Annotated in this window: 60 protein-coding genes and 1 pseudogene (2 of these 61 cut by a window edge); 37 read left to right on the forward strand and 24 right to left on the reverse strand. The window is 67.9% G+C overall.

The annotated features are described in order from the left end of the window. Positions 1-144, reverse strand: partial view of a nuclear transport factor 2 family protein gene (locus FZP69_RS12790; protein ID WP_152041799.1) — the beginning only. It extends 279 nt beyond the left edge of the window; the window shows 144 of its 423 coding nt (coding positions 1-144); the start codon lies at positions 142-144; its stop codon lies beyond the left edge, outside the window. 85 nt (positions 145-229) lie between these two features. After that, positions 230-781, reverse strand: coding sequence for a hypothetical protein (locus tag FZP69_RS12795; protein WP_152041800.1), 552 nt, complete (start codon positions 779-781; stop codon positions 230-232). A gap of 128 nt (positions 782-909) precedes the next feature. Here FZP69_RS12795 and FZP69_RS12800 point away from each other — a divergent pair, with 128 nt between their 5' ends. The 4 genes from FZP69_RS12800 to FZP69_RS12815 all read left to right on the forward strand — a co-directional run bounded on the left by FZP69_RS12800 (position 910) and on the right by FZP69_RS12815 (position 5,520). Beyond that, entirely contained in the window at positions 910-1,527 is a 618-nt protein-coding gene (locus tag FZP69_RS12800; protein WP_152041801.1) for a hypothetical protein, read from the forward strand. Positions 1,528-1,588: 61 nt separating this feature from the next. Then, on the forward strand, positions 1,589-2,185 hold the full coding sequence (locus tag FZP69_RS12805; RefSeq protein WP_152041802.1) for a hypothetical protein: 597 nt from the start codon (positions 1,589-1,591) through the stop codon (positions 2,183-2,185). Between the two features lie 133 nt (positions 2,186-2,318). Beyond that, positions 2,319-4,964, forward strand: coding sequence for an AAA domain-containing protein (locus tag FZP69_RS12810; protein WP_152041803.1), 2,646 nt, complete (start codon positions 2,319-2,321; stop codon positions 4,962-4,964). A gap of 139 nt (positions 4,965-5,103) precedes the next feature. Beyond that, positions 5,104-5,520: a DUF4440 domain-containing protein gene (locus FZP69_RS12815; RefSeq protein WP_152041804.1), complete on the forward strand. Its 417-nt coding sequence runs from the start codon at positions 5,104-5,106 to the stop codon at positions 5,518-5,520. A gap of 49 nt (positions 5,521-5,569) precedes the next feature. On the opposite strand, the gene FZP69_RS12820 is transcribed toward FZP69_RS12815, so the two are convergent. Next, positions 5,570-6,859, reverse strand: coding sequence for a hypothetical protein (locus FZP69_RS12820; RefSeq protein WP_152041805.1), 1,290 nt, complete (start codon positions 6,857-6,859; stop codon positions 5,570-5,572). 220 nt (positions 6,860-7,079) lie between these two features. On the opposite strand from FZP69_RS12820, the gene FZP69_RS12825 reads away from it, so the two are divergent. Further along, the gene (locus tag FZP69_RS12825; RefSeq protein ID WP_152041806.1) at positions 7,080-7,262 is read left to right on the forward strand and encodes a hypothetical protein; all 183 of its coding nucleotides are present in this window, start codon (positions 7,080-7,082) and stop codon (positions 7,260-7,262) included. A gap of 32 nt (positions 7,263-7,294) precedes the next feature. Here the strand turns inward: FZP69_RS12825 and FZP69_RS12830 are convergent, their stop codons facing one another. Then, on the reverse strand, positions 7,295-10,075 hold the full coding sequence (locus tag FZP69_RS12830; RefSeq protein ID WP_152041807.1) for an ATP-dependent helicase: 2,781 nt from the start codon (positions 10,073-10,075) through the stop codon (positions 7,295-7,297). Between the two features lie 159 nt (positions 10,076-10,234). Between FZP69_RS12830 and FZP69_RS12835 the strand changes: the two genes are divergently transcribed. Further along, entirely contained in the window at positions 10,235-11,038 is an 804-nt protein-coding gene (locus FZP69_RS12835) for an MBL fold metallo-hydrolase (protein ID WP_152041808.1), read from the forward strand. A gap of 54 nt (positions 11,039-11,092) precedes the next feature. Here the strand turns inward: FZP69_RS12835 and FZP69_RS12840 are convergent, their stop codons facing one another. From FZP69_RS12840 to FZP69_RS12855, 4 genes are read right to left on the reverse strand one after another with little or no spacing between them, the layout of a single operon-like run. Next, the gene (locus FZP69_RS12840; protein ID WP_152041809.1) at positions 11,093-11,842 is read right to left on the reverse strand and encodes an isopentenyl phosphate kinase; all 750 of its coding nucleotides are present in this window, start codon (positions 11,840-11,842) and stop codon (positions 11,093-11,095) included. After that, positions 11,839-12,900, reverse strand: coding sequence for a mevalonate kinase (gene mvk / locus FZP69_RS12845; protein ID WP_152041810.1), 1,062 nt, complete (start codon positions 12,898-12,900; stop codon positions 11,839-11,841). Before mvk ends, FZP69_RS12840 begins: the two co-directional genes overlap by 4 nt. Positions 12,901-12,954: 54 nt before the next feature. Then, entirely contained in the window at positions 12,955-13,680 is a 726-nt protein-coding gene (locus FZP69_RS12850) for an acetoacetate decarboxylase family protein (protein ID WP_152041811.1), read from the reverse strand. Between the two features lie 4 nt (positions 13,681-13,684). After that, positions 13,685-14,014, reverse strand: coding sequence for a hypothetical protein (locus FZP69_RS12855; protein WP_152041812.1), 330 nt, complete (start codon positions 14,012-14,014; stop codon positions 13,685-13,687). A gap of 102 nt (positions 14,015-14,116) precedes the next feature. Between FZP69_RS12855 and FZP69_RS12860 the strand changes: the two genes are divergently transcribed. Then, positions 14,117-15,187 carry a M28 family peptidase gene (locus FZP69_RS12860; protein WP_152041813.1) on the forward strand — a complete coding sequence of 357 codons (1,071 nt, stop codon included), beginning with the start codon at positions 14,117-14,119 and terminating at the stop codon, positions 15,185-15,187. 76 nt (positions 15,188-15,263) lie between these two features. On the opposite strand, the gene FZP69_RS12865 is transcribed toward FZP69_RS12860, so the two are convergent. Beyond that, positions 15,264-15,473: a hypothetical protein gene (locus FZP69_RS12865; protein WP_152041814.1), complete on the reverse strand. Its 210-nt coding sequence runs from the start codon at positions 15,471-15,473 to the stop codon at positions 15,264-15,266. Between the two features lie 243 nt (positions 15,474-15,716). Between FZP69_RS12865 and FZP69_RS12870 the strand changes: the two genes are divergently transcribed. From FZP69_RS12870 to FZP69_RS12880, 3 genes are all read left to right on the forward strand, one after another. Next, positions 15,717-16,073 carry a PadR family transcriptional regulator gene (locus tag FZP69_RS12870; RefSeq protein ID WP_204960017.1) on the forward strand — a complete coding sequence of 119 codons (357 nt, stop codon included), beginning with the start codon at positions 15,717-15,719 and terminating at the stop codon, positions 16,071-16,073. Positions 16,074-16,240: 167 nt separating this feature from the next. Next, a complete protein-coding gene (locus FZP69_RS12875; RefSeq protein ID WP_152041815.1) occupies positions 16,241-16,729 on the forward strand; it encodes a 50S ribosomal protein L11 in 489 nt (162 codons plus the stop codon). A 417-nt stretch (positions 16,730-17,146) separates the two neighbouring features. Further along, positions 17,147-17,677, forward strand: a complete 531-nt coding sequence (locus FZP69_RS12880; protein WP_152041816.1) for a pyridoxamine 5'-phosphate oxidase family protein — start codon at positions 17,147-17,149, stop codon at positions 17,675-17,677. Between the two features lie 119 nt (positions 17,678-17,796). Here the strand turns inward: FZP69_RS12880 and tcuA are convergent, their stop codons facing one another. Further along, the gene (gene tcuA, locus FZP69_RS12885) at positions 17,797-19,191 is read right to left on the reverse strand and encodes an FAD-dependent tricarballylate dehydrogenase TcuA (RefSeq protein ID WP_152041817.1); all 1,395 of its coding nucleotides are present in this window, start codon (positions 19,189-19,191) and stop codon (positions 17,797-17,799) included. A gap of 325 nt (positions 19,192-19,516) precedes the next feature. Here tcuA and FZP69_RS12890 point away from each other — a divergent pair, with 325 nt between their 5' ends. The 6 genes from FZP69_RS12890 (at position 19,517) to FZP69_RS12915 (ending at position 23,675) form a co-directional block, all read left to right on the forward strand. Then, on the forward strand, positions 19,517-20,155 hold the full coding sequence (locus FZP69_RS12890) for a 50S ribosomal protein L1 (RefSeq protein WP_152041818.1): 639 nt from the start codon (positions 19,517-19,519) through the stop codon (positions 20,153-20,155). Further along, complete coding sequence (locus tag FZP69_RS12895; protein WP_152041819.1) at positions 20,152-21,195, forward strand: 50S ribosomal protein L10; 1,044 nt, start codon at positions 20,152-20,154, stop codon at positions 21,193-21,195. The genes FZP69_RS12890 and FZP69_RS12895 overlap by 4 nt, the downstream gene beginning before the upstream one ends. A 22-nt stretch (positions 21,196-21,217) precedes the next feature. Beyond that, a complete protein-coding gene (rpl12p, locus tag FZP69_RS12900; protein WP_152041820.1) occupies positions 21,218-21,556 on the forward strand; it encodes a 50S ribosomal protein P1 in 339 nt (112 codons plus the stop codon). A gap of 352 nt (positions 21,557-21,908) precedes the next feature. Then, the gene (locus FZP69_RS12905) at positions 21,909-23,156 is read left to right on the forward strand and encodes a tripartite tricarboxylate transporter permease (RefSeq protein ID WP_152041821.1); all 1,248 of its coding nucleotides are present in this window, start codon (positions 21,909-21,911) and stop codon (positions 23,154-23,156) included. Between the two features lie 59 nt (positions 23,157-23,215). Continuing rightward, complete coding sequence (locus FZP69_RS12910) at positions 23,216-23,401, forward strand: HVO_2753 family zinc finger protein (RefSeq protein WP_152041822.1); 186 nt, start codon at positions 23,216-23,218, stop codon at positions 23,399-23,401. A gap of 7 nt (positions 23,402-23,408) precedes the next feature. Next, on the forward strand, positions 23,409-23,675 hold the full coding sequence (locus FZP69_RS12915) for an elongation factor 1-beta (RefSeq protein ID WP_136590157.1): 267 nt from the start codon (positions 23,409-23,411) through the stop codon (positions 23,673-23,675). Between the two features lie 145 nt (positions 23,676-23,820). On the opposite strand, the gene FZP69_RS12920 is transcribed toward FZP69_RS12915, so the two are convergent. Beyond that, positions 23,821-24,123 (reverse strand): hypothetical protein, encoded by a 303-nt coding sequence (locus tag FZP69_RS12920; RefSeq protein ID WP_152041823.1) that lies wholly within the window; start codon positions 24,121-24,123, stop codon positions 23,821-23,823. 285 nt (positions 24,124-24,408) lie between these two features. Between FZP69_RS12920 and FZP69_RS12925 the strand changes: the two genes are divergently transcribed. The 8 genes from FZP69_RS12925 to FZP69_RS12960 all read left to right on the forward strand — a co-directional run bounded on the left by FZP69_RS12925 (position 24,409) and on the right by FZP69_RS12960 (position 30,707). After that, on the forward strand, positions 24,409-24,699 hold the full coding sequence (locus FZP69_RS12925; RefSeq protein WP_152041824.1) for a 50S ribosomal protein L21e: 291 nt from the start codon (positions 24,409-24,411) through the stop codon (positions 24,697-24,699). Next, on the forward strand, positions 24,700-25,056 hold the full coding sequence (locus tag FZP69_RS12930; RefSeq protein ID WP_152041825.1) for an RNA polymerase Rpb4 family protein: 357 nt from the start codon (positions 24,700-24,702) through the stop codon (positions 25,054-25,056). It abuts the gene before it with no gap. 117 nt (positions 25,057-25,173) lie between these two features. Beyond that, on the forward strand, positions 25,174-25,785 hold the full coding sequence (locus FZP69_RS12935) for a DUF655 domain-containing protein (RefSeq protein WP_152041826.1): 612 nt from the start codon (positions 25,174-25,176) through the stop codon (positions 25,783-25,785). A gap of 101 nt (positions 25,786-25,886) precedes the next feature. Next, positions 25,887-26,729: a 16S ribosomal RNA methyltransferase A gene (locus FZP69_RS12940; protein WP_152041827.1), complete on the forward strand. Its 843-nt coding sequence runs from the start codon at positions 25,887-25,889 to the stop codon at positions 26,727-26,729. After that, complete coding sequence (locus tag FZP69_RS12945) at positions 26,729-27,961, forward strand: mechanosensitive ion channel family protein (RefSeq protein ID WP_152041828.1); 1,233 nt, start codon at positions 26,729-26,731, stop codon at positions 27,959-27,961. The genes FZP69_RS12940 and FZP69_RS12945 overlap by 1 nt, the downstream gene beginning before the upstream one ends. Then, positions 27,958-28,581, forward strand: coding sequence for a HemK2/MTQ2 family protein methyltransferase (locus FZP69_RS12950; RefSeq protein WP_152041829.1), 624 nt, complete (start codon positions 27,958-27,960; stop codon positions 28,579-28,581). The genes FZP69_RS12945 and FZP69_RS12950 overlap by 4 nt, the downstream gene beginning before the upstream one ends. A gap of 48 nt (positions 28,582-28,629) precedes the next feature. Next, entirely contained in the window at positions 28,630-29,628 is a 999-nt protein-coding gene (locus FZP69_RS12955; RefSeq protein WP_152041830.1) for a 5-methyltetrahydropteroyltriglutamate--homocysteine methyltransferase, read from the forward strand. After that, entirely contained in the window at positions 29,625-30,707 is a 1,083-nt protein-coding gene (locus tag FZP69_RS12960) for a methionine synthase (protein WP_152041831.1), read from the forward strand. Before FZP69_RS12955 ends, FZP69_RS12960 begins: the two co-directional genes overlap by 4 nt. Before the next feature lie 125 nt (positions 30,708-30,832). On the opposite strand, the gene FZP69_RS12965 is transcribed toward FZP69_RS12960, so the two are convergent. Both FZP69_RS12965 and FZP69_RS12970 read right to left on the reverse strand, forming a co-directional pair. Next, on the reverse strand, positions 30,833-31,072 hold the full coding sequence (locus tag FZP69_RS12965; RefSeq protein WP_152041832.1) for a hypothetical protein: 240 nt from the start codon (positions 31,070-31,072) through the stop codon (positions 30,833-30,835). 85 nt (positions 31,073-31,157) lie between these two features. Then, positions 31,158-31,361 (reverse strand): HVO_0649 family zinc finger protein, encoded by a 204-nt coding sequence (locus FZP69_RS12970; protein WP_152041833.1) that lies wholly within the window; start codon positions 31,359-31,361, stop codon positions 31,158-31,160. A gap of 166 nt (positions 31,362-31,527) precedes the next feature. On the opposite strand from FZP69_RS12970, the gene FZP69_RS12975 reads away from it, so the two are divergent. Then, the gene (locus FZP69_RS12975) at positions 31,528-32,295 is read left to right on the forward strand and encodes an Lrp/AsnC family transcriptional regulator (RefSeq protein ID WP_152041834.1); all 768 of its coding nucleotides are present in this window, start codon (positions 31,528-31,530) and stop codon (positions 32,293-32,295) included. Positions 32,296-32,436: 141 nt separating this feature from the next. Here the strand turns inward: FZP69_RS12975 and FZP69_RS12980 are convergent, their stop codons facing one another. After that, positions 32,437-34,782 (reverse strand): amino acid permease, encoded by a 2,346-nt coding sequence (locus FZP69_RS12980; protein ID WP_152041835.1) that lies wholly within the window; start codon positions 34,780-34,782, stop codon positions 32,437-32,439. A 433-nt stretch (positions 34,783-35,215) separates the two neighbouring features. Between FZP69_RS12980 and FZP69_RS12985 the strand changes: the two genes are divergently transcribed. Beyond that, entirely contained in the window at positions 35,216-35,641 is a 426-nt protein-coding gene (locus FZP69_RS12985; protein ID WP_152041836.1) for a dCTP deaminase, read from the forward strand. 223 nt (positions 35,642-35,864) lie between these two features. Here FZP69_RS12985 and FZP69_RS23420 read toward each other — a convergent pair. Beyond that, positions 35,865-35,981: pseudogene (locus FZP69_RS23420) on the reverse strand (GTP-binding protein); the annotation flags it as partial. An 86-nt stretch (positions 35,982-36,067) separates the two neighbouring features. Here FZP69_RS23420 and FZP69_RS12995 point away from each other — a divergent pair. Continuing rightward, entirely contained in the window at positions 36,068-36,577 is a 510-nt protein-coding gene (locus FZP69_RS12995; protein ID WP_152041838.1) for an ester cyclase, read from the forward strand. Between the two features lie 223 nt (positions 36,578-36,800). Continuing rightward, complete coding sequence (locus FZP69_RS13000; RefSeq protein WP_152041839.1) at positions 36,801-37,310, forward strand: ester cyclase; 510 nt, start codon at positions 36,801-36,803, stop codon at positions 37,308-37,310. 57 nt (positions 37,311-37,367) lie between these two features. On the opposite strand, the gene FZP69_RS13005 is transcribed toward FZP69_RS13000, so the two are convergent. The 5 genes from FZP69_RS13005 to FZP69_RS13025 all read right to left on the reverse strand — a co-directional run bounded on the left by FZP69_RS13005 (position 37,368) and on the right by FZP69_RS13025 (position 42,555). Next, a complete protein-coding gene (locus FZP69_RS13005) occupies positions 37,368-37,571 on the reverse strand; it encodes a hypothetical protein (protein ID WP_152041840.1) in 204 nt (67 codons plus the stop codon). A gap of 230 nt (positions 37,572-37,801) precedes the next feature. After that, the gene (locus FZP69_RS13010) at positions 37,802-38,980 is read right to left on the reverse strand and encodes an ABC transporter ATP-binding protein (RefSeq protein WP_152041841.1); all 1,179 of its coding nucleotides are present in this window, start codon (positions 38,978-38,980) and stop codon (positions 37,802-37,804) included. A 4-nt stretch (positions 38,981-38,984) separates the two neighbouring features. Continuing rightward, the gene (locus tag FZP69_RS13015; RefSeq protein ID WP_152041842.1) at positions 38,985-39,962 is read right to left on the reverse strand and encodes a carbohydrate ABC transporter permease; all 978 of its coding nucleotides are present in this window, start codon (positions 39,960-39,962) and stop codon (positions 38,985-38,987) included. Position 39,963: 1 nt separating this feature from the next. Then, on the reverse strand, positions 39,964-40,899 hold the full coding sequence (locus FZP69_RS13020) for a carbohydrate ABC transporter permease (RefSeq protein WP_204960095.1): 936 nt from the start codon (positions 40,897-40,899) through the stop codon (positions 39,964-39,966). Between the two features lie 105 nt (positions 40,900-41,004). Next, positions 41,005-42,555 (reverse strand): substrate-binding domain-containing protein, encoded by a 1,551-nt coding sequence (locus FZP69_RS13025; RefSeq protein ID WP_152041844.1) that lies wholly within the window; start codon positions 42,553-42,555, stop codon positions 41,005-41,007. A gap of 307 nt (positions 42,556-42,862) precedes the next feature. Here FZP69_RS13025 and priS point away from each other — a divergent pair, with 307 nt between their 5' ends. The 3 genes from priS to bcp are packed head-to-tail and all read left to right on the forward strand — an operon-like array spanning position 42,863 to position 45,624. Beyond that, positions 42,863-44,038: a DNA primase catalytic subunit PriS gene (priS, locus tag FZP69_RS13030; protein WP_152041845.1), complete on the forward strand. Its 1,176-nt coding sequence runs from the start codon at positions 42,863-42,865 to the stop codon at positions 44,036-44,038. Beyond that, positions 44,035-45,117 (forward strand): hypothetical protein, encoded by a 1,083-nt coding sequence (locus FZP69_RS13035; RefSeq protein ID WP_152041846.1) that lies wholly within the window; start codon positions 44,035-44,037, stop codon positions 45,115-45,117. The genes priS and FZP69_RS13035 overlap by 4 nt, the downstream gene beginning before the upstream one ends. Before the next feature lie 45 nt (positions 45,118-45,162). Further along, a complete protein-coding gene (gene bcp, locus FZP69_RS13040; protein WP_152041847.1) occupies positions 45,163-45,624 on the forward strand; it encodes a thioredoxin-dependent thiol peroxidase in 462 nt (153 codons plus the stop codon). Positions 45,625-45,837: 213 nt separating this feature from the next. On the opposite strand, the gene FZP69_RS13045 is transcribed toward bcp, so the two are convergent. Further along, positions 45,838-46,683, reverse strand: a complete 846-nt coding sequence (locus FZP69_RS13045; protein ID WP_152041848.1) for a DUF3891 family protein — start codon at positions 46,681-46,683, stop codon at positions 45,838-45,840. Positions 46,684-46,763: 80 nt separating this feature from the next. On the opposite strand from FZP69_RS13045, the gene FZP69_RS13050 reads away from it, so the two are divergent. Beyond that, the gene (locus FZP69_RS13050; protein WP_152041849.1) at positions 46,764-47,222 is read left to right on the forward strand and encodes a hypothetical protein; all 459 of its coding nucleotides are present in this window, start codon (positions 46,764-46,766) and stop codon (positions 47,220-47,222) included. Positions 47,223-47,460: 238 nt separating this feature from the next. Here FZP69_RS13050 and FZP69_RS13055 read toward each other — a convergent pair whose 3' ends face one another. Both FZP69_RS13055 and FZP69_RS13060 read right to left on the reverse strand, forming a co-directional pair. After that, entirely contained in the window at positions 47,461-49,722 is a 2,262-nt protein-coding gene (locus tag FZP69_RS13055) for a CDC48 family AAA ATPase (protein WP_152041850.1), read from the reverse strand. 41 nt (positions 49,723-49,763) lie between these two features. After that, positions 49,764-50,012: a DUF7127 family protein gene (locus tag FZP69_RS13060; protein WP_152041851.1), complete on the reverse strand. Its 249-nt coding sequence runs from the start codon at positions 50,010-50,012 to the stop codon at positions 49,764-49,766. Positions 50,013-50,185: 173 nt separating this feature from the next. Between FZP69_RS13060 and FZP69_RS13065 the strand changes: the two genes are divergently transcribed. The 5 genes from FZP69_RS13065 (at position 50,186) to FZP69_RS13085 (ending at position 54,137) form a co-directional block, all read left to right on the forward strand. Beyond that, positions 50,186-50,956, forward strand: a complete 771-nt coding sequence (locus tag FZP69_RS13065; RefSeq protein WP_152041852.1) for an alpha/beta fold hydrolase — start codon at positions 50,186-50,188, stop codon at positions 50,954-50,956. Positions 50,957-51,093: 137 nt separating this feature from the next. Further along, on the forward strand, positions 51,094-51,597 hold the full coding sequence (locus FZP69_RS13070) for a type IV pilin (protein WP_152041853.1): 504 nt from the start codon (positions 51,094-51,096) through the stop codon (positions 51,595-51,597). Positions 51,598-51,655: 58 nt separating this feature from the next. Beyond that, entirely contained in the window at positions 51,656-51,904 is a 249-nt protein-coding gene (locus tag FZP69_RS13075) for a DUF5822 domain-containing protein (RefSeq protein WP_152041854.1), read from the forward strand. A 73-nt stretch (positions 51,905-51,977) separates the two neighbouring features. Next, entirely contained in the window at positions 51,978-52,820 is an 843-nt protein-coding gene (locus tag FZP69_RS13080; protein ID WP_152041855.1) for a translation initiation factor eIF-2B, read from the forward strand. 426 nt (positions 52,821-53,246) lie between these two features. Beyond that, entirely contained in the window at positions 53,247-54,137 is an 891-nt protein-coding gene (locus tag FZP69_RS13085; protein ID WP_152043377.1) for an eCIS core domain-containing protein, read from the forward strand. Between the two features lie 54 nt (positions 54,138-54,191). Here the strand turns inward: FZP69_RS13085 and FZP69_RS13090 are convergent, their stop codons facing one another. After that, positions 54,192-54,737, reverse strand: partial view of a Gfo/Idh/MocA family protein gene (locus FZP69_RS13090; RefSeq protein WP_152041856.1) — the 3' portion only. 579 nt of this gene lie beyond the right edge of the window; only the last 546 of its 1,125 coding nucleotides appear in the window; the start codon falls outside the window, past its right edge; its stop codon occupies positions 54,192-54,194.

Consider the following 54,737-nt stretch of genomic DNA (forward strand, 5'->3'; position numbering starts at 1 on the left):
ACCCTCCGAGACGGCGTCGGTACCGACGAGCCGGGAGAAGACGCCGACCTTGACGAGATCCGGTCGCTCCGCGAAGTACGGATACAGCGGCTCGCCGCGCCGGAGCGCCTCGTAGTAGTCGAGGACAGTGTCCCGAACGCTCATACGGGGTGAACGGGAGGGGAGGATTTGAAACCGGGTGGCCGTGTCCTCCGGGAGCGACTCGGTGAGTCCCGACACGCAGGGTGGCTCAGGCGAAGCCACGACCGATCTCGTCGTCCTCGACGAGATCGTCGAGTTCGGCGTCGAGCAGCTCCTCGGCCTCCTCGAACGTCGACGACAGTTCGTCCAGCCGTTCGGGCCGGTCGCTCAGTTCGTACTCCATCGGGCCGAACGCCGGACTCTCGATGGCGTCCATGAGGTCCTCGAAGAAGTCGTCCGGCGTGGTCGGTGCCTCGGCGTGGACGCGGACGGTCTCCTCGAGGCGTCTGGCCATCGTCTCAGCCTGGTCTTCGTCTTCAGGCGGGCGCTGGACGGCGAAGCGGCCACCCTCGTCGGGCGTCGGCAGCAGCGGTTCGATGTCCCCGTCGACTTTCCGCGCGACCTGCGTCCCGACACCTTTCACCTCGTAGGGGTTCTTCGCGTACGTCTTGAGCTGGTAGACGCCCTGCGTGGGGTGGCCGATGTAGAGGTCCTCACCCACGCCGCTTTGGCGCTGACCGGCCACCGCACGCCACCCCGACGGCTCGGTCGATTCGGACGACACCTCGGCGAGGATGTCCTTCCAGTCGCGGACGCGCATGGTTCGAAGTAGGAACCGTCCCACCTTAGCGTATCGGTCCGAGAGACCACGGCTATCCACCGGACAGGAGTATCACAGCCGAGAACGGCGGGGGGAGATTCATGAGCGTCCTCGTGGACGGTGACACGATGCCTGCCATTTCGATCACCGACGACCAGCGCGAACGCCTCCGCTGGCTCCAGCGACGGCTGGGCGAGGACGTCGACTACGGCCACGTCAGACCCCGCGACGCGCTCGAGTACCTGCTGGATCGTTTCGACGAGAGCGACGGCGTCGACGACGGGCTGGGGGAACCGAAAATCGCCGGAGAGACGGCTCACCCGGACGCCACGGGAGCCGACGAGACCCCCGAGTCGACACCATCGACTGTGGAAGAACAGACGACGTACGTCGTCGCCGGAGGCGGTGCGGTCGACGAGGCTCCCGGCTCCGGAGACGCGCTCGGGACCGACGACGCCGATGCGGTCGAAGCCACGGACGAGGACGACGCGGTCGACGAGGAGGAAGCCAGCACCGACGAGGCCACGGACGACGACGAGACGAACGAGAGCGGAGTGGACCGGGAGACGAGCGACGACGAGACCCGTCTGAACTCCATGATGAGTCTGCTGGCCGATCACGACGACAAGTGGCGCGAGACGAGCGGCGGGGAGGAGAAGTACGAGGTCGACCTCCCCGACGGGGGGACGGAACGAGCACGAACCAAGGACGACGTCCGGGCGATCCTGTTCAAACACCACCGATGAGCCGTCGAGTCGTCACCGTCGCACGCGGTGAGACGCCTCCCGTCGCGGAGCGTGGCGAACCGTGAGCACGGACCCCGGCGAACTGGCGGAGGAGTCGGCCAGTGAGGCGGAGTCGGGAGCGGCGACCGAGACGGTCGAGACGGCCGGGGAGAGTTCGCGCGGAGAGGCGGCTGGGGGGAGAGCGCGCGGAGAGACGGCCACGGATGGCGAGGACGTGCTCGCGGTCGACGCCGGGACCGAACGGGACGACGGCGGGTTCGTGTGGTGTACCGCGTCCGACGGGACGGAGCCGACGACAGAGGCGGCAACGGCCGAGACGACGGCGGCCGACGCCGCGGCGGAAGCGGTGGAGGCGGCCGACACGGGGCCTGCGGAGCCGACAGGGACGGCGGCGACGGACAGCGGGTTCGAGTGGTGCGATCCGACCGACGAGCCGGACGCCGAACCCACGGCGGCCGACAGTGCGGGTGAGGCGACGGTCGAGACCACGTCGGCGGACCCGACCGAAGAGGAGTTCGTCGTCCGGGGCGACCTCGTGACGACGACGAGATCGCCCGGCACCGACGACGAGGCAGTGGCGCTGTTGACCTCGCTCAGACGGCGTCCCGACGACGGTCGCTGGCGGCGGGCGGCGGCGGAACTCGGCGACGACGAGTGACCGTCGACGATGGCAGGTGACAGCCGGCGACGGTAGGTGACAGCCGTCCTCGCCGGCCGTCCACGGATCCGTCGACGACCGAGCGGAGGGACCGACGAGGAGGGTTTTTACTCGTCCGGAGCGTGGACCGTCCGTGAACATTCGCGGGCTCGTTCTCGACGTCGGCGACGTCCGGACCGTGAACACGCGCTACGGCGACCGTGACCTCGTCGAACTCACGATCCGGCCGGACGACCGCGACCCGGTCCGGGTGACGCTCTGGGGCAAGTGGACGGCGACGGCCGACCACGCCGAGCAGGGGATGACGCTGCTCGTCACCGAGGTGGAGACCGACGAGTTCCGTGGCGAGACGACGTACGCCACCTCCCGCGACTCGTACGTCGTCCTCGAACCTGACTTCCTCGTCGACGTGACCGACGTGCGCTCGTGGGTGCAGTGCCCCCGGATGTACTACCTGAACAAGCTCTCGGGGATCCCCCTGAACTACCCGGTGGTGAAGGGGACGATCGTCCACGAGGTGTTCGGCGACCTCCTGCGCGGGGTAGCGCTCGACGCGGCGGTCGAAGACCGCGTGGCCGAGGCGGGGCTCGAACTCGGCCTCCTCGGACGGGACGCCCGCGAGGTCGAAGACGAGGTGCGGCGCAACGCCGCGGCCATCGAGGGGTGGCTAGCGCAGGGGACCCTCTCCCAGGCCGACGAGTGGCGCTCGGAGTACACCCTCATCTCGCCGACGTTCGGGATGAAGGGGCGTGCCGACGCGATCCGGCGTGGCAGTCCCGTCGAGCTCAAGACCGGCAAGAACCTCAGGCGCGACCCGCGCTTTCAGGACAAGATCCAGGCCGCCTGTTACGCGCTGATGCTCGGCGAGGCGGGAGACGTGCCCGACACGGGGACGCTGCTGTACACGAAGAACACGGCGCTCGAGCGTGTCGACGAGAGCGGCGACCTCTCGCCCGCGAAGGACTTCTCCATCGGCAAGGGGCTCCTGGAGTACGTCGTCCGCACCCGGAACGAGATCGCCGCGATGGAGTTTTCGACGGAGGTCCCGACGGGATACGAGGCGGACGCGAAGTGCGAGTACTGCTTCGAGCAGGACACCTGCATGGTCGTCTCCGGCCGGCTCGACCAGGAGTCGAAGGCCGGGCAGATCGGCACGGCGATCCCCACGGACGAACGCGAGTACTTCCAGCGCGTGTACGAGGACGTCGAGGCCGAGCGCCGCGCCACCCACGCCGAGTACCGCAAGCTGTGGGAACAGTCCGCCGAAGAGCGGGCGGCCGACGATCGCGCGCTGATCGATCTCGAACCGCTCGGACGCGCGGAACGAGCGAACGGACGGTGGGAACTCCGCGCGCGGAAGCCCGCCGACGCGGTCTCGAAGCTCCGCGCCGGCGACGTCGCGCTCGCCTCCGACGGCGACCCCGTGACGGGCCACGCCGAACTCTGCCGCATCGAACAGCTCGACCGCGAGGTCGTCGTCACGACCGACGAGCCGGTCGACCTCCGGCGGCTGGACGTCTACCCCTCCGAGATCACCGTCTCGCGGCTGCTCACGGCGCTCCACGACGCGCTCCTCAAGGGCGACGACCGCCGGAAGGACGTCCTGTTCGGTCGGGCCGAACCCGCGTTTTCGAACGCGGCACGAACGTACATCGACAACAACCCCGCCCAGAACGCGGCAGTGAACCGGGCGGTGAACGCCGACGACTGCGCGCTCGTCCACGGCCCGCCCGGGACGGGCAAGACGTACACCATCGCCCGGACGGTCCGCGCGCTGGTCGAGCGCGGCGACCGGGTCCTGCTCGCCGCGTTCACCAACCGCGCGGTCGACAACGCCCTCGACGCGCTCCGCGACCAGGGGTTCGAGGACGCCATCCGCGTCGGCAGCGAGACCGGCGTCCGCGACGACATGCACGACCTCCGGCTGGACGAGCGTGGCGACCCGACGGAACTCGCGAGCGCGTTCCGCGAGGCACCGGTGGTCGCCGCGACCACCGCCGCCTGCGGGTCGCGCGTCCTCCGCGAACAGGCGTTCGACGTCGCGCTCGTCGACGAGGCCTCCCAGCTGACCGAGCCGGGCACGCTCGCGGCGATCAACCTCGCCGAACGGTTCGTCCTCGTCGGCGATCACCAACAGTTGCCACCGGTCGTCCGGGCGGACACCGAGCTACGGACGTCGCTGTTCGAGCGGCTCGTCGGCCTGTACCCCGACGCGTCGGTGATGCTCGACCGGCAGTACCGGATGGCACAGCGGATCCAGGCCTTCTCCTCGCGGGAGTTCTACGACGGCCAGCTCCGTCCCGCCTCGGGCGAGGTGGCCGCCCAGCGGCTCTCTGACCTCCCCGGGGTCGATGCCGCCCGCCTCCCCCCGGAGCTGCAGGACGGCGTCTCGTTCGTCGATCCGGACGGTCGTCGCGAGGGCAACGCCAACCCGGTCGAGGCCGACCGGGTCGCCGAGGTGGTCGCAGCGCTCCGCGACGCCGGCGTCGCACCCGAGGACATCGGCGTCATCGCGCCGTTCCGCGCACAGGTCGCCGAGATCAGCAGACGAGTCGACGTGACGGTCGACACCGTCGACCGGTTCCAGGGCTCCGCGAAGGAGGTGATCGTCGTCTCGTTCGTCGCCACGGGGGAGATGGACGGTCCGATCTTCGACGACCACCGACGCGTGAACGTCGCGCTGACGCGGGCACGGAAGGCGCTCGTCCTCGTCGGTGACACGGCGGCGCTCTCGTCGGAGCCGTTCTACGCCCGGATGCTCGACTGGGCACGCCGGTAGAGAACGGAGAGGTCGGAACGACGACGGGGAGGTCGGAGCGATGACGGGTGGATCGGAACGATGACGCGGGGTCGGAACGACGACGGGGAGATCGGAACGATGACCGGGAGATCAAGAGTGACGACCGCGTTGGAACCGTATGACCGACCGTTCGCTGGCCGACCGGTGTGGGGCCGAAATCGACGAACTGCACGCCTTCTTCGAGCTCTGGTTCGGCGGTGAACTCCCCGAGACGCGTGCGGAGCTGGCGCGGTTCGCCGACGTCCTCGCGGACGACTTCCGGATGATACAGCCGTCGGGACTGACGCGGACGCGCGAGGGAATCACGACCGACGTCTTCGACGCTCACGCGGCCCACGACGACGTCAGGATCGAGGTCTCGACGTTCGAACCACGGCACGTCGGCACCGAGACGTGTCTCGGGACGTACGAGGAGTGGCAAACCGTCGGGGAGGACCGGACCGGACGGATCTCCACCGTACTGTTCCGCCAGACATCCGGAACGCCGAACGGCGTCGAGTGGGTCCACCTCCACGAGACGTGGCTCGACGGCTGACGGGTATCGAGAGAATCGGAGGTGAGGACGGCAGGGATGTCGCCGACGGCTACGTCGCCGTCCGGCGGATCCGTTCGTGGATCTCCGACTTCATCTCCTCGCGGTCCCTGACGGAGGCGGCGCGTCCGGAGACCAGTTCGAGGAGGTCGTACTCCGCGAGCAGGCCCCTCGTCGTCTCGCCGTCGAGGTCGAGCTGACGCTGGACGTCGTAGAGAGTGTTCGCGGTCTCGACTGCCGACTTCAGCTCCGTCGCGGTGAGCCCTCCAGGGAGGTCGAGTTCGGGGAGGCGCTCTGCGACTTGCTCGGGGTCGTCGCCGTCGTCGGCAGCGTCACCCGTGCCGTCCGCGTCGGATGGGTCGGCTGGCTCGCTGGCTTCGTCCACGTCGGCCGGCTGGGAGCCGGTCGTACCGTGGGTCCGTTCTGCGGTCCCATCGGTCTGCTCGACGGTTCCGTTGGTTCGTTCTGCGGTCCCATCGGTGTGTTCCGCGGTCCCGTTGGTCCGCTCGACGGTTCCATCGACCGATCCGTTCGTCACGGCGTCCGCTGGATCGCTATCGTCGACGTCGATGGGGGGAGTCGTACTCGTGCTCGGACCCTCGGGTTCGTGGATGCCGTGACGGATCATCTGTTTACGGACCGCCTGCGCCCCGACGTCGACGCCGAGCGCGTCGGTCATCTCGGCGAACGTATCGTACTTCTCGTACACCTCCGCCAGCGCCTCGGGGTTCTGGTGGACCGCTCCCTGTGCGTCGGGTTCGATGAGTTCCGAGAGGGAGTGACCCTTGGTCCGGTGGATCTTCATGCCACGCTCGCTCTCGAACGTGCGGTCACAACCCGGGTGCGTGCAGACGACGACGCCGTCCGTGTCGTCCCGATCGTGATCCGAAGCGTCGTCGGCCGTGTCGTCCGCGTCGGCCGTGTCGTCCGCGTCGGCGTCTGGGTCGTGATCCACAGCGTCGTCGGCCGCGTCGCTGCCGACCGTGTCGGTCGACTCGGCGTCTTCAGTGCTCGATTCGGTCGCCGCCGTGCTCGTGTCGGCGGCGGTCCCAGTGTCCTCGCTGGAGCCGCCCGCCTGCCCGTCGACCGCGTCTTCGGACGAGGCCGTCGCCCCGCGTGCGGTCGACCGTTCACGCTCGTCGCTCGCGGGGTCATCGTCGACGACCAGCCGATCGAGCGAGGACGACTCCGGCAGTTCGAGCTTCAGCTGGACTGCGAACCGGTCGGAGGCCGAGTCTTGGCCGTTGCCGTCGACCGGGGCAGCTTCGCGGACGGCGATCCCCTGCGACTCTAGCGCGTCGATGAGTGTTGCGAGTTGCCGATACTCATCGCTAAGTGACATGTGTCGTAACTCCCTCTCCCTGTGAATGGGTGATATTCGGTCGATAATAAGCTTTCTGCGATTGCATATAAGCGCTCGGCACCGAGACTCATCGACGATAACAACCCCTCCCCGCCGCTATGGATCGGTCCCGAGACGACCCAAGACGGGTCGTCGTGAGCGCGGTCGTTCCGCGTGAACACCGGGAAGTTGATACAGCCCTCGGCCGAACGCGGGTGGCATGGGACTCAGATCGACTTGGCGGGACAGCCAGCAGGTCCGTCGCGGCGTGATCGGAGCCATCTCGGGGGCGGTCGCGGGTATCACCGCCGCGAGCCTCGAGGGGGGGATCCTCCAGCGGTACGGTGTCGCGATTTTCATCGGCATCGTCGTCTTCATCGCGCTGCTGCTCCTGGTCGAGTGACCGTCCCTCGACGACGCGTCGAACGGGTGCTGTCAGGCGTCGACGTCGAGGTCGAGGTCGCGATCGCGATCGACGGGCGGTTCGTCGTCGATCGCCGCGAGCACCCGGTCGTGGAACTCCCGGAGCACCTGGTTCTCGTCCTCGGCGAGCACCACGTCGCTCGCCATGAGCGTCGCGAGCCCGAACGCCCGCGGTGACGGCGTGTCGGCGTCGCGGACCGCGACCGTCACGTCGCCCCGCTGGACGGCCGCGAGCACCTCCCTGATGCCGGCGACGTTCAGTTTGTCCTCGAGGATCTCGCGGTAGGTCTCCTCCATCACCGCGAACGACTCCAGCCCCTGGGCGAACGACAGCAGCATCTCGCTCGAGACCTGCTGCTGGGCGGCGCTCTTCTCGTACCCCTTGTAGCGCTTGAGGATCATCAGCGACCGCGTGGCGTTGATCCGGAAGTAGCGTTTCAGGAGGTCCGTGCCGGCCAGGGCGGCGCGGAGGTCCCCGGCCACTGCCTCCGGATCGAGGCTCTCGAGGATTCCCGCGACGTCGACCTTCCGGTTGAGCGGCATCGACACCGTGAAGCCGTTGTCGGCGACCGACACCTGGACGTTGGCGTTCGCCCGCCGGGAGCAGTGGTACGCCACGAGGCGGGAGAGCCCGTCGTTGAACCGCCGCCCGTACAGGGAGTGGACGTGGAAGTGGCGGCGGTAGTCGCCACGGTCTTTCACCTCTTCGACCGCCAGCCGACGGTCGGTCGAGACCGAGTCGACGCCGGCGTATCTGAGCTGTTCGTCGAACATTCGGGTGACCGCGCGGACGGAGTTCTCGTCGAGCGGGAACGTGCGGAGCCACTCGCGGACGGCGGGTCGGTCGCCGCGCTCGAACCGGTCGAGCAGATCGCCCTGGAACGCCGCGATCTCGCGGCCGAGGTCGTACGACAGCGGGAGCCGTTCGGAGAACCACGACGGCACCGTGGGCCGCTTCGACGTCGGATCGACGTACACCTTCGCCCCCCGTCGGTATTTGAACTCGTAGTTGTCGCCGCCGAGGACGAACACGTCGCCTTTCTCCAGCGTGTCGAGGTAGTTCTCGTCGAGATCGCCCACCCACTCGTTGCTCCCGCGAGTGACGACGTCGCACGTGAACGAGTCGGGGATCGTGCCCAGGTTCGTCATGTAGATGACGCGGGCCATCTTCCCCCGTTTGCCGACCAGCGGCTCGCCGACCGGGAACTCCGCGTAGTGGTGCTCGCCCGCGGGCGAATCGTTGGTGTCGCGCCACACCTTCGCGTAGACGTTCTTCTCCTCGAGTCCGTCGTAGTCGGCGGTCAGATACCGCATCAGCCGTTCCCACTCCGGTTCCGAGAAGTCCCGGTAGGGGTACGCTCGGCGGAGCGTCGCCTTGACGTCCGCCTCACGCCGCACCCCGTTGATCGCCATGCCGTACACGTGCTGTGCGGCCACGTCCTGGGCGTTCTCCGGGACGAAGACGCGGTCGACGAACCCCTCGGTGGCCTTCTGGAGCATGACGGCGCACTCGACGAGTTCGTCCCGGTCGAGCGCGATGACGCGGCCCTCGACGGTCTGTCCCAGGCGGTGTCCCGCCCGGCCGACGCGCTGGAGCAGGCTCGCGACGGACTTCGGCGAGCCGACCTGTACCACGAGATCGACGTGCGGCATGTCGATCCCGAGCTCCAAGCTGGTCGAGGTGGTCACGACGTCCAGTTCGCCGGCTTTGAGCCGTGCCTCGACCCGCTGGCGGCGCTCTTTCGAGAGCGACCCGTGGTGACAGCCGGAGTTCTCCTCGTCGTACCCTGCGTACCGCTCGCGGAGGTTGTGTAGCACCCGCTCCGCGCCCGAACGGGTGTTGGTGAACACCAGCGTGTTGGTGTGGCTCGAGACGAGGTCGTGGAGGCGGTCGTAGAAGCGGTCGTGGACCTCACCCGGCGGTGTGTCGATGAGGTCGTCGGTGGGACACTCCAGCTGGAGGTCCTGTTCCCGGACGAACCGGGTGTCGACGATCTCGTACTCCCGCGGCCCGTCGTCGTCGCGTCCCACGAGGAACTCGGCCATCGTCGTGAGCGGTTCGACGGTGGCCGAACAGCCGATGCGCGTGGGCGACGTCTCGACCATGTCTTCGAGCCGTTCGAGCGACACCGACAGATGCGTCCCCCGCTTGTTCTCCGCGAGCGAGTGGATCTCGTCGACGACGACGTACTCCACGGTCCGGAGTTTCTCCTTGAACTTCGGCGAGTTGAGCAGGATCGCCAGCGTCTCCGGCGTCGTGTTGAGGATGTGTGGCGTCACCTCGAGCATCCGCTGGCGCTCCGACGAGGGGGTGTCGCCGTGACGGATCGCGTGGCGGATCTCGCACGACTCGCCGCGGGCGTCCATCCGCTCGGAGATCCCCTCCAACGGTTCGGTGAGGTTCCGGTGGATGTCGTTCGCCAGCGACTTCAGCGGCGAGACGTAGAGGCAGTACACCGAGTTGTCGAGCCCTCCAGAACGCTCGCGGTCCCGCCTGAACAGTTCGTTGATGATGGCGGTGAACGACGCGAGCGTCTTGCCCGACCCCGTCGGCGCGCAGATGAGCGCGTGCTGTCGGTCGTGGACGTGGGGGATCGCCCCGCGCTGTGGCGGGGTGAAGAAGCCGCCGTTCTGGGGGACGAACGAGCCGAACTGGTCGACCCACCACTCGCGGACGGGCGGTTCCAACAGCGAGAGCACGTCCTCGTCGACGACGTCGACGGCGTCGGGGTCGAAGTCGAGGTCGGCGTCGCGGAGGAGCGCCCGACCGTGATCGTCCCCGGGGTGACTCATTGTCGAGTCGTAGGACCGGACGTGTAAGTGGGTTGTGGGCCGCCCTCGGCGAGTCACGCGCGGCGTGAATCGAGCCGATGGTGTGTGGTGTGATCGAGCCGATGCGTGCTCTCGACGACTATCCAGAACGCCTTTCGTTCACCCTCACGGACGAAGCGTATGCGCGTCACCTTCCTCGGGACCGGCAGCGCGATGCCGACGCCGGATCGGGTCCAGACCGGCATCCTCGTCGAGTCCGACGCGGCGGTCGACGGCGGCGGCGGTGACGGCAGTGACGGCAGTGACGACGGTGGCGGCGACGCCGCTGGTCGCCCGCGCCGACTCCTCCTCGACTGCGGGAGCGGCGTCCTCACCCGGCTCTCGGCAACGGACGCGGGCTACGAGTCCGTCTCGACCGTCCTCCTGACGCACCACCACCTCGACCACGTCGCCGACCTGCTCCCCCTGTTGAAGGCGCGGTGGCTCGCGGGCGAGGAGTTCCTGGAAGTGGTCGGTCCCGTCGGGACGAAGGCGCTCGTCGACGGGCTGCTCGACGTCCACGACTATCTCCGAGAGCGCATCGACCTCCGGATCCGCGAGGTCGGGGCCGAGTCGTTCGAGGTGGCGGGGTTCGAGGTCGAGGGGTACGAGACCCGCCACTCGATGATGTGCCTCGCCTACCGCTTCGGCGACGAGTTCGTCTTCAGCGGCGACAGCGAGGCCTTCCGGGGACTGGCGAACTTCGCCGCGGGCGCGAGCGTGCTCGCCCACGACTGTTCGTTCCCCGACGAGGTCGACGTCTCGAACCATCCGACGCCGACACAGCTGGGCGAGGCGCTGTCGGGAACCGACGTCGGCCGGGTCTACCTCACACATCTCTACCCGCACACGCGCGGCAAGCACTCGGAGATGCTGCGGAGCGTACGGAAGGGGTTCGCGGGCGACGTCCGAATGGCGAAAGACGGCCTGCGGGTCGACATCTGAGCCGGGCCGTCGTCGCGGACGCGAGACGCCGGTCTGACGCGAGGGCGGGTCGGCTTACCCGGTCTCGCCACCGTCGACCCGCGTGCCGACGTCCCGGCCCACGAGGAACGACTCCAGTTCGGCCGGTCCGAAGACGAACGCTGGCGCGCCGAGTTCCAAGAGGGATCGGACCTTCGCGGCCATCCCGCCGGTGACGTCCGTCGCCGCCGAGCCGCCGAGGACGCTCTCGACGTCGGCGAACGACTCGATCCGGGGGATCACCTCGCCCGCCTCGTCCAGCACGCCGGGGACGGTCGAGCACATCCCGACGCGGTCGGCGTCGAGCCCCCGCGCGAGCGACGTCACGAGTTCGTCGCCGGAGACGACCGTCGTTCCCGCGCCGGCGTGCGCGACGAGGTCGCCGTGGAGCACGGGGACGAACCCTTCTCCGAGGAGCGTCTCGACCGACGCGAAGGGAAACGACAGCGCGCCCGCGTCGTCGCGTGCACAGAGCGACAGCGGGTGGACCGGTACGGCGGGGACGCTCCGGGCGAGCAGAGCGTCGACGACCCGACGGTTGAGCTGCGTCATGGCGCCGTGGACGTCGGCGACGGCTTCGGGGTCGTGCGTCCCCTCGGTGGTCGACACGCCGTGGTTCGCGGCGTGGTAGTGGCCGAACGAGCCGCCGCCGTGGACGACCACGAGGTCCGCGACGGCGGCGTCGACGATGGCATCGGCCGTCCCCGCGAGGGCGGCCTCGTCGACGCTCTCGGGCTCGTCCTTCTCCGTGACGACGCTCCCGCCGAGTTTGAGGACGGTCGTCATCGACTGCTCTCGCTCTCGTCCCCGCGGTCGGCCGTGTCCCCGGATCCGGTCTCGACGCGCACGCCGTCTGTCGCGAGTTCGGCCCGGAAGGCGTCCTCGCAGTCGGGGGTGAAGCGCAGCGCCGTCCGGGATTCCGGCGTCGGGTCCAGGGCGACGATACAGCCGCCGCCGCCCGCACCCGTGAGCTTCGCGCCGTGTGCGCCAGCGTCGCGGGCGGCCCACACCATCGCGTCCAGCGAGCGCGAGGAGACACCGAGCGCCTCGAGGAGGCCGTGGTCGAAGTTCATGAGTCGGCCGAGTTCGCCGAGGAGCGTCTCGGAGGGCGGCGCGTCGGGGTCGGCCTCGCGGAGGAGCGTCGCGCCACACCGCACGATGTCGCCGATGGTCGCGACCGTGTCGGCGGCGAAGCCGTACTCCTCTCTGAGCCGACGGACGCCGGCGACGAGCTCGCCCGTGTCGCCCGCGCCGCCGTCGAAGCCGACGACGAACGGGAGCGAGGGGGTGTCGATGGTCCGGCAGTCGTCGCCCTCGACGCGGACGGCTCCGCCCATCGTCGAGCAGAACGTGTCGGCGCGGGAGGCCTGTCCGTCCTGTACCTCGTGCTCCGCACGGAAGGCGCGGTCAGCCAGCTCTTCGGGAGGGAGGGGTCGACCGAGTTCGCGCGTCGCGGCGTCGATACCGGCGACGACGACCGCAGCCGACGACCCCAGCCCCGCCCCCAGCGGGATGTCGCTCTCGACCACGATGTCGAAGCCGGCGTCGGGCGCGTCGGCGGCGTCGCGCGCCTGGTCGACCGCGGCGTCGACGTAGCCCATCGCGGCCTCCACGAGCGGCCGCGGAACGTCGACGTCCGGTCGGTCGTCTGTCGTGCCCGTGTACTCGACGGTGAACCCGTCCAGGCTCAGGTCCCGTGCCTGGACGCGTACGTGGTCGTCGGCTCGCTCCTCGACGTCGACCCGTGCCCGGCGTTCGATCGCACAGGGCACCGCCGGTTCGCCGTAGACGACGGCGTGCTCCCCGAACAGGTACACCTTGCCCGGGGCGCTCGAAACGGTCATACGCCGGCATCGCGGGCGGCGTACAAAAAGAGTGTCCGATGTCTCCGCCCGCAGTCACGCTCGCGCGACGGGTTCGGGCGGGTGGAACGTCGCCACCGCGTGCGACGCGACGAACTGGGCGTACACGTGCGGGTCGAGGCCGAGGTCGCGGAGGACCGCGGCGTACCGGCCCCGACCGCGGGCGAGTTCGACGCCCGCACCCGTACGCGCGACACGAACTTCGGCGTCGACGTCGGTCGGCACGCGGACGAGTCGATCGTCGCGGTACGCGAAGGCGGTGAGACGCTGGCGAACGCGACGGGCGCTGGCGTCGCCGACGTCGACCGACAGCGCCACGTCCGGGCTGCCGTCGGCGTCGACCGACACCGCGAACGTGCGCGGGGTGGCCTCGATCTCGACGTCGGTGACGGACTTGGGGAACCCCCACACCTCGTCGCCCAGCGCGCGAGCGGGCTCCGTCGTGACGGGGAGGTCGACGACGTAGCCACCGAGCCCCGCGAGCGACGTGGGGAGCCCGCCGACGCCGTCGCTGGCGACGGGGACGACGACCGCCATCTCGGGGTAGGGCTCGAGCGAGCCGACCGAGTGGTAGTCGATGCCGACGACCGCGACCGCACCCCGGTTCGCGCCGGTCCGCAGCGGCGTCAGGTCCGGCGGGAGCGTCGCGCGAAGCGGTCCCCAGTCGGCCGCGAAGACGCAGCCACCCATGCGAGCACGGCAGAGGAGCGGCAACGTGACGTCGTGACCGGTCGAGAGTCGGTGCTCGGCGTCCGTCCCCATCCGTTCAGTGCTCGGCTTCCTCTCCCTCGTGCTCCGTGAGGTCGTCCAGTTCGGCGATCTCGAGTTCGGCGTCGCCGCCGCGGAGCTTCCGGATCGCGAACGCGAGGACGGCGAGGAGGATCAGGCCGACGACCAGACCGGCGGGGCCGACGCCACCCGACGAGTCGGCGGCGGACTCGTCCGCGTCGTCGGTTCGTCCCTCGTCGCTCTCGACGTACTCTTCGAGTTCCTCGTACTCCTCGTCGCCGGAGCGGCCGATGGCGGGGGCGGTGTTCGTCGCGCTGAACTCCATACCGTCGTGGACGTGCAACTCGAACAGTGTGAACTTGTCCATGCCGAATAGACGACGAGGAGCGGCATCAACGTTGTGACGACTTCGGCCGACCAGCGCGGACGAGAGCAACGCTTATTCCGGCTCCGTCCCGCGGTGACGCGCATGGACGACGCAGCACGAACGTTCCTCGACGATCTGTTGAGTACGCACAGCCCGTCGGGGTTCGAGAGCCGTGGACAGCGGGTGTGGCTCGACGCCGTCACCCCGGTGGCCGACAGCGTGTGGACGGACGCGTACGGTAACGCCGTCGCGGCCGTCGAGGGGACCGGGGACGGGCCACGGCTCGCGTTCACCGGCCACGTCGACGAGATCGGCTTCATCGTCCGCGACGTCACGGACGACGGCTTCCTCCGGATCGGCCCCATCGGCGGCGCGGACCGGACCGTCTCGAAGGGCCAGCACGTGACGGTCCACGCCGACGGCGGGGATCGGACCGTCCCGGGCGTCGTCGGACAGGCAGCGATCCACCTCCGCGACCAGGGGTCGGAGGAGTACGAGGACCTCGAGGCCCAGTTCGTCGACGTGGGCGCAGACGGGGAGGCAGAAGCTCGGTCGCTTGTCGAGGTGGGCGACCCCGTGACGTTCTCGAGCGGGGTGCGAGACCTCCACGGCACGCGGCTGGCCGGTCGTGGCATCGACAACCGCGTCGGGGTCTGGGTCGCCGCCGAGGCGCTCCGTCGGGTCGCCGAATCGCCCGTCGAGGCGACGGTGTACGCCGTCTCGACGGTCCAGGAGGAGGTCGGTCTGCAGGGGGCGCGGATGGTGGGCTACGACCTCGACCCGGACGCCGTCGTGGCGCTCGATGTGACCCACGCGACGGACACGCCGGCCGTCTCGGGACAGCACGAGGGCCCCGTCGCGCTCGGCGGTGGCCCGGTGATCTCTCGCGGGAGCACCAACCACCCGGTGCTCGTCGACCTGTTGCGCGAGACGGCCGCGGCCACGGGAGTCGACGTCCAGCTGCAGGCGACCGGGAGCAGGACCGGGACCGACGCGGACGCGTTCTACACGTCGCGCGCGGGCGTCCCGTCGGTGAACGTGGGCATCCCGAACCGGTACATGCACACGCCCGTCGAGGTGGTCGACACCGACGACCTCGACGCGGCGGTAACGCTCCTCATCGAGGTGGCGGCCGCCGTCGGCACGGACGACGACTTCGCAGTCGAGCTCTGACCGGCGCGTCGACCGACAGCGCAGGCCAGGGAGTCGGTTTTACGGTCGACCGTGGAGTGGTTCCACGGACTCGTCGTTATCCGGCTCGTCGACTGGTTCTGGCGTCGGTGGCGAAGCCGAGCCAGACGCCGAGCCCGCAGGCGACGAGCAGCAAGTACGGAGGGAGCAGCACGAAACTCAAAATCGAGAGTTCGAGCGGCGACATCACCTCGTACCAGAGACAGGCACCGAACACCGAACAGGCGAGTAGCACGGCAGCGATCGATCCGAAATTGAACGCACGCACGGACAGTGGTCCGGGTCGTAGTCGGACAGTCCCCATTGTCGTCCGTCCCCGCGAGGAGTGAAGACAAGTAGCTCACCCTCTGGCTCTCAAAGGCGATACTGTAACGCTCCGTGCCGTCGGCCGACGACGCTCGGTGGTCGGCTCTCGTCGGCGACCGTCGCGTGTGGCTCGACGGCGACGAGCGGACGAACGGCGGGAGCCGAGAGAGCCACACCTTTGAGCACCACCGACGAATCGCAGTCCATGCGGTGGCTCCAGAGCGGGCTCCGGCGCGACATCTGCGTCATCGTCGCCGGCCTCGACGACCCGACCGGCCAGCAGGCGAAGGCGGCGCTCGAGCGACATTACGACGACCGGGTTCGGCCGAAGACGTTCCACGGCGCGCTCGAAGCGCTCGTCGATAGCGGCTTCCTCTCGCGGACGCAGGACGGCCTCGCCGACCGCTACGCGCTGACCGACGCGGGGCGGCGACGGCTCCTCGACCACCACGCGTGGGTCGAGTCGACGCTCCACGGCGACGGCGGGGACGAGAACGAGCCCCGGGCCGACCACGGCGACGAGAAGGACGGTGATGTCGGACACGACGTCGAGACGACGTAGCCGGGCGGCGCGTCGCGCCGAGGGGCGGCGTTCCGTGGGCGTGGCAGGACCCGGTCGGCGAACGGATCGGTGACCGCCCCGACAGGGTGCAGAACGCCGTGTTTCGGCCTCACACGGGGCCGACGGGAAAGAAAACCGTTAAAGGTCGCTGGAGGGTCCAAACAGACATGGCCGGAACTATCGAAGTGCTCGTGCCCGGCGGCGAGGCCAACCCTGGCCCACCGCTCGGTCCCGAGCTCGGACCGACGCCCGTCAACGTCCAGGACGTCGTGAGCCAGATCAACGAAGAGACCGCCGCGTTCGACGGCATGGAGGTCCCCGTCACCGTCGAGTACGACGACGACGGCTCGTTCACGATCGAAGTCGGCGTGCCGCCGACGGCGGCACTCATCAAGGACGAGGCCGGCTTCGACACGGGCTCCGGCGAGCCCCAGAAGGAGTTCGTCGCCGACCTCTCCGTCGACCAGGTGAAGAAGATCGCGAAGCAGAAGCAGTCGGACCTGCTCTCGTACGACCTGAAGAACGCCGCGAAGGAGGTCGTCGGTACCTGTACCTCCCTGGGTGTCACCATCGAGGGGAACGACCCCCGCGAGTTCAAAGAGCGGCTCGACAGCGGCGAGTACGACGAGATGTTCGCCGAGGAAGCGACGGCGTAAGCCGTCGATGACGAGGCGAACGCTCGGAGACGAGTGACACGATTCTCCGGTGTGTTCGTCGCCGAAGCGGAAGCGTAGGCGACGGACGCTCGAAAACGATCGCGGCGAGTTTTCGGTGTGTTCGTCGAGAACCCAGTGGCGTGGGCCGTCGGTGGCAGGACGGACGCTCGAAGGTGAGCGACGCGAGTGTGGGTGCGTCCGTCGAGCGAACCACGGGGATGGCGTCGACCGTCCGAGGGGCCGACCAGCGGCTGGGGCGGTTCGCGGCCACGAACTGCCTCCCTGCGACGTACGACACTCGTCGGTCGGAACGCCGGGTCGATCCGTCTCGAGAGCGACGACCACCCGATACGGCCGGTTCCCAGCCACTGAGAAGTAGTGAGAGTATTGAACAGTTCAGGCGAGATACATAGTGGTATGACGACAGAGCCGTTCGGACAGTGGAAGGGGACAGAGATGAACGAGAGCGACGTCGACGAACTGCTGAACTCGGCCGGGTGGGGCGTACTCTCGCTCGCCAGGGACGGCGAACCGTACAGCGTTCCAATCTCGTTCGGATACGACGGCGAGCGCGTCTTCTTCGCGTTCGTCAGGGCCAGCCCGCCGAACACGAAGTTCGACTTCATCGAGGATGGGGCGATGGCGCGTCTGCTCGTGACGGACGTCAGGGACACGTACGACTGGCAGTCGGTCGCCGTGACGGGTCCCGTCCGCGCAGTCAGGCGACGCGAGGACCTCGGTGGCGAGGACCTAGTGTCGGAGATCGACGACAGGCCCGACCGACAGACGGAGCGCGGTCGCGACTGGGCAGTGTTACTGGACGCGCTCGACGAGAACGAGTGGTTCTCCTCGGAGTACGAGCGCGCCGCACCCGTATCGGAACTCCAGGGCTGGTGGCTCGACCCCGACGAGATCCGCGGCGTCGAGGTCCGGACCGACGCCGAGTGACCGCTCCGTAGCCGACGCTCGCGTGAGACCGGCTCGGGCTCGCTGGTCGAACGGGTCGGTAAGAGGCGTCGCGGCGGCGGAGTCGAACGGAGCGCCTCCCGGCGGTCTCCGCTCGCTGGCTACGACTCGATGTCCCGAACGGCGGTTTCGGCCGCGATCTTGCCGTAGACGGCCGCGTTGGTCAGCCCGGTTCCACCCGGGTAGTTGTTGTAGAAGAGCCCACCAGTGCTGTTGCCGGCGGCGTACAGGCGGGGGATCGGCTCGTCGCGGGTGTCGAGCACCTCGGCGTCGGGGCTGATCGCGACGCCGCCGAAGCCGAACGTCATCCCGCCGGTCACCGGGTAGCCGGTGTACGGCGGGTCGTCGAGAGGGAGCGCCCAGTTCGACTTCCGAGGATCGATACCTGTCGTGCGGTTCCCGTCGAGCCGGTTCGGGTCGAACTCGCCGGGGTCACAGGCCGCGTTGAACGCCTCGATCGTCTCGACGGTCGCGTCGACGTTCTCGATGTCGAGCCGCTGTGCGAGCGAGCGGATCGAGTCGCCCGTGATGGGTCTGGACGGCCCCATGTGCGCGACCTCGTCGACGACCGTGCTGTCGACGACGATGAACGCCTCGTGGTACGGCTGCTCGAAGATGCGCCGGCCGAACTTGGCGTACGTCTGTGCCCGGGAGTCCTCCCCCTCGTCGACGAACCGTTCGCCGTCGTGGTTGACGATGACGCCGTACTGGTAGCCGTCGATACGGGTGATGCCCCCCTCGACGTCGGGGGAGCCGGTGTCGATGATAGCCATGTGCGCGTCGCCCCACTCGCCGTCCGTCTTCGCACCGACGTCGACCGTCGCCTCGACCGCCTCGCCCGTGTTGTACCGGCTTCCCCGGACCTTCATGTTGCCGTACCCCGGGCCGTAGTAGCGCGTCCGCTTTTCGGTGCTGGAGCCGTAGTCGCCCGCGGCGAGGACGACCGCCTCGCCGGTGAAGCGGGTCAGTACACCGTCGACGCGGGCTTCCACGCCCGTGACGACGCCCGTGTCGTCTCGGACGATCTCGCGCGCCTCCGTCTTGTAGTGGATCGTCGCGTCCCTGTCGTCGAGGATCCCGACGAGTTCGTCGACGAAGTCCTCGCCGTGGAGCCACACGCGGCCGGCCGTGTAGCCGGAGTGAGGCGCCTGGTACTCCCAGTCGATCCCGTGGCCGGTCAACCACTCGAACGTCTCCGCCGAGCGGTTGGCGACGCGCTCGGCACGGTCCTCGTCGGCGCGGTAGTTGGTCACCTTCATGATGTCCAGATAAAAGTCCGACGCGGAGTAGTCGTCGACGTCGAACTCGACGTCGAGGTCGATCTCCGCGGTCGGGATGCGGAACGATTCGGTGAACCGTGTGTGGCCGCCACGGTGTTTCTCCGGGGACTTCTCGAGGACGCAGACCGACTTCCCCAGCTCGGTGGCACGGAGCGCCGCCGCGAGCCCGGCCATCCCGCAACCGACGATCACGATGTCGTGTGTTTCTTCGTTCATGGTCGTGGTGGGTGCAGGAGTGAGTCACCCCCGTCCGCCGACGAAATCCGCCCTCGCCAGTTGGGAGTCTGACACTCGCGGGTGGGGTATCGTCGATCATCGATTATAAAGTATCGCTCGTCATCACCGACCCTGCCGAATATCGAATTGGATATCCGGGTGGCATTGAGACTGGCTATCACGCCCGAAACCCCCGAAATCGACGGTTTCGTGCGCTTCCGCTTCGACGGGTTTAAGTCTCGCATCCACGTCGTTCCGATGAGACAGGCACCGCCTGTGTCACTGACCCGTAGGAGCAGCATCCTGCGTACTACGGAGGTGAATAATGGCAGACACGATAGTCGAAGCAGTCTCACGCGCACTGGATGAGGCCCCGCCTCGCAACTTCCGCGAGACCGTGGACCTCGCCATCAACCTGCGCGACCTAGACCTCAACGATCCAGCGAACCGCGTCGACGAGAGCGTCGTCCTCCCTGCCGGGACCGGACAGGACACCACGATCGTGGTGTTCGCGTCCGGCGAGACGGCGCTGCGCGCCGAAGACGTCGCCGACCAGGTGCTCTCGGGGGACGACCTCGAAGAGCTCGGTGACGACTCCGACGCCGCGAAGGACCTCGCCAACGAGACGGACTTCTTCGTTGCCGAGGCGTCGATGATGCAAGATATTGGCCGGTACCTCGGGACCGTCCTCGGGCCGCGCGGCAAGATGCCGACGCCGCTGCAGCCCGACGACGACGTCGTCGAGACCGTCAACCGGATGAAGAACACGGTGCAACTGCGCTCTCGTGACCGACGGACGTTCCACACCCGCGTGGGTGCACAGGACATGTCCGCCGACGAGATCGCGGAGAACATCGACGTCATCATCCGACGGCTCGAGGCGAACCTCGAGAAGGGACCACTCAACATCGACGGCATCTACGTCAAGACGACGATGGGGCCGTCCGTGGAGGTGCCCGCATGAGCTCCGAAGCGCGCAAGACCGAGACCATCCCGCAGTGGAAGCGCGAAGAGGTCGACGAGCTCGTCGAGTTCGTCGACTCCTACCAGTCCGTCGGGGTGGTCCGCGTGACGGGCATCCCCTCGCGACAGCTCCAGAACATGCGCCGGGACCTCCACGGCACGGCCGCCGTGCGGATGTCTCGCAACACGCTGATGGAGCGCGCGCTGGCCGAGGTCGACGACGGCCTCGAGACGCTGAGCGACTACCTCGCCGGCGAGGTGGCGCTCATCGGGACGGACGACAACCCGTTCGGCCTGTTCAAGGAGCTGGAGGCGTCGAAGACGCCAGCGCCGATCAACGCGGGCGAGGTCGCCCCGAACGAGATCGTCATCCCCGAAGGTGACACGGGGGTCGACCCCGGACCGTTCGTCGGCGAACTCCAGCAGGTCGGCGCCGCCGCGCGCATCATGGACGGCTCGATCCACGTGACCGAGGACTCTACGGTGCTGGAGGAGGGCGAGGTCGTCTCCGCCGAGCTGGCGAACGTCCTCTCCGAACTCGGCATCGAGCCGAAGGAGGTCGGCCTCGACCTCCGTGCGGTGTTCTCCGAGGGCGTCCTGTTCGAGCCGGACGAGCTCGCCATCGACGTCGACGAGTACCGCGCCGACATCGAGAGCGCGGCCGCCGCCGGGCGGAACCTCTCGGTCAACGCGGCGTACCCCACGTCGAGAACGGTCGGCACGCTCCTGGCGAAGGCCGCCGGCGAGGCCAAATCGGTGGGGCTACAGGCCGCCATCGAGGACGAGGAGCTCATGCCGGACCTGATCCGGCGCGCCGACTCGCAGTTGCGGGCGCTCGCGGCGCTCGTCGACGACGAGGAGGCGCTCCCGGAGGAGCTGCGCGGTGCGGCCGCCCCCGAACCGGCGGCCGAACCCGACGAATCGACTGACGAAGACGAAGACGACGCGGATACGGAGGCGGACGCCGAGGCCGAGGCCGACGAAGACGTCGACGACGACGACGACGACGGCGCGGACGGTCTCGGTGCGATGTTCGGATAACGAGAACACGAGGTACACACCAATGGAATACGTTTACGCAGCACTCACCCTGAACGAATCGGGCGAAGAGATCAACGAGGACAACATCACGGCGGTGCTCGAGGCCGCCGGCGTCGACGTCGAGCAGTCCCGCGTGAAGGCGCTCGTCGCCGCGCTCGAGGACGTCGACATCGAGGAGGCCATCGAGACGGCCGCCGCCGCGCCCGCCGCGGCCGGTGGGGCCGCCGCCGGCGGCGACGGTGGCGACGACGAGGACGAGGACGACGGCGACGAGGCCGAGGAAGCCGAAGCCGCCGAGGAAGACGAGGAAGACGAAGACGACGACGCCGGCGGCGAGGGCCTCGGCGAACTCTTCGGCTGAACGCGGCCACACTCGTTCGCGTTCACGACTCCCATCACGTTCTTTCGAAACGCCGGACGACGAGCGGCGGCTTCGCCCGCCGTGAGACGGCCCCGGTCTGACAGGGAACGAGCGAACGAGGCGGAACGCGAGGCCCACGAACCGGGTGTCGACAGTCGTGAGCTACGCCGCGGCGGGGAACTGACGGAGCCTGCCTCGACCGAGGACCGAGTTTCGGTGTGGACGCGCACGCGTCGTCTCGAACACCACCCGACTGGTCTCGAACACCACCGATTGACAGTCGAACCCAGCGAGCGTGAGGGGTTCCCGACGGGCGTGATTTTATGAGTGGGGAGGCGGCCACCTCTCCGCGATGCCCGGAGACGCGTTGTTCGCCAGCCCACCCGTCGGCCGAGCGGGCACGCTCCTCGTGTTCACCTTCTGTGGTGTCGCGCTGGGAACCGTCTCCGGACTCGTTCCGGGGGTACACGCCAACGCCTTCGCGCTCTTTCTCGCCGCCGTCGCGCCGGGTGTCCCCGGGCCGCCTGCGGGCGTCGCGAGCGCAGTGCTCGCGGCGGGCGTGACGCACACGTTCCTCGACGTGGTCCCGACGCTGGCGCTGGGCGTTCCCGACCCGGCGATGGCCGCCGGGGCGCTGCCGGGACACAGGCTGGTGCTGGGCGGGCGCGGCCGCGAGGCGCTCCGGCTGTCGGCGCTCGGGAGCGCCGGTGCGCTCGTCGTCGCGCTCCCCGTGGCAGTGCCGCTGACGGCACTCGTCCGCCAGTGGCAGGCGGCGCTCTACGCGCTCCTACCGGTCTTGCTCGTGGCCGTGTTCGGACTGTTGGCCCTCGCCGAACGACGACCGAGACGGATCGTCGCGGCTGGCGTCCTCGTCGGCCTGTCCGGACTGCTCGGTCTCGCCACGCTCGACAGACCGTTCGACGGCGTTCTCGCGGTCGGGGGAGTGCTCACGCCGCTGTTCGCCGGCCTGTTCGGCGTCCCAGTGCTGGTCGACGCGGCCCGCGGCGACGGGGTCCCGCCGCAGGACGACGCGACGATCACCGCGGCTCCCAGGACGGTGGGGCGCGCCGCACTCGCCGGGGTCGCCGGCGGCGGGCTGGTGGGGTACGTCCCCGGCGTCTCCGCGGGCGTCGCCGCGACGCTCTCGTTGCCGGTCGCGAGCGCGGGGCGGGGCGAGCGCGACCCCGATCGCACGTACCTCGTGGCGACGAGCGGGGCGAACACCGCCACGGCCGTCTTCGCGCTGTTCTCGCTGGTCGCGCTGGACGCACCCCGGACCGGCGTGACGGTCGCGCTGCAGGAGGTCGGCACACCACCGCTTGCGACGCTCCTCGCGGCGACCGTGATCGCGGGGGTCGTCGCGGCGGTGTTCGTCCCGGTGCTCGGTGATCGGTACCTCCGGCTCGTGGGACGGATCGACCCGCTCACCACGAGCCTCCTCGCCTGCGCGCTGCTCGGCCTCCTCTCGGTGCTCTTCGCGGGGGCTGCGGGCGCGGTCATCCTCGTGGTCGCGGGACTGGTCGGTCTCCTCCCCGTCCGGCTCGGCGTCCGTCGGGTCCACCTCATGGGCGTGCTCGCGGTCCCGCTCGTCGTCGGCTGAGGACGGCGCCATGAGGCGAAAGAACAACCGTTAAACGTGGCGGACGGGTTCGTGTGAGTATGAGCGAGAGCGAGCCGGAGCGACGACACGCCCGCCAGTGCGTGTCCTGTGGCATCAACATCTCGGGCATGAGCGCCGCGACGTTCAAGTGCCCGGACTGTGGCCACGAGATCTCCCGCTGTGCGAAGTGCCGCAAGCAGAGCAACCTCTACGAGTGCCCCGACTGCGGGTTCACCGGACCCTGACACTACCATGGGAAAAGTCGCCGCCAAGATCAAGGTCATGCCGAACAGCCCCGATATCGACCTCGACGCGCTGCAGGAGCGTCTCGAGGAGTCGCTGCCCGAGGGAGCGAAGATCAACGGCTTCGAGCGCGACAACGTCGCGTTCGGGCTGGTCGCCCTGCTGCCGACCGTCATCGTCCCCGACGACGCCGGCGGGACCGAGGCGGTCGAGGAGTCGTTCACGGGCGTCGACGGCGTCGAGAGCGTCTCCGTCGAGAACGTCGGTCGGATCTGACGCCGCCGCTCACCCGAGACGACACTTCGTTCGAGCCGCACGAGACGACCGGCGAGCCACGGCTGGGTCGGCCGTGGCCTCTATGCCGTGCTCCGCGGTGTGTTCGTAGACGTGTTCGCGGACGTATTCAGCGGTCGTTCGCCGGTTACCCGCGGACGGCGAGGACGGTACCGACGAGCGTTCCGAGGATGAACCCGCCGAACATTGCCAGCGGGAGAGAGTTGAGCCCCACGCCGACCAGTCCGCCGGCGAGCATGCCGATGGCGAAGCCGCTGCCGAAGCGGACCGCGAAGCCACCCTCGCTCGCGCCGGGACCGGCGTCTGCAGCGACCGCGTCGACGTCGGCGTCGGCCCCGGCGTCGTGAGCGCTCGCCGGTTCGTCCGCCGTCCCCGCGTCCCCTTCCGACGGATGGGGGACGTCCGTGACCGCTGGAGCCTCCTGACTCATACGAGAACAGTCGCGCTCCGAGGCTGATATGCTTTGCCACGGTTGGCGCGGGACGAGAACGATCGTGTGGTGGCCGAGAGAGTCGACGAGGCGGCGGGTGTGGTGACGGCGGCGTCGTGAACGGCACCGCCGAAGTCCGGCAGGGATCGTGCCGTCCGGGGTCTGGCGCGGTCGTCGACACGGAGGCACCGTGGACGCGACCGTCCGGACGTATGCGTCGACCTGACGCACGCGGACGGGAACGTGCGTTTTATACCTGCGTCGCAAGTACAGACTCGCACGACTATGCCGAGTTCCAACGGTCCGATGAAGGGGACGCGGAACAAACTGAAGAACAAACCCCGAGAGCGCGGGACCTCGCCGCCGCAGCGTGCCATCCAGGAGTACGAAGTGGGGCAGAAAGTCCACCTGAGGATCGACCCCAGTGTGCGGAAGGGTCGCTTCCACCCCCGGTTCAACGGACACACGGGCGAAGTGGTCGGCACGCAGGGCCGCTCGTTCAAGATCGAGATCACGGACGGCGGGAAGACGAAGACGCTCATCGCCCGGCCCGCCCACCTTCGCGCCCAGCAGTAGATGACGATCTTCAAAGAGAAGCTCGACGAGGAGTACCTGACGACCGCGGAGGTGAAGGCACTCCTCGAGGAGGTCGAGGCCGAACGCGCGGCCGACGAGGAACGGGAGGTCCGGTACGAACTGGCCCGCGCCATCGAACACGTCAACCGCTTCGCCTTCCTCGACCCCGAGGAGTCACGTGCGCTGGCCGAGGAACTCGCCGAACTCGAGGCAGTCGACGAGAAGACCGCGTTCAAGATCGCCGACCTGCTCCCGCAGTCACGCGACGAACTCCGGGCGCTCTACGCCCAGCAGCGCTACACCCTCTCCGGCGACGAACTCGACGAGATCCTCAACATCGTCGCCAAGTACGCCTGAGTCGGCGGCTCGAACCGTCGCGTCCCGTCGCCCGTTGTGAGTTCGACAGCTGTTTCGAGGCCCGAGAGCCGACGTCCGTGCCAACGTTTTAAATCACCTGTCAGCATATAACCCTGTATGACCACGAGCGAGAGCGGCGACGCTGGTGACACCGAGACGACGGAGCGCGAACCGGACTTCGCCGTCGTTCTCGACGTGCTCCCGCACGGCCGGGCCGACGACGACCGCCCCCGGTACAAGAAATCGCCGCTCGGGTACGCACTCGGCGAGGAGAACTTCCGCCTGGTCGAACTTCGGCTCGACGACGACGCCGACGTGAGCATCGGCGACCGCGTCGTCGTCGAGCCGGCCGCCGACCGCGACCTCGTCGAGGAGGTACGCGACGTCGAGTACGACGCCCTGTCGAACACGGCGCTGTCCGAGCTCGAGTACGTCGTCGACGAGATCCTCTCCGAGCACGAGGGCCGGTTCGTCGACTTCTACAACGACGCACAGCCGATCACGATCCGCCTCCACCAGCTGAATCTCCTCCCCGGGATCGGGAAGAAGCTCCGGAACAACATCCTCGACCAGCGCAAACGAGGACCGTTCGAGAGCTTCGAGGACCTCGAAGACCGGATCTCGGGCCTCCACAACCCGAAGGACATCCTCGCCGAACGGATCATGTCCGAACTCCGCGACGACGACCTCAAGTACAAGGTGTTCGTCCGGCGGGACCGCGAGGAGTAGCCGGCGACGAACGACGGAGTGGGGTGCGGATGGTTCGGGGTGCGAGCCGTTCGCGGTGGCAACGAACAGGTTTTAGGCTCGCGCAGACCCAGTCACGAGTAATGACCACGGACGCGACCGGCCGCCGCGACCCCGACGGCCTCATCCGTCGGGCGGGCGTACGCGGCGACCCCGACCGCGACCAGCACTTCCTCGTCGACGACCGGGTGCTCGACCGCGTACCGACGTATCTGCCGGACGACGCCGACACGGGACACCTGCTCGAGGTCGGTGGCGGCACCGGGGCGCTCACCGACCGCCTGCTCGCGGTCGGCGAGCGGGTGACGGTCGTCGAGCGCGACCCCTCTCTCGCGGCGTTCCTCCGCGAGGAGTTCGCGTCGGCGGTCGACGCCGGTCGGCTGACGATCGTCGAGGGCGACGCGCTCGCCGTCGACCTCCCCGACTTCACCGCGTCCGTCTCGAACCTCCCGTACGGGATCTCCTCGGAGATCGCGTTCCGCCTCCTCCCACGGGGGAGACCGCTGGTGTTGATGTTCCAGCTGGAGTTCGCCGAGCGGATGGCGGCCGCGGCCGGGACGAGCGAGTACGGGCGGCTCTCCGTCGGAGCCCAGCACTACGCCGACGTCGAGATCGTCGAGCGAGTCCCCCGCGAGGCGTTCGATCCCGCGCCCGCGGTTCAGAGCGCGGTCGTCCGGACCACACCTCGCGAGCCCGACTACGCGGTCGACGACGAGGCGTTCTTCCTCGACTTCGTGAAGGCGCTGTTCACGCAGCGACGGAAGACGGTCCGCAACGCCATCCGGAACACGACGCACATCTCGGGCGTCGCCGACGGCGCGGCGGTCGTCGAGGCGGCACCCGAGGACCTGCTCTCGAAGCGACCCGGCGACCTCCTGCCCCGGGAGTTCGCCGAACTGGCCGACCTCGCCGCAGAGTACCGCTGATGCTCCAGGTCAGCGGCATCGACGCGCTCGTCTCCTCGCTCCCCGCGAAGCTCGTCGTCACGCTCGCGACGATCCTCGCCGTGATGGGGACGTGGCGGCTGATCGACGCGCTGCACGAACACGAGATCGACGTGATGCCTGGGACGTGGCGTCACCTCGGACTCTCGGCGGCGAGCGTCCTCGTGACGGTCGGCGGTGGACTGCTCGTCATCGCCGTGTGGGGACTCACGGGACCGCTCCTCGACGTCTTCGCCGCGTACCGCCTCGGGCCGGGGACCGTGGTCAACGTCGTGCTCGCGCTGGTGATCGTCGCGACCGCCTACGGCATGACCGATCTGGTCGGCCGGGTAACGAGAGAGCTCTCCGACAGTCGCCGTGCCATCACGGAACACCAGCGCGAGATCATCTACCGGCTCTCGCAGGTGAGTCTCTACGCGATCGCGGGGACGATCATCCTCGGCGGGCTCTGGGGCGTCGACCTCGGCGGGCTCCTCGTCGGGGCGGGCTTTCTCGGCATCGTCGTCGGTCTCGCCGCCCGACAGACGCTCGGGGCCCTGCTGGCGGGGTTCGTCCTCATGTTCTCCCGGCCGTTCGAGATCGGCGACTGGGTCGAGATCGGCGACCACGAGGGGATCGTCACCGACATCACCATCGTCACCACCCGGATGCAGACGTTCGACGGCGAGTACGTGATGGTCCCGAACGACGTCGTCTCCTCGGAGAGCGTCGTCAACCGTTCGCGGAAGGGTCGCCTACGGATCGAGGTCGACGTCGGGGTCGACTACGACGCGGACCCGACCCACGCGGCCGAGGTGGCCCGCGACGCCGTGAAGCAGGTCGACGCCGTGATGCGGGTACCGACGCCGCAGGTCGTGGTCAAGGAGTTCGTCGACTCGGCGGTGCTCCTGGGCGTGCGCGTCTGGATCGACAACCCGAGCGCCCGGCGCAAGTGGCGGACGCGAACGGCCGTCGTGAGCGCGGTCAAGGAGGCGTTCGAGCGCGAGGACGTGAAGATCCCGTTCCCCCAGCGCGAGCTCACTGGTCGCGAGGAGACCGGCGGGTTCGTCCTCGCGGAGGGACAGACGCTCGCAGGCGACGTCGATGCCCCGACGCCCGAGCCCGACGGTGGACAGGACCGCGACGGGAGACAGGGTGACGCGGACCGGGACGCCGATCGAGACGACGCCGAGCGCGAGAGGGGAGGCGACACGGCCGGAGGCGACGGCTCATGAGCCGCGACGACCTCGCCGCACGGCGCGGCGTCGAGACGTCGGTGTACCAGCCCGCTGAGGACTCGGCGCTCCTCGCGCGGGCCGCCGTCGACGCCGTCTCCGACGGAGAGCGGGTGCTCGACGTCGGCACGGGGTCGGGCTGGGTCGCCGCGCAGGTCGCGACCGAGGTCGCCGCCGACGTGGTCGCCACGGATCTCAACCCCCACGCCTGCCGGCAGGCGCGCGAACGCTCGCGGGCGCTCGAACGCGACGGCGAGGGGGGGTTCGCGGTGGTCGCCGCCGACCTCGTCTCGCCGTTCGCGGACGGGAGCTTCGACGTCGTCCTGTTCAACCCACCGTACCTCCCCACCGATCCCGACAACGAGTGGGACGACTGGATGGAGCGTGCCCTGTCGGGCGGGGAGTCCGGCCGGGCGGTCATCGACCCCTTCCTCGACACGGTCGGCCGCGTGCTCGCGCCCGACGGCCGGGTGCTGTTGCTGGTCAGCAGTCTCACGGGCTACGACGAGGTGCTGGCGCACGCCCGCGACCGTGGGTTCCGCGCGGAGAAGGCCGTCGAGGAGTCGTACCCGTTCGAGGTACTGACGGTCGTCTCACTGCGTTTTGATTCCTCAGAGTAATATTTCGGTTTAGCAAATATTAAGCGTCGGCATTTCAAAGGGCCGGTGATGACTGAACTCGTAGCGACGACACCCGGGCTGTTCCCCCTGCCCGACTGGGCGAAGGGCGAACTGTCCGACCTGAAGGGCCACCAGAAAGGTGACCTCATCAGCGGCGACGAGGGGGAGGAGATCGTGGCCGCGTACGACCGCGCCCGGAGCGAGGCCGTCGACGACCAGCACGACGCCGGACTCGACCGCGTCGTCGAGGGACAGCTCCGGTGGGACGACATGCTCGCGCACCCGCTGACAGTCCACGACAGCGTCGAGACGGGCGGCATCGTGCGGTACTACGACAACAACAACTTCTACCGCGATCCACAGATCCGGGGCGAACTCGACTTCTCGGGAGACGTCGCGCGGGAACTCGACGCGGCCACGGAGCTCACTGAGGGGCCGCTCCAGGCGGTCCTGCCCGGGCCCTACTCGCTGGCCGACCTCGCGACGGACGAGCATTACGGGAGCGACGAGGAGCTCCTCGCCGGCGTCTCGGAGTTCCTCGCCGGCGAGGTGGCGGCGTTCCCCGACCACGAGACGCTGTTCCTCTTAGAACCCTCTCTGGTCGAGTCGCCGCCGGACGACGACCTCGCGGAGCGCGTGCCCGAGGCGATCTCCACGGTCGCGACCGAGACGGACGCCGACGTGGTCGTCCACAGCTACTGGGGCGCGCTCGACGAGAAGACGTACGCCCACCTGATGGATTCGGAGGTAGAAGCGCTCGGCTTCGACCTCGTCGCCGGCGACCGCGACGAGACGCTGTACAACGTCACGGAGTACGGGACGACGTCCGACGTCGCACTCGGCCTGGTCGACGGACAGAACACGCGGGTCGAGTCCGCCGAGACGATCCGCGAGCGCGTCGACTGGTTCACGGAGCAGGTGCCTGCCCAGGAGTTCGACACGGTGTACCTGACGTCGAACACCGAGCTGTTCTACCTCCCCGTCTCGAAGTACCGCGAGAAACTGGGTACGCTGGCCGCCGCCACGACCCCGGAGGTGGAGGCATGACGGGCCACCGGACCCCCGGCGTCGACACCCGCGAGCAGTTCCGGCCCGCGGGCCACGAGAACGAGCACTTCATCCTCACGTCCGTGGTGGGGTCGTACCCGAAGCCGAAGTGGCTCAACCGCGCCGCCGACCTCGTCGAGGACGACGAGTCGAAGTTCACCGACGAACACCTCCACGAGGCGCACGACGACGCCTGCCGCGTCATCGTCGACGAGCACGAACGCGCCGGCCTCGACACGGTGGTCGACGGCGAGATGCGCCGCAACGAGATGGTGGAGTTCTTCGCCCACCGCATCGACGGCTACGAGTTCCACGGGCCGGTGAAGGTGTGGGGACACAACTACTTCGACAAGCCCTCGGTCGTCGACGAGGTCGCGTACGACGAGCCGTGGCTCGTCGACGAGTTCGAGTTCACCCGTGACGCCGCCTCCCGACCCGTGAAAGTGCCCATCACGGGGCCGTACACCCTCGCGTCGTGGTCGTTCAACGAGGCCTACCCCACGGAGGCGGACCTCGCGTACGACCTCGCCGACCTCGTCAACCGCGAGGTCGAGAAGCTCGTCGACGCGGGCGCGCGGTACGTCCAGATCGACGAACCCGCGCTGGCGACGACGCCCGACGACCACGCCATCGTCGGCGAGTGCCTGGACAGAATCGTCGACGACATCGATCCCGACGTCAGGGTCGGCCTGCACGTGTGTTACGGCGACTACTCGCGGATCTACCCCGAAGTGAACGACTTCCCGATCGACGAGTTCGACGTCGAACTCTGCAACGGCGGCTTCGAGCAGATCGACGTCTTCACCGACCCCGAGTTCGAGCCGGACCTCGCGCTCGGCGTCGTCGACGCGCACACCGCCGAGGTGGAGTCGGTCGCAGAGATCAAACGGAACGTCAAGCAGGGGCTGAAGGTGGTCCCGCCGGAGAAGCTCACCATCTCGCCCGACTGCGGGCTCAAACTCCTCCCACGGGAGATCGCCTACGGCAAGATGGAGAACATGGTGACCGCGACCCGCGAGGTCGAGGCCGAACTCGACGCCGGGGAGGTCGACCTCGCCGACCCGCTTCCGACGGCGTAGCGGCACTCGGGAGCGCCGGAGGGGAACGACGGCTTCGTTTTCGACACCGCGAGGCGACCGGGTGACAGAGGGGATCTCGTCGACGCCGGGAGTCGACGACTCCGGAGTCGCCCCAGACGGATGGTTCAGCCGTCGGGCTCCTCTCCGAGGGTGGCCCAGTGGAGTTTTGTCTCCCCTTCCGGGTGTGGTTCGAGCGTGACGTGGTAGTGTTCGGTTCCGGCCGCTCCCTCGACGGTCGCCACGACGCCGATATCTGCCGCGAACCGGACCTCGAACCGTTCGACGTCCGATCGGGCGTCGAGTTCCTCGCGTACTCGGTCGATCAGTCGCTGCGTGTCGTCGTCCGATGAGTCAGCGTCGGTCATGGGTCTGAGGGAATCGTGCGGTTCGTGTTCGCTCGCCACGTCCAAGGCGGTGGTTTCCGACAGCACTGCGACACACGCGCTCGGCTCACTCCGCGAGGACGTCCAGCGTATGGTCTCGAACCGCCCCGCAACGGGGGCACTCGTGGTAGTAGTGAACCTGGCGTCCGTTCGTCTCGCTCTCCCACACGCCCTCCTCGTCCTCGTAGCCACACGCGGGGCACGTGCGCTCTTCGTGGTCGTAGTACGCTCTGAGCCGTTCCAGCGGCGAGCGAGTTCCGTCCGATGCCATACCCCGAGTCGATGCGCGAATGACAAAAACTTTGGGCCTAATATTTTTGAATGAGTAATATAGGGAGATCACAATTTCGTTACGAAAATGCTCGGCGGACACGGGCTCGTTGTCGGGGAAGACCGACTGCGTAATCCCTTTTGTCGAACCAGCAGTAGAGGAGGGTATGGACTACCGGATCGACGAGATCGACCAACTGATTCTGTTCCATCTCGGGGTCGACGCCAGGAACACGTCCGCGCCGACGATCGCGGAGGAGGTGGACGTGACCCCGGCGACGGTTCGCAATCGCATCCGCCAGCTCGAGGAACACGGGATCATCCGGGGCTACCACGCGGACATCGACTACGAGGCAGCCGGGGGCAAGTTCACGACGCAGTTCACCTGTACTGCTCCCGTGAGCGAGCGCTCGAAGATCGCTGCCGACGCGCTCACGACCCACGGCGTCGTGGAGGTACGGGAGCTGTTGGCCGGTCAGGAGAACCTGATCGTCACCGCAGTCGGCGAGGACACCGACGACATCAACCGGATTGCACACCAGCTGTCGACACTGGGTGTGACGATCGAACGCGAGGACATCGTCCAGAACGAGTCGGTTCGACCCTACCAGTCGTTCGCCCCCGAGAACGGGACGACACGGTCGGCGGTCACCGGCTTCCAGAGCGTCGTCGGCGGGGCCGAAGTCGTCGAGTTCACCGCCTCCGAGGACGCGGAGATCACCGGGTACACGCTCGACGAAGCCGACCGAACGGGGCTCCTGCCGGAGGGGGTGCTGGTGATCAGTATCGAACGCGGCGACCAGCGCATCACCCCGGACGGTGATACGACGATCGAGCCGGGCGACGTCGTGGTGCTGTTCTCGCCGGACACGTTTCCGACACAGCTCATCGAGGCGTTCGACACGGAGCACCACGATCCCGAGGAGATCGGGTAACCAGCGGCGTACTGCGACTGTAAGTCCGTGAACGAGGTCGGCATCTGTTGTCCACTATCCCGACGACGTGACAGCCGACGGGAGCAGGTCGTCCGGATACGATCGACGGGCGTTCGAGACCCCCAGGGGTATGGGATCGATCTACGCCGTCTCGCGCGGCGACCGGACGATACGTCTGAACGGGCGGCGCTTCGAGAGGTGACGGCGGAGGTATCGGTAGATGGGGTAGAGGTAGTCCTCGACCTGCCCGGAGACGTCGCTCGGGTTCGCGTAGATCAGCACGGGCACGTTCGCCTCGCGGGCCCGGTCGATGATCCGGTCGGGCGTGCTGCCGAAGACCCACCGTCGGAGACGGCGGTCCCGCGTCGCCCCGATCAGGAGGAGTCCACCGTTCCGCTTCGCCGCCCCGACCAGTCCCTCCGCGACGGTCGGGGCAGTCACGTTGTGCACTCGGACCGATCCGACGTCGGAAAGCGCGGCCACCGTCCCCTCGACCGACTCTACACTGCCACCCCGTTCGGGATCGACACCGACGACGTGAATCTCGGCACCCTGTTCGCCGAGCCGGTTCACGAGTGGAAGGAGCGCCGTGTGGTGAGGTCCACCACCCGCCCCGAGTGTGATCGTCGAGAGGTCGTCGACGGCGTCGACATTGCTCGTGAAGAACACGCCACACGGTGCCTCGTACTCCACCGTCTCGGCGACGTCCTGGTGCTCCTCCGGATAGCCCATGAGGATGCGGTCGGCGCCGTCGTTTCGGGCCGTCTGGAGGATGTCGAACGCCACGTCCCGGCAGACGTGTCCCTCGACGGTGTAGTCGACGTCGATGTCGGCGGCAGTGAGGAGCTCCTCCATCCGGTCGGTCCGCTTCTGCGCCGTCTCGTGGACCACCTCGCTCGGCGTCTGATCCGGGATGTGGGTGACGTTCAGGACCTGGACGATCGGCTCTCCCTCCTCACCGTCGGCCAACCGATCGGCGAGTCGGACGTACGGGGCGGCCCGGCTCGGACGGGCGACCGAGACGAGTATTCGGAACCGGTCGTCGCCGTCGTCTGCCGTCTCGTCGTCCACCGGGGTCGTCGTTCGGGGCCCCACGCCGGGCGGGACGTGCGGGGAAACGACCTCCTCGACGAGTTCGTCGACGTGTGGTGCCCCGCCCCAGACGAGGTAGGCGACGACCAGCGCGACCACGACGAGAACCCCGACACCGACGCCAACGGGCGGCAGGTTCGAGATGAGTGCGAGATTCGCCAGGATCCCGACGACCGGCAGCACCGGCACGAGCGGCATCCGGAAACCACGCTCGATCCCCGGGAAGTTCCGTCTGGAGTAGATCAGCGTGGCGTTCACTACGGCGAGCGGGACGAGGAGGTTGAACGTGGCGAACCCGGTGAGTGGGTTGAGCCCCAGCACGTGAACGCCGACGAGCCCGTGTTCTGAAAAGAGCGTGATGAACACGAACACGAGCGCGACGATGGTCACCGTCGCCATCGCAACGCTCCAGAAGGGTGTGCGATACCGGGGATGGATACGGGCAAGGCGGCGTGGGGCGTGACCCTGTCGGCCCATGAGCGAGCCGATGCCGCTAGCGGCGAGGATCGACGCGTTCGAGGCCGAAACCATCGAGAAGACCGCACCCACGACGATGAGCGTCTGCCCCCACGGCCCGAGGAACGACGCGGCGACGCTCCCCATGGCCGTCTCGCCCTGTGCGAGGATCTCCCGCGAGACGGGCGCGTTCACCATCGCCACGATGACGAGCGCGTACAGCACGGTGACCGTGACGATACTCGCCGCAATCGCACGGGGGACGGTCTTCCGCGGCTCGATGATCTCGCCCGCGCTCGCGGCGATCGCGGAGAACCCGAAGAACGTGATGAACGCCAGCGCCGCGACGGAGACGATCCCGACAGGTTCGGCCTGGAACCCGGTGACGAACGTCTCGGTCGCCCGGCCGGGTCCCGCGAACGCGACTGCGCCGCCGATGAAAACGAACAGCACGCCGACCTTCGCGCTCGTGACGAGCAGCTGGAATAGCCCCGACTCCTCGGTCCCGCGAGCGTTGAGAACGCCGAGTGTGAACGCCGCCAGAATGCCGACCGTCCCGTGGGGGAGCACCCGGAGCGACTCGGGGAGGATGAACCGGAAGAACCACTCGTCCATCGTCGCGAGATAGAACGCCGTCGTTCCCGTGTATCCGAGGAACAGCGACATCCCGATCCCGTACTTGAGTCGATCGCGGCCCTCGAACGTCCGCGAACAGAAGAGGTAGCCGCCGCCGTTCTCCGAGTAGACCGAGGCGAACTCGGAGTACGCAGCGGCGGTGATCCCGGCGACGACCGCAGCGAGCACGAACGCGATCACCGCACTCGAACCGATCCGATACACTGCCGTCCCCGACAGGGAGAAGATGCCCGCCGCGATCATCGTCCCAAGTCCGATCGCGAAGGCGATCTTGAAATCCAGTGTCCGGGTGTGTTCGACCATATTTGCGCGATGTGTTTTGGAGTCAGAAAAAATAAACGGCGTCTGTTTTCGACAAGCCAAAAAGTTTCGGACGAAAATTCGTCTCGGACGTCTCTCGGTTGGACGCTCGCGAGTCGAACGGCGCTCGCGCTCTCACTGTCGGCGTGGAACCGGTTCCACGACGTGACTCGAATCGCCACCGGCGTGCTCCGCCGCCGACACGCTCGTCACGGACCGGGTCCAGCCGAAACTCCCGGCACTCACGGCCGACATGACCGGCCGGTGGCTGACCGACGAACCGCAGTGTGGGGGTCGCCGACGGGTTCGAGCCGTGTCCTCGTTCCGGCTTCGGGTCGCGTCAGGCCTCCGGACACCCGACACGTCCATCACTGTGTGAGCGGTGGTGCACCGAACCACGCGGAATTTTTTGTGATTGCCGCCACCACGATCGGGTATGTCACCTGACGAACTCGCGGATCGACTCGACGGCCTCGTCCACCGCGACACACAGGTCCACGACGGCGGCGTCGACCTCACTGTCGCCGGGGTGCACGCCGTCTCGGGACCGGGCCAGGTCGACTTCGGCGGCGGCGAACTCGCCGAGGCGACCACCGGCCCCATCGACCCGACGAAACGCGATCCCGACGACGACTACGGCTGGTGGGCGCTCGGCGGCGGGACCTACCTCGTCGAGTACAACGAGTCGCTCGCTGGTGACGGGTTCGTCCAGCTCCAGCCGCGGATCGAACTCGTCGAGCGCGGCGTCTCCCACCCGACGCTCCACGTCGATGCACTCCCACGGATTCCGCTGACCGTCCCGACGGCGGGGCTCCAGCTCAAGGAGAACGCACGGGTGTCCACGCTGGTCCGGCAGGTGTGACCCGATCACCAGCGATCAGTCTCCCGATGACCGACCTCGGTTCCGCAGCAGCCGACTCGTGACGCGTCTCCGTCCACGTCCTGTCGGCCGTGCCGAGTTGCAGAGACGACACCCCGGGTGCAGACGTTCGTGAGGGACGGACAGCCGACAGTGCCACTCCGCAATCGGCACGACGGGCGTCCCGTTCTCGTCCTCGAATATAGACCGGCAGTCGGAGCGGCGCGTCCGTGAGATGGTCCGGCACGCTGCCTGTCTCGAACGGCAGTCGACCGACGAGCGTGCTCTTTCCGCGGTCGACGTGACCGACGGTGGCCCGGTTCTGGTGCGTTTTGTCGCTCACCGCCCCGATCCACTATTCTTTCGTGATAGTAAGGTGGCCGTCGAGAGCGCGACGGGAGTTATCACGACGGCTCCCGTACGGGGCGCATGGCAGCCGAGCCACACCCGATCGAGTCCGACGGCGCACGGACCGTCCGGCGGTACGTCGAGGAGTTTCTCAGTGGTGGCGACGTGGCGACCGCCACGGCACTCGCCCACGAGGAGCTCCGGGTCCACCAGCTGGACGCCGACGTCGAGCGGAGCGGCCGGGCGCTGACCGTCAAACGGGTGCAGGGGTTGCACGAATCGGTGCCCGACTACGGGCTCACGATCGACGAACTGTTCGACGGCGGCGACACCGTGACCGTGCGGGCGACCGCCAGCGGGACGCCAACGCGGACGTGGAACGGGCTGGCTCCGACCGGTCGCTCGTTCGCCGTCCCCACCGTTCACGTCTTCCGGCTCGAAGACGGTCGGATCGTCGAACAGTGGGAGCTCACCGACCGTCTGGGCGTCCGTCAACAACTCGGGCTGGTTCCGCCGACCCCACGGGCACTGTTCGCTCTCGGTCGGAGCCGACTCCGGCGGTGGCTGGGTGACCGATTCGGACGTTCCTGACCACGCGGGCACGGGACACGACCGACGCACGACAGACCGTCGTGGCACCCGATCGCGGGACGCCCGGCACACGCTGGTGCAGGACCGGTGGACGAGAGGGGTGGGGTGACGCGTCGGTTCGAGAGCCCGTCGGGGCGGCTGGAGGGTCGTCTCAGTGATCGGGACGGGGTCGAGTGGTGAGTACGATGTCAATTGTTATCATGACTCACGACGTACAGTGAGTATGAGTGCAGCATCGAATCGGCCGGAGGAGGACGCGGCCACGCTCTGTCGCCGGTACGTCGAGGAGTTCCTCGGCACGGGTGACGCGTCGGTCGCCGAGGAGCTGCTCGACGAGCGGGTCGTCGCACACCAGCTCGGCGTCGAGCGCGACCTGCTCGGGCGTGACGCGGTCGTCGAGCAGATACTGGCGTTCAGGAACGCCGTGCCGGACTGGACGCTCGTAGTGGAGGACGTCGCCGCCGACGGCGACACCGTGATGTTACGCCTGACCGCACGCGGCACACCCGAGCACGCCTGGGGGAAGCTAGTGCCGACCGGGAAGTCGTTCGAGGCGGCCGCGTTCTTCGCGTTTCGCGTCGAGGGTGACCGGATCGTCGAGCAGTGGAATCTCGTGAACCTCGCGGGCGTGGGCAGGCAGCTCGGACTGATGCCACCGACCCCGCGGGCACTCGTGGCGATGGCCCGTCACCGACTGTCGCGTCGTCTCGACCGACGGCCGTCGACCGGCTGACGGTGGCGTTCGACCGCGGGCTCGCCAGAGGGCGCGGATGCGTTCGTCCCGCCGGCGTCAGTACAGCTGTCGTTCCTTCTCCTCGCGCTCTTTCTCCTTCTCCTTCTCCTCTTTCAGTCGGCGGCGGCCACGCACGTACTGTCTCCCTTTCGGGATGTAGATGTTCTTGACGTCCATCAGGAACCGGATGATACCGTACGCCCAGAAGAAGAAGAGCAGGGTCATCCCACCGAGGAACAGGTAGCCCTCTTGTGTGACCATGGGCGACGTTGGGACGGACGATATTTATATGTCGGTCATCTACCCGGTGGTCGGTCGAGCCGCGCCAGCCGAACCGCGGGAGTCGACCGTGGATTCGAGGCAGTCCGCTCCACGCGTGTGCTGGCCCGCGCCAGCGCGTCGAGGGGTAGGACGCAACCGCGATGTGGGGTGGGGCACCGGAACGCAGTCGCTCACGGCGGTGAAAAAACGAAGCGGATGGGGGAACGGCGTCAGTCGTCGGTCTCGGCCGCTTCGGCCGCGCCGCCGGCGCTGGTCGGCACGTCCAGCCCGTGCTGGATCGCCTCGCCGGTCTCGCGGTCGAACAGGTGGACCTTCGAGCGGTCGAGGACGACCTCGATCGACTGGTCCTCCTCGATCTCCGTGTCGGGCGAGACGCTCATGAGCAACTGTCCGGAGCCGGACCCCTCTTCGAGGTCGACCTCGGCGTCCTCCGAGAGGAGGAGGTAGATGAACGTCTCGTCACCCATCGGCTCCATGACGTCGGTGTCCGCGCTGATGACCTTCGTCTGGTCCTCGATGTTGCCCGCCTTGTCGACGGGGTAGACGTCCTCGGGCCGGATGCCCATCGCGATCTCGTCGCCGGGCGTTATGCCGTACTGCGAGGGGTCGAAGTCGATCGAGATGTTGTCGTTGCCCCAGCCGTCCTCGGTGGCGCGCCCGTCGAGCATGTTCATCGATGGCGAGCCGATGAACGTCGCGACGAACATGTTGGCCGGCTCGTTGTAGCAGACGAGCGGCGGATCGATCTGCTGGAGGCTCCCGGAGTCGATGACGGCGATCCGGTCGCTCATGGTCATCGCCTCCGCCTGGTCGTGCGTCACGTAGATGATCGTGGTCTGCAGCTCCTTGTGGAGGCGCTGCAGCTCCGTGCGCATGTGGACGCGGAGCTTCGCGTCGAGGTTGGCGAGCGGCTCGTCCATCAGGAACACGTCGGGGTTCCGGACGATGGCGCGGGCGATGGCGACGCGCTGGCGCTGCCCGCCGGACATCTCGTCGGGCATCCGGTCGAGCATGTTGCCGATCTGGACGATCTCCGAGGCACGCTGGACGCGGCGGTCGATCTCCTCCTTGTCGAAGTCCCTGAGACGGAGCCCGAACGACACGTTGTCGTAGACGTCCATGTGCGGGAACAGCGCGATGTTCTGGAACACCATCGCGATGCCGCGGTCCTTCGGCGGGAGGTTCGTCACCTCGCGCCCGCCGATGAACACCTGTCCCTCGGAGGGGATGGTGAGGCCGGCGACCATCTCCATCGTCGTGGATTTGCCACACCCCGAGGGACCGACGAGACAGACGAACTCGCCGTCCCGGATGTGGATGTTCATGTCTTCGACTGCCGTTACGTCGTCGTACCGCTTGTACACGTTCTCGAGTTTGACGTCTCCCATGGTATTACTCCTTGAGTGCTCCGGCGGTCAGTCCGCTCACGATCCGCTCCTGAGCGATGATGACCAGTATTGCGACGGGGAGGACCCCGACGATGCTCGCGGCCGCCATCAGGTTGAACGGGGTGTCGAACTGGCCCTGATACTTCAGGATGCCAGCGACGATGGGTGCCCACGACGACGCCTCGCCGTTGTTCATCAGGAACGAGAAGAAGAACTCGTTGTAGACGCTGATGAACGTGAGGACGCCCGCCGTGGCGACGCCCGGCGCGGACAGCGGGATGATGACGCGGAACAGCGCACCGAGCCGCGTCGTCCCCTCGACCCGCGCGGCGTCCTCCAGCCCGTCGGGGATCTGGCCGTAGAACGTCGTGAGGATGAATATCGACAGCGGCATGAACAGCGCGCTGAACGGCAACACCATCGGGACCGGGGTGTTGAACGTGTCGGGCGACGACACGGTGATCTCGGGCAGGCCCGGGATCAGGAACGTCAGCGCGACGTTCCCCGTGAAGAGCTGGAACAGCGGGATCAGGAACGCCGCCGGCGGGAAGTACGAGATTGCCAGGATGGCGAGCATCAGCACGTTCTTCCCGGGGAAGCGGAGACGTCCGAACACGTACCCTGCCAGTGAGGCCAAGAGGAGCACGATGACGGTCGTCGTGATCCCGAGCACGAAGCTGTTGAACATGTACAGGTGGAACGGCACCCGCTCGAACATCGTGACGAACACGGCCGGGTTGAACCCCTTGGGGACGAGCCCCATGTTCGAGATGAGCTCGTTCGGCGTCAGCGCCAGCACGAGCAGCCAGTAGAACGGGAACAGCGTCGTGATCAGGAAGAAGATGGTCAGGACGTAGAACATCGCGCGGTACGCGCGCTTGGGGTTCTTGATGACCTTGCCGACCCACGTGGCGAGCGGGCCACGCTTGATCGGGGCGTCCTCCATCTTGCCCAGTTCCTGGTTCGGGTTCTCGGTCGACATCTCAGAAGGCACCTCCCTCGGCGTCGGCGAACTTGAAGATGTACACGGACACGACGACCGCGATGATGGCCGCGGTCACGAACGCGACCGTCGCGGACGTCCCGTACAGTCGCGAGTTGAACGTCGTCACGACGAGACACGACAGCGACGGCACGGTCGAACAGCCCGCCATCGTCTCGATGATGCCGTAGACGCGCATCGCGGCGATGGTGCGGAACAGCATCGCGACCAGGATGGTCGGGAGGATGAGCGGGAACGTGATCATCTTGAACTGCTGCCACGGCGAGGCCCCTGCCACCTTCGCCACGTCATACAGCGAGCGGTCGATGCTCTGCATCCCTGCCAGGATCAACAGCGCCATGAACGCCGTCGTCTTCCAGACGTCGGCGACGATGATGAGCGTCAGCGAGTCGACCGTGTTACGCAACGGCGTCGTACTGATGCCCAGCGCGTTGAGCAGTGTCGGGTTCTCCGCCGTCCCGATGAGGAAACCGATGTTCGGCTGGAACATCAGGAAGAAGATCATCCCCTGGATGACGATGGGGACCGCCCACGGGATGATGATCGCGACGCGAACCCACCGTCGGCCCCGGAAGTCCTGGTCGAGGACGAACGCCTGTCCGAAGCCGATGATCGTCTCGAAGAGGACGCTGACGGCAGTGAACACCAGCGTCACGCCCAGCGCACTCTGGATGAACCCGGTCCCACCACCGGGCAGGAAGGGTGACGGGAATTTGAAGTCGATCTGCCCCGTCAGGAGCTGTACGTAGTTCTGAAAGCCGACGAATTCACCGAGTCGTGCCGAGCCCGTCAGCGCGTCCGCCGACAGCGACATGAGGAACGTCGTCGCCAGCGGGTAGATCGCGATGACGAGCAGGAGCAACAGCGCGGGTATCAACAGGAGATACGCGTACTGCGCCTCCGAGAGGTTCTCCATCCAGCGGGTGACACCCACCAGTGGCCCCCCACCCGTTCGGACACCTTCCTCGGTTCGTTGTTCAGTTGCCATGTGTGTGCGAGTGTGACACTGTACCGAGGGTACTTATGCGCTGTTCTCGATCTGCTCGAGCTGCCCCTTCAGGTCGGACATCGCCTGCTCGGGCGTCTTCTCCTGCGCGTAGGCGGCGTTGACCTGGCTGGAGATACGGCCGGACTGCTGGGGCCAGACGACGGTGACGGGCCGCGGGATCGCGTTCTCGCCGGCGACCTTGAGCTGCTGGGTGTAGCGGCCGATGATGTCGACCTCTGCGGCCTCCGAGGAGTCGAGCAGCGCCGGCTCCGGCGGGATCCAGCCGATGATGCGGAACATGTCGAGCTTGAACGATTCCGTCATCATCGCGCGGAGCACGGAGACGGCGGCCTGCTTCTGCGCCGACGTGGAGTTCGGATTCATCGTCATGTGCCAGCCGCCGAGCGCGGCGACCGGACCACCAGTCATCGGGTACTGCGCCTCGCTCTCGGGGACGCCGTACGGGATCGGCATGACGCCGAGGTCCTCGCCGAAGGCGTCCTCCGCACCGTTGATGACGATGGAGTACGGCCAGTTGCGGTGCATGATCGCGTCGCCGCTGGTGAACGGCTTGCGCGAGGGCTCCTCGGTCCACTGCAGGACGGCCTCGGGGGCGATCGGACCGGCGAAGTCGTCTCCGAGCGCCTCGGGGTCGTCCGAGCCGTTGATGAACTTGCGGACCATGCGGATCGACTGGAGGACGGGTTCCTCGTCGACCGTGATGGGACGGTCGCCGATGGGGCCGAAGAGGTTCTGGGAGGGGTCGCCGAAGTACGCGCCGCCCCACGAGGTCATGAACTCGTTGAAGTCACAGCACGAGAGGCCCTCGTACACGTTGGCCTGGAACGTGTAGCCGAACTCGGTGTCCGAGTTCTCCTCCATCGCCTGCTGGGTCACCTGCGAGAACTCCGCCCACGACATGGATTCGGTCGCCCACGTCTCGAAGTCGGAGTCGCTGTAGCCGGCGTTCCGGAGCAGGTCCTTGCGGTACTGCATCGTCGGGAAGTCGGGGAACAGCGGGACCCCGTACAGGTTGCCGTCCGACCCCATCGCCGTGTTGACCGACGCCTGGAAGTAGTTGTCCTCGACCTGACTCACCATCTCGCTCGGGAGGGAGGCGCTCAGGTTCTGGAGCTGTTCGCGGGCGATGAACGGGATCGTCCACCCGCTGTCCATCATCATCAGCGTCGGATCCTGGCGACCCGAACTCAGCCACTGCTGGTACTGCGACTGCCGGTTGTCCGTGACCTGCGAGCCGGCGAGGATCTCGACGCTGATGTTGTCCGGGAGGCCAGCGTCCCGCATCGCCTGGATGATCTGGTCGGAGGCGTTGGCGACGCGCGTGTCGGCCGCCCACTGGATCGTGATCTCTTCGGTCGGTTCCTCGGTACTGATCGGCGTGTCCGTCGAGCCGCCCCCGCTGGAGCCGCCGTCGCCGCCGCTGCCGCCGTCACCGTCGCTGCTCCCGCCGCCGGTGCTCACACAGCCCGCGAGTCCGACCGCGACGCCCGACGCACCGGCCGCCTTGACGAAGCTCCGACGCGACACACCCGAGTTGCCATCGTGTGGCTCAGTATCAACCATTACAGTCCGATGTGTTAGTATAGGTCTTATTTATACTTTCGGTAATAGTTACTACCGTAGTTGTAGTAAACTCGCCGTCATCACTAGCCGTGGTCCCACCCATAGACTCACGGCTAGGGCCGTCTGGCCGGCGCGTACGGGTTCCCGTTTTTCGTGGTACGTCTCCTGACGACTTAACGATTCCCGGAGCGGGCGACGGCCGTGCATCGGGACGCGACGAGCGCCGACACGGCCCGTCTCGGGGCGCCCTTCGACGAGTCGGCCGAGACGCAACGACTTTACCAGCCCCTCGACAACGTTCGCCGTCATGGACTCCGCGACCCGCGACTACCTGCGTCGTCGGTTCCGCGCGTACTACGCGTCGGCCGACGTCGAACTCCCACCGGGGGGCGAGTCGCGAGAGTGGGGCTACATTCCCTGGACCGCGGGCGGCACCACGATGATCCGTCACAAGTCGTTGTTCGACCTCGGCGACGTGGGGACGTTCCTCGCCGACGAGGGACCACGCCACGTCTACTTCTCGGCCGCGGAGTACCGCGACCCCGGTGCGGGCACGATGGACGAGAAGGGGTGGCGAGCCGCGGACCTCGTCTTCGACCTCGACGGCGACCACCTCGACGAGGTGGACGAGTCGACCCCCTACCCGGAGATGCTCGCCGCCTGCAAGGACGCCCTGCAACGGCTGCTGGATCTCCTGCTGGACGACCTGGGGTTCGCCACGGAGTCGCTACAGGTCGTGTTCTCCGGCGGTCGCGGCTACCACGTCCACGTGCGGGACGAGGCCGTTCGACGGCTGGACTCGGGGGCGCGGCGCGAGATCGTCGACTATCTCCGCGCGATCGACCTCGACCTCGACGGGCTCGTCCGGACCGAGACGAACCGGGGCACGACCCGTCGAGTGCTGCAGACCGAAGGCGGGTGGGGCCGGCGCACGCACCGACGACTCCTCTCGGTCGTCGAGGAGCTCCGCACGATGGACGAAGAGCGCGCGATCGCCCGACTCAGAGAGCTCGACGGGATCGGCGAGAAACGTGCCCGGACGATCCTGGGCGCGTTCGAGTCGACGCCCGAAGCCGTCCAGACGGGGAACCTCGAGGCGGGAGGACCGGGGGTCCGGACGCTGGTCGAGTCGATCGCGAACGAGGTGGTCGACGCCGAAACCGCGCCCATCGACGAACCGGTGACGACGGACCTCCGACGGCTGATCCGCTTCCCTGGCAGTCTCCACGGCGGGACCGGGCTCGTGGTCCGACGGATCCCGGTCGGAGAGGTGGACGCGTTCGATCCGCTGGTCGACGCGGTCGCCGAACCGTTCGAGAACCGCGAGGTCCGGATCGATGTGACCGAACCCGGACCGGTGTGGATGGGGGGCGATAGGTTTAGGATCGAGGAGGGTGACGTCTCAGTCCGTGAGTGCGTGGGCGTGTTCCTCCTCGCACGCGAACGCGCGAAGATACACACGAACGCGACCCCGCAACGATGAACCTCGACGAGTTACGCAGCGTCCAACGGGCCGAGCGACAGAGGGACAGCCTCCAGCATCTGCCCGACGAGTTCTACACGGAGGTCGCTCGCTACGTCGGGCAGCTGAAAGACGAACGCGAACGCGCGATGGCGACCGCCGACGATCCGTTCACCTCCGACGACGTCCGCCGGCTCACCGACACGATCGAGTCGGCGACGGAGATCGCGAACGCGCTCTACGAGCGCCGCGTCGGAAAGGTCGTCAAACACGCCTCGTTCGCCGCCGCCGACATGGCGACCGAACAGGAGGGGATGACCGTCGAGGAGCGCGAACTGTTCGACGACCTCGTCGCGCGCATCCGCGAGAACCGCGAGTCGGTGCTCGCGACCATCGAGGGGACAGGCGACACAGCGCCGACAGCTGCGGAGTCGACGACCGGAGCCGACGAGCACGAACCGACCGGAACCGACGCCTCCGCCGACCTCGGTCCCGCCGCCGGCACCGAAGGGGGAGACGCCTCCCGCGGCGACGACGCGGACCACCTCACAGCCTCCGACTCGGACGGATCGGATTCCGACGACCTGCTGTCGGACGCGCTCGGCGACGCCGGGACGACACGGCCGGCCACGGCGGGCCACGAGGCCGACCCGGAACCGGATCGATCGTCGACCACTTCCGGCGCTCCCGGTGCTACCGACGCTTCCGACGCGAGTGAGGCCGCCGACGCGCTCGCTGCGTCCGAGGCTGCCGACGGGGAGGCGGACGACCACTCGACGAGTCGGGCCGATGGCGTCGGCTCCACCCGTGAGGGTGGCTCTGCCGGGACCGACGCGCCCTCGCCGACTCCGGGTCGTGACGGTTCGACCGACGCGTCCCCCGACGACGAGGCCGGCTCCCGGACCGACGCCGATCGGGAGGGAGGGGCGGACGACGCCGGCGAGACGGACCGGACGATGCTCCGCATCACGGCCGACGTGGGAACCGTCTACGGGGTGGACGAACGCGAGTACGACCTCGTACGCGAGGACGTCGTGACCCTCCCCACGACCAACGCACAGCCGCTCCTGCAGAAGGACGCCGCCGAGCGGATCGACTGAATACGGATCGACTGATTCTTGCCGTCGGCGTGCACCACCGGAGGTATGCTCGACACCGGAACGAAGGCACCGGACTTCGAACTGCCGAACCAGCACGGTGAACGGGTCGCGCTCGCGGACTTCGACGGCTGGGTCGTCGTCTACTTTTACCCGCGCGCGGACACGCCCGGCTGTACGACCGAGGCGTGCGGCTTCCGCGACACCCTCGACGAGTTCTCGGAACGAGGGGTGTCGATCGTCGGCATCAGCGACGACCCGGTCGCGGACCTCGCGGCGTTCGCCGAGAAACACGACCTGCCGTTCGATCTGCTCTCCGACGAGTCGGGCTCCGTGGCCGCGGCGTACGACTCCTACGGCGAGAAACGGATGTTCGGGAAGACGTTCGACGGCGTGTTCCGCAACACCTACGTCGTCGATCCCGACGGCGAGATCGTCCGCGCGTACGAGAACGTCTCACCCGAGAACCACGCGGAGGGCATCCTGCTCGACCTCGACGACGAGATATAAACGCCGAGAGGTACGCCCGTCGAGCCCGGTGGTTTCACACACCAGGTTTCCGGTGAAACGAAGAGGGATTCACGACTGGGATGAACGGACGTTCGGACTGCCTGCTCGGGAGAGGGTGAACAAGAAGCTGTCGGAGACCGCCGGCGTCGGCCGATCGATCGACGAGCCGGAACCGGACGCGATCAGTGTGCGACGGACCGGAACCGGACGCGATCAGTGTGCGACGAGCCGGAACTGGGCGGTGTCGACCGGGACAGCGTGGTACGCCCGGACGAGGGCCGCGTCGTCGTCGGGTGCGAAGGCATCCCGTGAGACCGTCCGTGTCCGAACCCGGGTCGACACGGGCGACCCGTCGAACGGGAACGGGTCGAGGGCGAACGTGGTCTCGTCGACCGGCACGACCGAGAGGTCGACGTCGGGGACACCGGGTGCGACGGGGACCGCACCGATCGTGGTTTCCTCGTGAACCGCGGCGTCACAGCAGTACAGCGAGAGCCGGTCCCACACCTGGAGGAGGCGGTAGTTGCGGAAGACCCCGCTCTCGGCGTCCGGGTCGCGTCCCGCGTGCAGGTCCTCCAGCACCTCTCGGTCGGTCGCGGTCACGTGGGCCGCGTCGTGGTCGTCCGCGACGAGGTGGTCGACGAGCGCCCGCTGTCTCGCCTCCTGTGCGTCGACGAACGCCGCGAACGCCTCGGCCACCTCGTGTCCGTCCGAGGTGCCGTAGCGACCGCGTCGCACGCCAGCCCCGTGCATCGCACACAGCAGGCCGGCGTAGCGATCGCGCGCGGTCACCACCTCGATCCCGTGGTCGTAGAACGCGGTCCACTCCTCGGGCGTCGTGTCGAGGAAACCCGCGGGAGCGCCGTCGACGAGGTGGGGGGCGAGGTCGTAGTCGGCCCAGCCGGCGTCGTGGAGCGCCGCGGCCATCGCGACGGGTGGCTTCGGCGTGGGGTCGGCGAACGTGTCGTTCCCCCAGCAGTGGGCGAACTGGCCGACCTGCGTGGCGTGTTCCGGCTGGCTGACGAAGCGGTACTCGCTGTCGGTCTCTGCGACGATCATGGATCGGGTTCGGCGGCGGAGGGTATGACCGTTGGCCCCGATGGCCAAGCGTTTTAGACCTCGCGGTGAAGTAGCGAACCGTGCGCGGACGAGAGGAGAAACGAGAGACCGAGCCGGTAACTGCGACGTGGACGCGCCGTCGAGTGCTCGCGTCGGCCAGTGTCGGCACCGCGACCGTGCTCGCCGGCTGTTCGACGATCGGGGAGAGCGCGACCCCGACGCCCGTCGCTGAAGCGACCGTCACGGTCAGAATCAGTAACCGCGACGGCGTCGAGCGACCGTACGAGGTCGTCGTCAGGCAAGGGTCGAGCGTGACGAACGAGTTCTCCGGTGTGCTGCCCGCGGATCCGGAACAGTCGGTGGAGATGGTGGCGACGTTCCGAGCGTCGGCCGAACAGCACCAGGTGACGGTCAGCACCGACGCGGGACAGGTGGGGCGAACGTGGGAACCGTCCGAGTGTCCCGACTTCGTCGTCGACGTGTCCGTCGAGAACGGACGGCCGGCGTTCGAGACGGAGTGTCGGGGCGCATCGACGTGAGCGCGTGACGGTGTCGGACGTGCGGAGCAAGTCGGGACGAACGCGCGGAGGGTCATAGGAGTCGTAGAGTCAGCCAGCGACTCACCGGGGAGGCACGGACGCGTCGACGTCGGACGGGTGTGGGTGCGTCGATTCACCGGCCTCACTCGCGTCGCTCGCTCGGCCGCGGCTGTTCTGATGAACCTCTTTTACAGTGGTTCGAGCGAGTGGAGCGGGCGAGAACCCGAAGAGAAGGGTTCTACTGGAACGTCCGGCTGACCTCGGTCTGGCCGTCGCGTTCGACCTCGCTCTTCTGGAAGCGCTCTTCGATCTCCTCGTAGCGCCGCCGGGTCTCCTGGGTCACGGATGGAGTGACCTCCTCGAGCGCCTGCTCGAAGTGGTCCATCGTGATGCGGACGTTGCCGACCGACTCGCCCACCTCCTCTCTCGACACCGAGTGGATGAACTCGCGGGAGGCGGTCATCGCGGCCTCGCGGGCGACGGCCTCGATGTCCGCGCCGACGTAGCCCTCGGTCTTGCGGGCGAGCGAGTCGAGGTCGACGTCGTCGGCGAGCGGCTTGTTCCGCGTGTGGACGTCGAAGATCGCTCTCCGGGCCGCCTCGTCGGGGACGGGGACGTGGACGTGTCTGTCCAGCCGCCCCGGCCGCAGGAGTGCGGAGTCAATCAGATCTGGGCGGTTCGAGGTGGCGATCACCACGACGTCCTCGAGCGCCTCGAGCCCGTCGAGTTCCGTCAGGAGCTGCGACACCACCCGCTCGGAGACGCCGGAGTCGCCGCTGTTGCGGCCACGCTCGGTGGCGATCGAGTCGATCTCGTCGAAGAAGACGACCGTGGGCGCGTTGCCGCGGGCCTTCTTGAAGATCTCCCGGACGCCCTTCTCGGACTCCCCGACGTACTTGTTCAGCAGTTCGGGACCCTTGATCGAGATGAAGTTCGAGTCGGCCTCGTTGGCGACGGCTTTCGCGAGCAGGGTCTTCCCGGTGCCCGGCGGACCGTAGAGCATGACGCCCTTGGCGGCCTCCATGTCCAGCTGGGTGAACACCTCGGGGTACTCCAGCGGCCACTGGATGGTCTCGCGGAGCCGTTCTTTGGTGTCCTCGAGCCCGCCGACGTCCTCCCAGGTGACGTCGGGCACCTCGACGAACACTTCCCTGAGTGCCGAGGGCTCGATCCCCTTCAGCGCCTCCTTGAAGTCGTCGAGGGTGACCTGCAGGCGTTCGAGCACCTCGGCGTCGATCTCCTCGGCCTCGAGGTCGAGTTCGGGCCGGATGCGCCGGAGGGCGTTCATCGCCGACTCCTTGGCGAGCGACTCGAGGTCGGCACCGACGAAGCCGTGGGTGTTGTCGGCGAACTCGTCGAGGTCGACGCCGTCGGCGAGCGGCATGTTCCGCGTGTGGACCTGGAGGATCTCCTTACGGCCCTCACGGTCGGGGACGCCGATCTCGATCTCGCGGTCGAACCGCCCGCCCCGCCGGAGTGCGGGGTCGATGGCGTCGACGCGGTTGGTCGCGCCGATCACCACGACCTGCCCGCGCGATTCGAGCCCGTCCATCAGGCTCAGGAGCTGCGCGACGACGCGACGCTCGACGTCGCCGGAGGTCTCCTCGCGCTTGGGCGCGATCGAGTCGAGTTCGTCCATGAAGACGATGGCGGGGGCGTCCTCCTCCGCCTCCTCGAAGATCTCTCGCAACTGCTCTTCGGACTCCCCGTAGTACTTCGACATGATCTCGGGGCCCGAGATGGTGTGGAAGGAGGCGTCGATCTCGTTGGCGACGGCCTTCGCGATCAGCGTCTTGCCCGTCCCGGGGGGACCGTGCAGCAGGACGCCCTTCGGCGGCTCGATGCCCAGCCGCGAGAACAGCTCGGGGTGGCGCATCGGCAGCTCGATCATCTCCCGGACCTGTTCGAGTTCGCGGTCAAGGCCCCCGATGTCCTCGTAGGTGATCGTGGGGCCCTCGTCGCCGCCGGTCGAGGTCTCGCGGATCTGTTCGGCGGGCTTCTGTGAGATCTGGACGTCCGTCGAGTCGCTGACGACGACCGTTCCCGACGGCTGGGTGGAGGCCACACGCAGGGGGACCGTCTGGTTCGACGACGTCATGAAGCCGAAGCCGAGCGGCAGCTGGATCGTCTGTCCTTTCGTCACGGGCTGTCCCGCGAGCTTGTCGCGGATGTACGTCCCGATGTTGCCGCCGATACGGAGGTTCTGCGGGAGGGCGACCGTCACCCGGGAGGCGGGTTTGACGTCCGCCTTCTCGACCTCGACGCGGTCGTCGATGCCGACGTTGGCCTGCTGGCGGAGTCGCCCGTCGATCCGGATGACGCCGCTGCCGTGATCCTCGGGGTAGCCGGGCCAGACGCGGGCGATCGTCGAGCCGTTCTGACCCTTCAGGCGGATGAAGTCCCCGCCTTCGAGTCCGAGCTCTTCGGCGGCCTGCCTGTCGATCGCCGCGAGGCCACGCCCCGCGTCCTTCTGCTTCAGGGGTCTGACGATGAGTTTCATGATGAGATGTGTGTGAACGTTGTGGTGGAGGGCCGGTAAACTTACTTCGGGACCGTGATCGTGAGGATCCCGTTCTGGACGGCGACGTCCGCGTCGGTCCCGGGGAGTTCGAACTCCGTCTCGGAGACGCGGTCGCCGGCGTCGACCACGACGATGGCCGTCGTTCCGACGACGTCGACGTCGACGTCGTCGCCGGAGACGCCGACGTCGGCGGCGATCACCCAGCTGTCGTCGTACTCGTAGCGGCGCAGGAAGCGGTCGTTAGCGCCGGCGAACTGTTGGGTACTCATATTACAACTAACCACAAGTTAGTCAGTTAAATATATAAATCTGTTGGTGGCGAATCGAAGGATGGCGACGGAGTCCGTCGGAACTGGTCGTGTTGCGGTTCCGCCGTGCGACCCCGGATCGCGAGACGGAGACACACGGGGACTTTATTTCACCGTGCCCGAGAGAGTGCGGTATGGAACAGCTCACACACCACGGACGGGCCACGGTGTACCGGCACCGCAGTGGTACGGCAGAAGGTCCCGGGTTGCTCTGCATCCACGGCAGCGGGGGGGCACACACCGTCTGGCGCGGCCAGTTCCGACTCGCAGACGCGACACCGGTCACCGCGATCGACCTGAGCGGCCACGGGGAGAGCGACGACGTCGGCGCGGAACCGGGGTTCGAGACGCTGGCAGCGTACGCCGACGACGTCGTCGCGGTCGCCGAAGCCGTCGACGCGCGCGTGCTCGTCGGCAACTCCCTCGGTGGGGCGGTCGCGCTCACGGTCGCGATCGAACGCGATCTCGACCTCGACGGACTGGTGCTCACGGGCACGGGTGCACGGCTCGCCGTCCTCGACGACCTCCTCGAGTGGCTGGACCACGACTTCGACCGCGCCGTCGACTTCCTCCACGCACCCGACCGACTCTTCCACGACCCCGACGAGGCGCTCGTGGCGGCGTCGACCGAGACGATGACCGACGTCGGCCGCGTGGTCACTCGCCGCGACTTTCGGACCTGCCACGGCTTCGACGTTCGCGACCGTCTCGGCGAGGTGACCACTCCCGCCGTCGCCGTCGTCGGCGAGCACGACGTGCTCACGCCGCCGTGGTACCACGAGTTCCTCGCCGACGAACTCCCGTCGTGTGCGTACGCCGAGGTCGCGGACGCGGCTCACCTGGCGATGCTCGAGCGACCCGAGCCGTTCAACGACGTCGTCCGGCGCTTTCTCGACGGCCTGTAGGCCACGCACGTCCCTCGCAGGACCACGTCGCTTTGGTCCTGACCGTCCGACCCGAGTCCAGCCCGTGGGGGCAGAATCAGATCTGATATTCTCTCGGCACAGTTATTCTTCTTCTCCAGAATTATCCGCACGAGCAGATGGTACTCTCTCGCCCCTCCACCCGCGCGGTCTCGCCGGCGATCGGCGTCGTCCTCCTGGTCGCCATCGTCGTGGTGCTCGCGGCGACGATCGCGGCGCTGGCGATGGGGTTCGAGTCGACGCTCCGCGCGCCGGAACACCCCGTCGCGTTCGACACCGACTGGGTCGCGGACGGGACCGGAAACGGCGTGAACGGCGCGTACGTCAACGTCACGTTCGCCGGCGGGGAGGCGATCGACCAGGACCGGGTCGTCGTCGTGGACGACTACGGCAACCGTGTGACGTGGGGGACGGTCTGGACCACGCCCGACAAGGAGGTCGTCGAGCCCGGGGACTACGTCCACCTGGACGGCGCGGGTAGCGACGGCCCGCTCAGGCAGATCTGCGAGGTCGGCGACTCGTACCGGATCGTCGTCGAGGACACGAACGGGCAGACCACGGTCGTGAGCGAGTTCGAGGCGAAGTCGCCGCCGACGGCAACGAACGGGGACTGCTCGCCCTGAGAGGGATGGCGGAGGAGCGAACCGACACGTCTTAACCGTCGCGGCCGCACCTCCGCCCGTGCAACCCGTCGAACGCTCGAACCCGGACGGCGTCGACTTCGGCTGGGTGATGCAGACGACGTTCGTCGTGACGATCCTCGTCGGCTCGCCGATCGTCGCGGCGCTGTCGACGACCACGACGCTGCCCACCTGGGGCGCACGCGCCGCGTTCGCCATCCGCGTCGGTGCCGTGATCTGGTTCATGACCGCCGTCGTCGTCTACCTCTACGCGCGACGGACGAACGCCGGTGACGGGGGCGTCGGGTGACCGGAGACGGACGGCGAACCGCCCGACTGACGCGCCCGAAGCCGTTTTCCCCCGACCGGTCGCACGTGAGGGTATGATCGACGAGACCATCGAGGAGATCCGAGAGATGCAGACCCACAGCTCCTCGGTCGTCGCAATCAAGGCGGCGCGCGCGCTCGGCGAACTCACCGAACGCGAGTACGTCACCATCGACGACTTCGAGCGTGCGCTCGAACACAACGCCGGCGCCCTCCGCCGCTCGAACCCCTCCCACGCCTCGCTCCACAACGCCATGCGGGGGATCCTCGATCGGGTGATCGGCGAGGCGACGACGGTCGAGGGGGGGATGTCCGCGCTCGACCAGGCGATCGAGACGGTCGTGACCGACATCACCGAGGGGAAACGCCGTGCGGCGGCGAACGCCGCGGAGACGTTCTCCGACGGTGAGACGTTCCTCACTCACGACTACTCATCGACGGTCATCGACGCGATCGAGACCGCCGCCGAGGAGATGACGTTCACGGCGTACGTCACGGAGGCGCGCCCCCGGTACCTCGGTCGCAAGACGGCCCGCGAACTCGCGGCGCTCGACGCCGTCGACACGCACCTGACCACCGACGGGGCCTGCGGGCACTTCCTCCCCGACTGTGACCGCGTCATCGTCGGGATGGACTGCATCGTCGAGGACACCCTCTACAACCGGATTGGGACGTTCCCGCTCGTCGTCACCGCCAACCGCCTCGACGTGCCGGTCACGGTCGTCGGGTCGGGCGCGAAGATCATCGACGAGTTCCGCTTCGAGAACGAGACCCGTCCCGCGACGGAGGTCATGCTCGAACCCGCCGAGGGGATCACCGTCGAGAACCCGGCGTACGACGCGACGCCCGTCGAGTTGCTCTCGTCGGTCATCACCGACGAGGGCGTGCAGACGGTCTGAACACGACAGTCTCGCTCCGTTCGACAGCCCGCACGTTTAACTCATCTACCGTCGTCTCTGAGCCGTGGTCACACGTCCCATATTCGAGGCGGATGGCAGGGGAGAGACGGCCAGGGATGGACACCGACACTGACCGACGAGAGAGGGAGAGACTGAACGATGATTCCGACGACGAAGCGGCGGGAGAAGGCGAACGCACGGGCGATGACACACCGGTCGACGAGAGCGCAGAGACGGTCCGAACGCACTCCTCGACGGATCACTGGCGACCGTGGCGATCACCCGGTACACCGACTCCAGCGAACGCGAGGTAACCAGACGGTACAGCGGCTCGTGAACGGAAACGGTGGGACGACGCTCGAGGTGAGTCGGCCGAACGACGCGTCCGAGCGCGAGGCCGAGCGGGTCGCCCGGACAGTCGTTCGGATGCCCGAAGCAGGGACATCCCCGGCGAACGGCACACGTGTCGCCGCTTCGCGGCGACGAGGCGGGCGGCTGTGTTCGCGTTGTCGGCACCGCCTCGAACGGGGTGAGTCACTGGACTGCCCGACGTGTGAACGAGCACTCCAGCGGTCTGACGACGCCTCGGCGTCCCGACCGGCCGGCGACACCGCGACACCGCGACGATCGGGACGCGCCGGTGGGCGTCCGCTCCCGACGTCGGTGCGGGCGTTCTTCGAGCCGCGGTTCGGAACGACGTTCGACGACGTCCGGATACACACCGACAGCCGAGCGGCGGCGGCGGCGCGAGCCGTACAGGCACGGGCGTTCACCGTCGGCCGCGACGTCGTCTTCGGCGCGGGAGCGTACGCGCCGGAGACGACGCGGGGACGGCGGCTCCTGGCCCACGAGCTGACGCACGTCGTACAGCAGTCCGGTGGCTCGGCGTCGCGGAGCGGACCGACAGTCGGTCGAACGCCTCTGGCGCTCCAGCGAACGACCGTGACCGTGAACGACGGCTGCCAGGGAACCGAGTCGGAGATCACCGCGGCCGTCGCCACCGCTCGGGCGGGGATCGGTCGGATCGCCGACGCCGACGCCCGGAGCTGTCTGCTGGAAGAGCTCAACGACGCCGATATCGTCTGCTCTGCTGGGGACGTCTGTGGGTCGACGCGGTACGTCGGGAGCAGGATCAACGTCCACCAGTGGGGGAGTGGGTGTCCGTCGCTCCCGGCGCTCCTGGTGCACGAGGCGGCGCACAAGTGCAAGCTCTTCTTCACCGAGACGTTCGCGGAGGCCTGCGAGAACGAAGCCTTCGGGGGGCGGGGTGCCACGTCCCCGCCCAGCGACGAGGCTGGCGGGACGTGTGAGCTGTGATCTGACCGTTTCGTCGCGAACGACAGAGGAACCGAGGGGCGGTCGCGTCCTACCTCAGTCGAGGTCGAGGTCGACCCACTCGCCCCGTTCGTCCGACCGTTCGATCGCGTCCAGCACCCGCTGAACCTCGTAGGCGTCGCCGAACGAGGGGTGGAACTCCTCGCCCGAGGCGACGGCCGACAGGAACTCGTAGTTCTCGTGGACGAACGTGTGCTCCCAGCCGAGGACGTGGCCCGGCGGCCACCAGTGGTCGACGTACGGGTCGGACTCGTCGGTCACGAGGATCGTCTCGTACCCCCGACCGTCCCCGGACTTGTACGCGAGTTCGTTCAGCCGTTCGAGCGAGAACCGGAGGCTCCCCTCAGAGCCGTGGATCTCGATGGTGTGGTCGTTCTTGTGGCCGGCGGCGAACCGCGACGCCTCGAACGAACCCACCGCGCCGTTGTCGAACGCCGCCTGCGCCGTGTAGGCGTCGTCGACGGTGACGGGCCGCGTCTCGCCCTCCGCGGTCTCGCGCTCGTCGACGAACGTCTGCAGGTGGCCCGAGACCCGAGTCAGGTCGCCCGCAGCGTCGCCCACGAGGAAGCGCGCGAGGTCGAT

The organism is Salinigranum salinum (assembly GCF_009176545.1).
Taxonomy (GTDB): domain Archaea; phylum Halobacteriota; class Halobacteria; order Halobacteriales; family Haloferacaceae; genus Salinigranum; species Salinigranum salinum.

Bases quoted from the DNA above. Each gene is read 5' to 3' on its own strand.
- FZP69_RS12910 (WP_152041822.1), top strand. From the start codon at position 23,216: ATGAGCGAGAGCGAGCCGGAGCGACGACACGCCCGCCAGTGCGTGTCC.
- FZP69_RS12895 (WP_152041819.1), top strand. From the start codon at position 20,152: ATGAGCTCCGAAGCGCGCAAGACCGAGACCATCCCGCAGTGGAAGCGC.
- FZP69_RS12815 (WP_152041804.1), top strand. From the start codon at position 5,104: ATGACCGACCGTTCGCTGGCCGACCGGTGTGGGGCCGAAATCGACGAA.
- FZP69_RS12980 (WP_152041835.1), bottom strand. From the start codon at position 34,782: ATGGTCGAACACACCCGGACACTGGATTTCAAGATCGCCTTCGCGATC.
- FZP69_RS13025 (WP_152041844.1), bottom strand. From the start codon at position 42,555: ATGGTTGATACTGAGCCACACGATGGCAACTCGGGTGTGTCGCGTCGG.
- FZP69_RS13020 (WP_204960095.1), bottom strand. From the start codon at position 40,899: ATGGAGAACCTCTCGGAGGCGCAGTACGCGTATCTCCTGTTGATACCC.
- FZP69_RS13085 (WP_152043377.1), top strand. From the start codon at position 53,247: ATGCCCGAAGCAGGGACATCCCCGGCGAACGGCACACGTGTCGCCGCT.
- FZP69_RS13045 (WP_152041848.1), bottom strand. From the start codon at position 46,683: ATGATCGTCGCAGAGACCGACAGCGAGTACCGCTTCGTCAGCCAGCCG.
- FZP69_RS12820 (WP_152041805.1), bottom strand. From the start codon at position 6,859: ATGTCACTTAGCGATGAGTATCGGCAACTCGCAACACTCATCGACGCG.
- FZP69_RS12915 (WP_136590157.1), top strand. From the start codon at position 23,409: ATGGGAAAAGTCGCCGCCAAGATCAAGGTCATGCCGAACAGCCCCGAT.
- priS (WP_152041845.1), top strand. From the start codon at position 42,863: ATGGACTCCGCGACCCGCGACTACCTGCGTCGTCGGTTCCGCGCGTAC.
- FZP69_RS13015 (WP_152041842.1), bottom strand. From the start codon at position 39,962: ATGTCGACCGAGAACCCGAACCAGGAACTGGGCAAGATGGAGGACGCC.
- FZP69_RS12835 (WP_152041808.1), top strand. From the start codon at position 10,235: ATGCGCGTCACCTTCCTCGGGACCGGCAGCGCGATGCCGACGCCGGAT.
- FZP69_RS12860 (WP_152041813.1), top strand. From the start codon at position 14,117: ATGGACGACGCAGCACGAACGTTCCTCGACGATCTGTTGAGTACGCAC.
- FZP69_RS13070 (WP_152041853.1), top strand. From the start codon at position 51,094: ATGGTACTCTCTCGCCCCTCCACCCGCGCGGTCTCGCCGGCGATCGGC.
- FZP69_RS13010 (WP_152041841.1), bottom strand. From the start codon at position 38,980: ATGGGAGACGTCAAACTCGAGAACGTGTACAAGCGGTACGACGACGTA.
- FZP69_RS12985 (WP_152041836.1), top strand. From the start codon at position 35,216: ATGTCACCTGACGAACTCGCGGATCGACTCGACGGCCTCGTCCACCGC.
- FZP69_RS12890 (WP_152041818.1), top strand. From the start codon at position 19,517: ATGGCAGACACGATAGTCGAAGCAGTCTCACGCGCACTGGATGAGGCC.
- FZP69_RS13000 (WP_152041839.1), top strand. From the start codon at position 36,801: ATGAGTGCAGCATCGAATCGGCCGGAGGAGGACGCGGCCACGCTCTGT.
- FZP69_RS12940 (WP_152041827.1), top strand. From the start codon at position 25,887: ATGACCACGGACGCGACCGGCCGCCGCGACCCCGACGGCCTCATCCGT.
- FZP69_RS12930 (WP_152041825.1), top strand. From the start codon at position 24,700: ATGACGATCTTCAAAGAGAAGCTCGACGAGGAGTACCTGACGACCGCG.
- FZP69_RS12840 (WP_152041809.1), bottom strand. From the start codon at position 11,842: ATGACGACCGTCCTCAAACTCGGCGGGAGCGTCGTCACGGAGAAGGAC.
- FZP69_RS13065 (WP_152041852.1), top strand. From the start codon at position 50,186: ATGGAACAGCTCACACACCACGGACGGGCCACGGTGTACCGGCACCGC.
- FZP69_RS12850 (WP_152041811.1), bottom strand. From the start codon at position 13,680: ATGGGGACGGACGCCGAGCACCGACTCTCGACCGGTCACGACGTCACG.
- FZP69_RS12935 (WP_152041826.1), top strand. From the start codon at position 25,174: ATGACCACGAGCGAGAGCGGCGACGCTGGTGACACCGAGACGACGGAG.
- FZP69_RS12925 (WP_152041824.1), top strand. From the start codon at position 24,409: ATGCCGAGTTCCAACGGTCCGATGAAGGGGACGCGGAACAAACTGAAG.
- FZP69_RS12870 (WP_204960017.1), top strand. From the start codon at position 15,717: ATGCGGTGGCTCCAGAGCGGGCTCCGGCGCGACATCTGCGTCATCGTC.
- FZP69_RS12960 (WP_152041831.1), top strand. From the start codon at position 29,625: ATGACGGGCCACCGGACCCCCGGCGTCGACACCCGCGAGCAGTTCCGG.
- FZP69_RS12875 (WP_152041815.1), top strand. From the start codon at position 16,241: ATGGCCGGAACTATCGAAGTGCTCGTGCCCGGCGGCGAGGCCAACCCT.
- FZP69_RS13005 (WP_152041840.1), bottom strand. From the start codon at position 37,571: ATGGTCACACAAGAGGGCTACCTGTTCCTCGGTGGGATGACCCTGCTC.
- FZP69_RS13035 (WP_152041846.1), top strand. From the start codon at position 44,035: ATGAACCTCGACGAGTTACGCAGCGTCCAACGGGCCGAGCGACAGAGG.
- FZP69_RS12945 (WP_152041828.1), top strand. From the start codon at position 26,729: ATGCTCCAGGTCAGCGGCATCGACGCGCTCGTCTCCTCGCTCCCCGCG.
- FZP69_RS12955 (WP_152041830.1), top strand. From the start codon at position 28,630: ATGACTGAACTCGTAGCGACGACACCCGGGCTGTTCCCCCTGCCCGAC.
- FZP69_RS12825 (WP_152041806.1), top strand. From the start codon at position 7,080: ATGGGACTCAGATCGACTTGGCGGGACAGCCAGCAGGTCCGTCGCGGC.
- FZP69_RS12975 (WP_152041834.1), top strand. From the start codon at position 31,528: ATGGACTACCGGATCGACGAGATCGACCAACTGATTCTGTTCCATCTC.
- FZP69_RS12995 (WP_152041838.1), top strand. From the start codon at position 36,068: ATGGCAGCCGAGCCACACCCGATCGAGTCCGACGGCGCACGGACCGTC.
- FZP69_RS12905 (WP_152041821.1), top strand. From the start codon at position 21,909: ATGCCCGGAGACGCGTTGTTCGCCAGCCCACCCGTCGGCCGAGCGGGC.
- FZP69_RS13055 (WP_152041850.1), bottom strand. From the start codon at position 49,722: ATGAAACTCATCGTCAGACCCCTGAAGCAGAAGGACGCGGGGCGTGGC.
- FZP69_RS12920 (WP_152041823.1), bottom strand. From the start codon at position 24,123: ATGAGTCAGGAGGCTCCAGCGGTCACGGACGTCCCCCATCCGTCGGAA.
- rpl12p (WP_152041820.1), top strand. From the start codon at position 21,218: ATGGAATACGTTTACGCAGCACTCACCCTGAACGAATCGGGCGAAGAG.
- FZP69_RS13080 (WP_152041855.1), top strand. From the start codon at position 51,978: ATGATCGACGAGACCATCGAGGAGATCCGAGAGATGCAGACCCACAGC.
- tcuA (WP_152041817.1), bottom strand. From the start codon at position 19,191: ATGAACGAAGAAACACACGACATCGTGATCGTCGGTTGCGGGATGGCC.
- FZP69_RS12795 (WP_152041800.1), bottom strand. From the start codon at position 781: ATGCGCGTCCGCGACTGGAAGGACATCCTCGCCGAGGTGTCGTCCGAA.
- FZP69_RS12855 (WP_152041812.1), bottom strand. From the start codon at position 14,014: ATGGACAAGTTCACACTGTTCGAGTTGCACGTCCACGACGGTATGGAG.
- FZP69_RS12950 (WP_152041829.1), top strand. From the start codon at position 27,958: ATGAGCCGCGACGACCTCGCCGCACGGCGCGGCGTCGAGACGTCGGTG.
- FZP69_RS12970 (WP_152041833.1), bottom strand. From the start codon at position 31,361: ATGGCATCGGACGGAACTCGCTCGCCGCTGGAACGGCTCAGAGCGTAC.
- FZP69_RS12965 (WP_152041832.1), bottom strand. From the start codon at position 31,072: ATGACCGACGCTGACTCATCGGACGACGACACGCAGCGACTGATCGAC.
- FZP69_RS12800 (WP_152041801.1), top strand. From the start codon at position 910: ATGCCTGCCATTTCGATCACCGACGACCAGCGCGAACGCCTCCGCTGG.
- FZP69_RS13060 (WP_152041851.1), bottom strand. From the start codon at position 50,012: ATGAGTACCCAACAGTTCGCCGGCGCTAACGACCGCTTCCTGCGCCGC.
- bcp (WP_152041847.1), top strand. From the start codon at position 45,163: ATGCTCGACACCGGAACGAAGGCACCGGACTTCGAACTGCCGAACCAG.
- mvk (WP_152041810.1), bottom strand. From the start codon at position 12,900: ATGACCGTTTCGAGCGCCCCGGGCAAGGTGTACCTGTTCGGGGAGCAC.
- FZP69_RS12880 (WP_152041816.1), top strand. From the start codon at position 17,147: ATGACGACAGAGCCGTTCGGACAGTGGAAGGGGACAGAGATGAACGAG.
- FZP69_RS12830 (WP_152041807.1), bottom strand. From the start codon at position 10,075: ATGAGTCACCCCGGGGACGATCACGGTCGGGCGCTCCTCCGCGACGCC.